Annotated in this window: 51 protein-coding genes, 1 other RNA gene and 1 pseudogene; 10 read left to right on the forward strand and 43 right to left on the reverse strand. The window is 54.1% G+C overall.

The window, feature by feature from the left end; genetic code table 11:
• From OCV58_RS08665 to OCV58_RS08705, 9 genes are all read right to left on the reverse strand, one after another.
• A partial coding sequence (locus OCV58_RS08665) for an ESPR domain-containing protein (protein WP_267312863.1) occupies window positions 1–611 on the reverse strand: 611 nt, incomplete at its 3' end.
• Window positions 608–1066 (reverse strand): hypothetical protein, encoded by a 459-nt coding sequence (locus OCV58_RS08670; protein WP_154877598.1) that lies wholly within the window; start codon window positions 1064–1066, stop codon window positions 608–610. The genes OCV58_RS08665 and OCV58_RS08670, both read right to left, overlap by 4 nt.
• A gap of 913 nt (window positions 1067–1979) precedes the next feature.
• Window positions 1980–2531 (reverse strand): hypothetical protein, encoded by a 552-nt coding sequence (locus OCV58_RS08675; RefSeq protein WP_154877599.1) that lies wholly within the window; start codon window positions 2529–2531, stop codon window positions 1980–1982.
• Between the two features lie 64 nt (window positions 2532–2595).
• Window positions 2596–2949 carry a YerC/YecD family TrpR-related protein gene (locus OCV58_RS08680; RefSeq protein WP_087478507.1) on the reverse strand — a complete coding sequence of 118 codons (354 nt, stop codon included), beginning with the start codon at window positions 2947–2949 and terminating at the stop codon, window positions 2596–2598.
• A gap of 92 nt (window positions 2950–3041) precedes the next feature.
• Complete coding sequence (locus OCV58_RS08685; protein WP_154877600.1) at window positions 3042–6686, reverse strand: PolC-type DNA polymerase III; 3645 nt, start codon at window positions 6684–6686, stop codon at window positions 3042–3044.
• A 53-nt stretch (window positions 6687–6739) separates the two neighbouring features.
• Entirely contained in the window at window positions 6740–8221 is a 1482-nt protein-coding gene (locus OCV58_RS08690; RefSeq protein WP_267312864.1) for a VanW family protein, read from the reverse strand.
• A gap of 2 nt (window positions 8222–8223) precedes the next feature.
• Window positions 8224–9249 carry a DNA polymerase III subunit delta gene (gene holA, locus OCV58_RS08695; RefSeq protein ID WP_154877601.1) on the reverse strand — a complete coding sequence of 342 codons (1026 nt, stop codon included), beginning with the start codon at window positions 9247–9249 and terminating at the stop codon, window positions 8224–8226.
• Window positions 9250–9252: 3 nt separating this feature from the next.
• Complete coding sequence (locus OCV58_RS08700) at window positions 9253–11361, reverse strand: ComEC/Rec2 family competence protein (RefSeq protein WP_154877602.1); 2109 nt, start codon at window positions 11359–11361, stop codon at window positions 9253–9255.
• Window positions 11358–11885, reverse strand: a complete 528-nt coding sequence (locus tag OCV58_RS08705) for a ComEA family DNA-binding protein (protein WP_154877603.1) — start codon at window positions 11883–11885, stop codon at window positions 11358–11360. Before OCV58_RS08705 ends, OCV58_RS08700 begins: the two co-directional genes overlap by 4 nt.
• A 258-nt stretch (window positions 11886–12143) precedes the next feature.
• On the opposite strand from OCV58_RS08705, the gene OCV58_RS08710 reads away from it, so the two are divergent.
• On the forward strand, window positions 12144–13019 hold the full coding sequence (locus OCV58_RS08710) for a phosphoribosylaminoimidazolesuccinocarboxamide synthase (RefSeq protein WP_087478501.1): 876 nt from the start codon (window positions 12144–12146) through the stop codon (window positions 13017–13019).
• A gap of 72 nt (window positions 13020–13091) precedes the next feature.
• Here OCV58_RS08710 and OCV58_RS08715 read toward each other — a convergent pair whose 3' ends face one another.
• The 3 genes from OCV58_RS08715 to OCV58_RS08725 are packed head-to-tail and all read right to left on the reverse strand — an operon-like array spanning window position 13092 to window position 15417.
• The gene (locus OCV58_RS08715; RefSeq protein ID WP_154877604.1) at window positions 13092–14021 is read right to left on the reverse strand and encodes a DUF1848 domain-containing protein; all 930 of its coding nucleotides are present in this window, start codon (window positions 14019–14021) and stop codon (window positions 13092–13094) included.
• Between the two features lie 23 nt (window positions 14022–14044).
• Window positions 14045–14632 (reverse strand): adenine deaminase C-terminal domain-containing protein, encoded by a 588-nt coding sequence (locus tag OCV58_RS08720; RefSeq protein ID WP_267312865.1) that lies wholly within the window; start codon window positions 14630–14632, stop codon window positions 14045–14047.
• Entirely contained in the window at window positions 14629–15417 is a 789-nt protein-coding gene (locus OCV58_RS08725; RefSeq protein WP_267312866.1) for an amidohydrolase family protein, read from the reverse strand. The genes OCV58_RS08720 and OCV58_RS08725 overlap by 4 nt, the downstream gene beginning before the upstream one ends.
• A gap of 239 nt (window positions 15418–15656) precedes the next feature.
• On the opposite strand from OCV58_RS08725, the gene OCV58_RS08730 reads away from it, so the two are divergent.
• Window positions 15657–17039, forward strand: a complete 1383-nt coding sequence (locus tag OCV58_RS08730; protein ID WP_154877605.1) for an NCS2 family permease — start codon at window positions 15657–15659, stop codon at window positions 17037–17039.
• Window positions 17040–17124: 85 nt separating this feature from the next.
• Here OCV58_RS08730 and OCV58_RS08735 read toward each other — a convergent pair whose 3' ends face one another.
• The 20 genes from OCV58_RS08735 to OCV58_RS08830 all read right to left on the reverse strand — a co-directional run bounded on the left by OCV58_RS08735 (window position 17125) and on the right by OCV58_RS08830 (window position 34356).
• Entirely contained in the window at window positions 17125–17574 is a 450-nt protein-coding gene (locus OCV58_RS08735) for an acetyltransferase (RefSeq protein WP_267312867.1), read from the reverse strand.
• A gap of 78 nt (window positions 17575–17652) precedes the next feature.
• A complete protein-coding gene (gene gatB, locus OCV58_RS08740) occupies window positions 17653–19092 on the reverse strand; it encodes an Asp-tRNA(Asn)/Glu-tRNA(Gln) amidotransferase subunit GatB (protein WP_095628691.1) in 1440 nt (479 codons plus the stop codon).
• On the reverse strand, window positions 19092–20549 hold the full coding sequence (gatA, locus tag OCV58_RS08745) for an Asp-tRNA(Asn)/Glu-tRNA(Gln) amidotransferase subunit GatA (protein ID WP_095628690.1): 1458 nt from the start codon (window positions 20547–20549) through the stop codon (window positions 19092–19094). The genes gatB and gatA overlap by 1 nt, the downstream gene beginning before the upstream one ends.
• 11 nt (window positions 20550–20560) lie before the next feature.
• The gene (gene gatC, locus OCV58_RS08750) at window positions 20561–20851 is read right to left on the reverse strand and encodes an Asp-tRNA(Asn)/Glu-tRNA(Gln) amidotransferase subunit GatC (protein ID WP_087478495.1); all 291 of its coding nucleotides are present in this window, start codon (window positions 20849–20851) and stop codon (window positions 20561–20563) included.
• 631 nt (window positions 20852–21482) lie between these two features.
• On the reverse strand, window positions 21483–23006 hold the full coding sequence (locus tag OCV58_RS08755) for a putative phage replisome organizer (protein WP_267312868.1): 1524 nt from the start codon (window positions 23004–23006) through the stop codon (window positions 21483–21485).
• Between the two features lie 781 nt (window positions 23007–23787).
• Window positions 23788–24177, reverse strand: a complete 390-nt coding sequence (locus OCV58_RS08760; RefSeq protein ID WP_087478493.1) for a hypothetical protein — start codon at window positions 24175–24177, stop codon at window positions 23788–23790.
• A gap of 96 nt (window positions 24178–24273) precedes the next feature.
• Window positions 24274–24564: a 50S ribosomal protein L27 gene (rpmA, locus tag OCV58_RS08765; RefSeq protein WP_087478492.1), complete on the reverse strand. Its 291-nt coding sequence runs from the start codon at window positions 24562–24564 to the stop codon at window positions 24274–24276.
• A gap of 19 nt (window positions 24565–24583) precedes the next feature.
• Window positions 24584–24892: a ribosomal-processing cysteine protease Prp gene (locus OCV58_RS08770; protein WP_154877607.1), complete on the reverse strand. Its 309-nt coding sequence runs from the start codon at window positions 24890–24892 to the stop codon at window positions 24584–24586.
• Window positions 24892–25203, reverse strand: coding sequence for a 50S ribosomal protein L21 (gene rplU / locus OCV58_RS08775; RefSeq protein ID WP_087478490.1), 312 nt, complete (start codon window positions 25201–25203; stop codon window positions 24892–24894). The genes OCV58_RS08770 and rplU overlap by 1 nt, the downstream gene beginning before the upstream one ends.
• Before the next feature lie 176 nt (window positions 25204–25379).
• Window positions 25380–26516, reverse strand: coding sequence for an N-acetylmuramoyl-L-alanine amidase family protein (locus OCV58_RS08780; RefSeq protein ID WP_154877627.1), 1137 nt, complete (start codon window positions 26514–26516; stop codon window positions 25380–25382).
• Between the two features lie 99 nt (window positions 26517–26615).
• A complete protein-coding gene (locus OCV58_RS08785; RefSeq protein WP_154877608.1) occupies window positions 26616–26831 on the reverse strand; it encodes a DUF3006 domain-containing protein in 216 nt (71 codons plus the stop codon).
• Between the two features lies 1 nt (window position 26832).
• Window positions 26833–27735 carry a ComEC/Rec2 family competence protein gene (locus tag OCV58_RS08790; RefSeq protein WP_154877609.1) on the reverse strand — a complete coding sequence of 301 codons (903 nt, stop codon included), beginning with the start codon at window positions 27733–27735 and terminating at the stop codon, window positions 26833–26835.
• Window position 27736: 1 nt separating this feature from the next.
• The gene (locus OCV58_RS08795; protein WP_154877610.1) at window positions 27737–29386 is read right to left on the reverse strand and encodes an NAD(P)H-hydrate dehydratase; all 1650 of its coding nucleotides are present in this window, start codon (window positions 29384–29386) and stop codon (window positions 27737–27739) included.
• A gap of 20 nt (window positions 29387–29406) precedes the next feature.
• Window positions 29407–29778 carry a holo-ACP synthase gene (acpS, locus tag OCV58_RS08800; protein WP_317239267.1) on the reverse strand — a complete coding sequence of 124 codons (372 nt, stop codon included), beginning with the start codon at window positions 29776–29778 and terminating at the stop codon, window positions 29407–29409.
• 54 nt (window positions 29779–29832) lie between these two features.
• On the reverse strand, window positions 29833–30132 hold the full coding sequence (locus OCV58_RS08805) for a hypothetical protein (protein ID WP_087478484.1): 300 nt from the start codon (window positions 30130–30132) through the stop codon (window positions 29833–29835).
• An 8-nt stretch (window positions 30133–30140) separates the two neighbouring features.
• Window positions 30141–31364: an aspartate kinase gene (locus OCV58_RS08810; RefSeq protein WP_107196615.1), complete on the reverse strand. Its 1224-nt coding sequence runs from the start codon at window positions 31362–31364 to the stop codon at window positions 30141–30143.
• Window positions 31365–31504: 140 nt separating this feature from the next.
• An RNA gene (gene rnpB, locus OCV58_RS08815) (RNase P RNA component class A) lies at window positions 31505–31851 on the reverse strand.
• 46 nt (window positions 31852–31897) lie between these two features.
• Window positions 31898–32545, reverse strand: coding sequence for a thiamine phosphate synthase (thiE, locus tag OCV58_RS08820; RefSeq protein WP_154877611.1), 648 nt, complete (start codon window positions 32543–32545; stop codon window positions 31898–31900).
• A 15-nt stretch (window positions 32546–32560) separates the two neighbouring features.
• The gene (locus OCV58_RS08825; RefSeq protein ID WP_154877612.1) at window positions 32561–33682 is read right to left on the reverse strand and encodes a Nif3-like dinuclear metal center hexameric protein; all 1122 of its coding nucleotides are present in this window, start codon (window positions 33680–33682) and stop codon (window positions 32561–32563) included.
• On the reverse strand, window positions 33658–34356 hold the full coding sequence (locus tag OCV58_RS08830) for a tRNA (adenine(22)-N(1))-methyltransferase (protein WP_154877613.1): 699 nt from the start codon (window positions 34354–34356) through the stop codon (window positions 33658–33660). The genes OCV58_RS08825 and OCV58_RS08830 overlap by 25 nt, the downstream gene beginning before the upstream one ends.
• A gap of 127 nt (window positions 34357–34483) precedes the next feature.
• Between OCV58_RS08830 and OCV58_RS08835 the strand changes: the two genes are divergently transcribed.
• Both OCV58_RS08835 and OCV58_RS08840 read left to right on the forward strand, forming a co-directional pair.
• Window positions 34484–34918, forward strand: a complete 435-nt coding sequence (locus tag OCV58_RS08835; protein WP_154877614.1) for a hypothetical protein — start codon at window positions 34484–34486, stop codon at window positions 34916–34918.
• A 32-nt stretch (window positions 34919–34950) separates the two neighbouring features.
• Window positions 34951–35397, forward strand: coding sequence for a hypothetical protein (locus tag OCV58_RS08840; protein ID WP_154877615.1), 447 nt, complete (start codon window positions 34951–34953; stop codon window positions 35395–35397).
• A 66-nt stretch (window positions 35398–35463) separates the two neighbouring features.
• Here OCV58_RS08840 and OCV58_RS08845 read toward each other — a convergent pair whose 3' ends face one another.
• Complete coding sequence (locus tag OCV58_RS08845; RefSeq protein ID WP_087478477.1) at window positions 35464–36090, reverse strand: outer membrane beta-barrel protein; 627 nt, start codon at window positions 36088–36090, stop codon at window positions 35464–35466.
• A 420-nt stretch (window positions 36091–36510) separates the two neighbouring features.
• Here OCV58_RS08845 and OCV58_RS08850 point away from each other — a divergent pair, with 420 nt between their 5' ends.
• On the forward strand, window positions 36511–37110 hold the full coding sequence (locus tag OCV58_RS08850) for a DUF805 domain-containing protein (RefSeq protein WP_154877616.1): 600 nt from the start codon (window positions 36511–36513) through the stop codon (window positions 37108–37110).
• Between the two features lie 74 nt (window positions 37111–37184).
• Here OCV58_RS08850 and OCV58_RS08855 read toward each other — a convergent pair whose 3' ends face one another.
• The 4 genes and pseudogenes from OCV58_RS08855 to OCV58_RS08870 all read right to left on the reverse strand — a co-directional run bounded on the left by OCV58_RS08855 (window position 37185) and on the right by OCV58_RS08870 (window position 39484).
• Window positions 37185–37556: a hypothetical protein gene (locus tag OCV58_RS08855; protein ID WP_154877617.1), complete on the reverse strand. Its 372-nt coding sequence runs from the start codon at window positions 37554–37556 to the stop codon at window positions 37185–37187.
• Window positions 37557–37612: 56 nt separating this feature from the next.
• Window positions 37613–38272 (reverse strand): NAD(P)H-binding protein, encoded by a 660-nt coding sequence (locus tag OCV58_RS08860; protein WP_154877618.1) that lies wholly within the window; start codon window positions 38270–38272, stop codon window positions 37613–37615.
• A 278-nt stretch (window positions 38273–38550) separates the two neighbouring features.
• Window positions 38551–38705: pseudogene (locus OCV58_RS08865) on the reverse strand (transposase); the annotation flags it as partial.
• Window positions 38706–38902: 197 nt separating this feature from the next.
• Window positions 38903–39484, reverse strand: coding sequence for a PepSY domain-containing protein (locus OCV58_RS08870; RefSeq protein ID WP_154877619.1), 582 nt, complete (start codon window positions 39482–39484; stop codon window positions 38903–38905).
• A 299-nt stretch (window positions 39485–39783) separates the two neighbouring features.
• Between OCV58_RS08870 and OCV58_RS08875 the strand changes: the two genes are divergently transcribed.
• The 3 genes from OCV58_RS08875 to dprA are packed head-to-tail and all read left to right on the forward strand — an operon-like array spanning window position 39784 to window position 42790.
• Window positions 39784–40149 (forward strand): YraN family protein, encoded by a 366-nt coding sequence (locus OCV58_RS08875; RefSeq protein ID WP_154877620.1) that lies wholly within the window; start codon window positions 39784–39786, stop codon window positions 40147–40149.
• Between the two features lie 9 nt (window positions 40150–40158).
• Window positions 40159–41679 carry a YifB family Mg chelatase-like AAA ATPase gene (locus OCV58_RS08880; protein WP_087478471.1) on the forward strand — a complete coding sequence of 507 codons (1521 nt, stop codon included), beginning with the start codon at window positions 40159–40161 and terminating at the stop codon, window positions 41677–41679.
• 4 nt (window positions 41680–41683) lie between these two features.
• Entirely contained in the window at window positions 41684–42790 is a 1107-nt protein-coding gene (gene dprA, locus OCV58_RS08885; RefSeq protein ID WP_267312869.1) for a DNA-processing protein DprA, read from the forward strand.
• 3 nt (window positions 42791–42793) lie between these two features.
• Here dprA and OCV58_RS08890 read toward each other — a convergent pair whose 3' ends face one another.
• The 6 genes from OCV58_RS08890 to OCV58_RS08915 all read right to left on the reverse strand — a co-directional run bounded on the left by OCV58_RS08890 (window position 42794) and on the right by OCV58_RS08915 (window position 47986).
• Window positions 42794–43495 carry a response regulator transcription factor gene (locus tag OCV58_RS08890; protein WP_154877621.1) on the reverse strand — a complete coding sequence of 234 codons (702 nt, stop codon included), beginning with the start codon at window positions 43493–43495 and terminating at the stop codon, window positions 42794–42796.
• Window position 43496: 1 nt separating this feature from the next.
• Window positions 43497–44981 (reverse strand): sensor histidine kinase, encoded by a 1485-nt coding sequence (locus OCV58_RS08895; protein WP_267312870.1) that lies wholly within the window; start codon window positions 44979–44981, stop codon window positions 43497–43499.
• A 158-nt stretch (window positions 44982–45139) separates the two neighbouring features.
• A complete protein-coding gene (locus OCV58_RS08900; RefSeq protein WP_154877623.1) occupies window positions 45140–45733 on the reverse strand; it encodes a sugar O-acetyltransferase in 594 nt (197 codons plus the stop codon).
• Window positions 45734–45754: 21 nt separating this feature from the next.
• On the reverse strand, window positions 45755–46606 hold the full coding sequence (locus OCV58_RS08905; protein ID WP_107196605.1) for a polysaccharide deacetylase family protein: 852 nt from the start codon (window positions 46604–46606) through the stop codon (window positions 45755–45757).
• Between the two features lie 193 nt (window positions 46607–46799).
• On the reverse strand, window positions 46800–47576 hold the full coding sequence (locus OCV58_RS08910; RefSeq protein WP_154877624.1) for a HesA/MoeB/ThiF family protein: 777 nt from the start codon (window positions 47574–47576) through the stop codon (window positions 46800–46802).
• A gap of 20 nt (window positions 47577–47596) precedes the next feature.
• Window positions 47597–47986 carry an ASCH domain-containing protein gene (locus OCV58_RS08915; protein ID WP_087478466.1) on the reverse strand — a complete coding sequence of 130 codons (390 nt, stop codon included), beginning with the start codon at window positions 47984–47986 and terminating at the stop codon, window positions 47597–47599.
• Between the two features lie 406 nt (window positions 47987–48392).
• Here OCV58_RS08915 and OCV58_RS08920 point away from each other — a divergent pair, with 406 nt between their 5' ends.
• Both OCV58_RS08920 and OCV58_RS08925 read left to right on the forward strand, forming a co-directional pair.
• Window positions 48393–48536, forward strand: coding sequence for a hypothetical protein (locus tag OCV58_RS08920; RefSeq protein WP_162860319.1), 144 nt, complete (start codon window positions 48393–48395; stop codon window positions 48534–48536).
• Entirely contained in the window at window positions 48533–48934 is a 402-nt protein-coding gene (locus tag OCV58_RS08925; RefSeq protein ID WP_095628666.1) for a type II toxin-antitoxin system death-on-curing family toxin, read from the forward strand. The genes OCV58_RS08920 and OCV58_RS08925 overlap by 4 nt, the downstream gene beginning before the upstream one ends.
• The last annotated feature ends 226 nt before the right edge of the window (window positions 48935–49160 follow it).

The following is a 49160-nucleotide window of genomic DNA, read 5'->3' on the forward strand; positions in this document are numbered from 1 at the left end:
ACATTGCCGTTGGCATCTACGCTGAAGCTGCCGTTGGCATTCTGAATCGTTTCTCCGATGACCGTACCGCCTGTTACCGTCGTCGCAGTAACTCTTCCCGTCGTGCGGACGTTGCCGTCATTATCGACATGGAAACCCGTATTATCGTCCGTACCGCCAACCCACAGGCCGTCTTTGCTCAACGTGTTATGGGTACCTTTCGTATTGCTGGCGTAGAATCCGTCTTCGTTGACCACCGTATATTGGTCAGCCGCACCTGTCATGCCACCGTCTTCGCCAGTCTGCATGTCGTTGTCAACGGCCTGTTCACCGTCTTTCGCGGCAGTCGGCGCCGCAGTCGGTGCTTCAACCAGTTTTACCACCGGCGACGAGGTTTCGTCGTTGTGAACGGTGCTGTTCAATTGTTCATAATACAGCTCTTCGAGCGTTGGATCAGCTGCTTGAGCCGGCACAGCGCATATCCCTGTCGTCAATATCAATGCAGCCAATACAGCTGCAGCGCTCCGGCCTGCGCGGCTCGTTGTACTCTTCGTACAGCTGTGGGCAAATTCTGATGTTACGACGTACTGATGTTTCACTTTACTCCAAATAACCTTGTAAATCTTATTCATACTGTACTCCTCCTTATGGCAGTATTGTCTTTGATATGTAATGTGTTTTTATTTCTATGGAGGGAAAACCACTTTTCCCGACAAGCCTGGCTGCAGAAGGTCGTCCGTTTATCTTTCGGCTCCGTCACTTCTACGAAGGTTCCGCAGTTGCGGCATTGAAAGGATCGCCGTATGACGACGGAGCTGACCTTCTTGGAATGCTTCCAGTACAAGCGCTCACAGTGAGCCGAGCAGAACTTGATGCGCCGGTCCGTCGGCTCGGTCACCCGCACCAGCTTGCCGCATTTCAGGCAGCGGAAGGTACGCAGGGCTTCCTTTTTCCGCGACGAACGGACATGATTGTTCGCGCCGTGCCGGTGGGCGTAGCGGCGGCAGTAGGAACTGCAGTATTTCTGCGTGACGCGGTCAGCGATAAATTCCTGGCCGCACACGGCGCATACAGCCTGCCGCTTCATCGGTATCCCCCGCCATCTCCAGCAGCCATATACCGCATCGGCCCTATACAGGCACGCAAAAAAGACAGCATACGCCTATGCTGCCTAAAAAACACATTATATATTACAGGGTACACGTATCCCCGGATGTTAGTTACAATAAGGGCATGATAAACAGAGGAGTACGTCTTATCACTACGGCACCCCCCCCCCCGTATTAATATTCATATTCATACGGTTTGATACGTTGTTCCTGCATGTTAAACGGTTCCAGCCAGAAATCATGTCGTTCACCTCCTCTTATGAGTTTTAGTTTATCATATATGATAGTAAATTACAATATCCCCTGATACATTAAATATATGATATGTAATACGGTATATTTTAATTTTTTTATGAATACATTATTCTATCTATGATTAAAACTCATCATAGATAATGGTGAAATCAGTTTAGGTAAGATGAGATCACTATCTCTTGTTTTTATTTGCGTGAATATAAATTCAGTAATTATAATTATTTTATCTATTTTCAATCCACCCCATGTGATATTGCACGGGTGGGCATATTTGCGTCGTTTTTTCACCAAATAAACCGCACATTTCTTTACCTTGTTAAAGCGAGAAATCAGGTAATTTATGTCATGACAACAGATATACTCCACAATATATCTCCTGGGACAGTATAGTCTGCTTTCTTCAACGTAGAAGTAATATGCATACGACTTGCATCTATCGCTTCTTCCTTTATCCATCTAATGGACAAATCCCCATCATTTCTTGACTAGGGCGAACAAAAGATAATTACCATCAAAGGCGTACAAAAAAAGCAGGCTGAAAATTCATCTTCAACCTGCTTTATCTATGCCGATTTGTTTGTTGCTTTTGCCGTTCAGAAAGTTTTTATCCTTTTCTCTAGGATCCTTGCTCCGCCCCTACTGCCTCCACGAACCGATGGTTTCCATAATGGCAGCCGTGCCAGCGTTCAAGTGGGGGAAGCGCGTGAAGCCTGTCGCCCGCTCTATGAAGGTCATGTACTCGTCTGCTTCGTCTTCTATGGCCTGCAGGAGGCTGCCGTCGACGTGCTCCAGCAGGGCCAGATCGGCCTGCTCATATCGTCCCGTAAAGGTCAGAAGACGGGCCGCGTCGTACGTAATGCCGCGAAAGGGCGGCAGGCAGGCCAGCTGCGTCAGGTACCGGCATTTGTCGCTCAGCGCCGTCAGTCCGATCGGTTCGGCGCCTGCCGCTGCGGCCGCTTCCTTGAGCCATCGGTCGACGACGCCTTCCAAAAAAGCAAAGAGCGTCAGCAAGGCGGCCCGCTCGTACCGTCTGGCGAAGAATTCTCCTTTCGCCGAGTCTTTTTCGTGATGCCGCAGGGCTCGTCCTTTAAAGGCCTTGTAGTCCTTCCACAGCTCCTCGTACACCGAGGCCTGTAATATGTCGACGTCGCCGTTTTGAAAGACCGTGACGTTGATCTTCGCTTTCATTCGTCATTCATCCTTTCCACATAAAAAGCTCCCGCCCAAACGGGAGCCTTTCTGCCGTATCGTATTATGCGTCCTGCCCGTGGCCGTGCTTTCGGTTGGACGTCGTCTTTAAAAATTCCGGATCGTGCTCGGCCATGCGGGTCAGGATTTTTTCATAGCCGCCGCTGCCGTACATGAGGCAGCGCTTGATGCGGCTGATCGTCGCCGTGCTAGCGCCGGTCTTCTTGACGATGTCCTCGTAAATATCGCCGGCCTTGAGCATGCGGGCGACTTCGAGGCGGGCCGCAATAGCCTTCATTTCCTGCACCGTGCATATATCTTCAAAGAATTCGTAGCATTCGTCTAAATTTTGCAGCTGCAATATCGCCGAAAACAGCTGGTCGTGAAGATAATCCTTCAACTTTTCATTGGCGCTCATGGGCAGGTCATCTCCTTCTCTGCTTTTATCCTTTAGCGTATAAAACTCACACTTAATTATAAAACAGTTTGGGCAGAATGTCGAGAAAAACCTTACATGGCGAACAAATCAATCTGCTCGTCTTCGGGAAGGTCGCCCAGGCAGCCTTCTTCGGCCATGAGCTCCAGCGCCGGCTGCGGCACCTTGCCGCGGATTTTGAGGTCGGCCTTGGAGCTGAACGGCGCGTCATTGCGGGCCGACACGATCTGTTCGGCTACGCTGACGCCCAAGCCGTCGATGGCCGTAAAGGGCGGCAGGATCTTGCCCTCACAGATGGTAAAGCGCGTGGCATCGGAGCGGCTGATATCGACGTTCATAAAGGAGTAGCCCCGCAGGCTCATTTCTACGGCCAGCTCCAGGGACGAATACAAGTCCATGTCGATTTTCGTAGCACTCTTGCCCTTGGCCATAATGTCCTTCATGGCCTGCCGCTGCCCTTCCAGGCCATGTATCATAGCCGACAGCTTGAAGGCCTTGGCGCGGATCGTAAAGAAGGCCGCGTAATAGGCCAAGGGGTAATTGATTTTAAACCAGGCGATACGGAAGGCCATCATAACGTAGGCTACGGCGTGGGCTCTCGGGAAGAGGTAGCCGATTTTGTGGCACGAATCAATAAACCACTGGGGAATGTGGCCTTCCTTGAGTTCTTCTTCGTAATTGGACGTCTTCTGGCCCAGCTTGTTGAGCTTGTCGATGCCCTTGCCCTTACGGACGTTTTCCATGACCTTAAAGCTCGTCTTGGGCTTGATGCCGTGCTGAATGAGATAGTTCATGATGTCGTCACGGGTAGAAATGGCTTCCTTCAGCTGCACCGTGCCGGACGTGATGAGGTCTTGGGCGTTGTTCAGCCATACGTCCGTACCGTGGGAGAAGCCGGATATGCGCACCAATTCCGAGAAGGTCTTGGGCTTGGTATCGACGAGCATCTTGCGGACGAAGGACGTGCCGAATTCAGGAATGCCCAGGCTGCCGACTTTGGAGCCCAGTTCTTCTTCCGTCACGCCTAAGGCTTTGGGTGTGCTGAACAGGCTCATCGTCGCCGGGTCGTCGAAGGGAATGGTCTTAGCGTCGACGCCGGTCATGTCTTCGAGCATGCGGATAACCGTCGGATCATCATGGCCGAGTATGTCCAGCTTAACCAGACGGCCTTCGATGGAGTGATAGTCAAAGTGGGTCGTAATGATGCCGCTGTCCTTCTTATTGGCCGGGTACTGGACAGGCGTAAAGTGATGGACGTCCATATCGCGGGGGATAACCATGACCCCGCCGGGATGCTGGCCCGTCGTACTCTTGACGCCGGTGCAGCCGCTGACCAGGCTGTTGACGTAGGCATCGTTGACCTGCATGCCCCGGGCGGCGGCCCATTTCATGACGTAGCCGTAGGCTGTTTTATCCTTGACGGCGCCGATGGTGCCGGCGCGGAATACGTTGTCCTTGCCGAACAGTTCTTCCGTGTATTTATGGGCCTTCGGATGGTATTCGCCAGAGAAATTCAAGTCGATATCGGGTACCTTGTCGCCGTCGAAGCCCAGGAAAATCGCGAAGGGGATGTTGTGGCCGTCCTTATGCAGCTCTGCGCCGCACTTCGGGCATTTCTTATCGGGCAGGTCGAAGCCGCCGCCGACTTCCCCCTTCGTAAAGAACTCGCTCCACTGACAGTTCGGGCAAACGTAATGAGGCGGCAAGGGATTGACTTCCGTAATGTCGGACATGGTCGCCACGAAGGACGAGCCGACGGACCCACGGGAGCCTACGAGGTAGCCGTCGTCATTGGAATGCTTAACGAGCTTATGGGCGATGTAATAGAGCACGCCGAAGCCGTGGCCCAGGATAGACGTAAATTCTTCGATGAGCCGGTCCTCGACGATTTGCGGCAAGGGATCGCCGTAAATCTTATGGGACTTTTCATAGCACATGTTCTTCAGGGCCTCCGACGAGCCGGCAATCTGCGGGAAGTACAGCGTTTCCTTCGGCACGGGGCGCACGTCTTCAATCATGTCATTGACCTTGTTGGGATTGGTAATGACGACCTCGCGGGCCCGTTCTTCACCGAGGTAAGCGAATTCTTCCAGCATTTCGTCAGTCGTGCGCAGGTACAGGTCGGGCTGGAACTGGGCGTCCTTAAAGCCCTTGCCGGTCATGAGGATTTCCCGGTATATCTTGTCTTCCGGATTGAGGAAGTGGGCGTCGCACGTCGCGACGGTCATCTTGCCCAGCTCGTCGCCGATGCGCAGGATCGTGCGGTTGATGTCCCGCAGGCCTTCGTCGTCGGGCACGTATCCCTCGCGGACGAGGAAGCTGTTGTTCGTCAGCGGCTGGATTTCCAAATAGTCGTAGTAATCGGCAATTTTCTTCAGTTCTTCATAGGGCAGCTTTTTCTGCACCATAGAACGGACCAACTCGCCGGCTTCGCAGGCCGAGCCGAGGATGAGCCCTTCGCGGTACTCGTTCAGGACAGCTCGGGGAATACGGGGACGGCCGCGGTAAATGTATTTCAAATGGGAAATGCTGACCAGCTTGTACAGGTTGCGGATGCCGACCTGATTCTTCGCCAAGATGATGATGTGGTAGGACTGATCGATTTTTTCGTCAAACAGGTATCCTTCCATGCCGTAAATAACCTTGATGTTGTTCGTCTTGTCCGTCGACAGCTCCTGCAGGAGCGGGAAGGACTGGACGACGCCGTGGTCTGTGACGGCGATGGCCGGATGGCCCCATTTTTTGATGGTCTTAATGAGCTGCTTGACCGTAATCAGGGCGTCCATGTCGCTCATGACCGTATGGAGGTGGAGCTCGACGCGCGGCGTCGGATTGTTGTCTTCCCGTTCGACCGTAACGCCTTCGTCGTCGGCCATGATGTCGTTGGCGTTGAAAACGTAGTCGTTGACGTACGTATCGTATACGACGTCGCCGCGCATGCGGACGTAGGCCCCTACTTTCATGCGCTGGGAAAAGGTCGCGTACTCGTCGGCAGACATGGCGTTTTTCTGACGGAACTTGCCGCCGCCGTTTCCGACAGTCAAAAACTGACGGGCCGAGATGCCGTTCGTCGAGTCGGCAATCTGGAAGGACAAGAGGATGCGCTTCGATTTCAGCTCGCGGAATTCAAGCTTGACGATTTTCCCCTTAATAATGACGTTATTTCGTTCTTCGCCGAGGATTTCCGTAATAGGCGTCACGTCGCCGCCAAAGGCCTTGCCGTACCAGACGCGGCTGTTGCCACCGTCGGCGGATGCGCTGGCTCCCCCTCCTGCCGGAGCCGACGAGCTGCGGGAGCTTCCGCCGTCGCAGGCGGCCTTGCAGGCCTTTTTATAGTCTTCGTCAAACAGCTCGGCGTCTTCTTCATACAGGCTGTCGTAGCAGTCCTCATGAGGAATATCGTAACCGTCCAGATCGTCCGTATAGACATTGGCTACGCTGCGCAGCCCTTCGTCGTCGCCAACCGCCGCTAAGGGCAGGTCGCCGCCGTGGTGAATGGCCATGACCTGGTGCACGACGTCTACCTTCCCGGTTAAATCCAGGCGGCTGCATACCTTGCGCCGCAGCAGCGTCATATCCGCCACGGCCCGGTCCGACTGGGTACGGACCTGCCAGGCATGTTCGGCCGGCGAAACACAGATTTCTTCGACGCATACCGTATGATCCGCGTCGAGGGGTATGAGTAGCTCTTGCTTAGGAACAATATGCCATACTTTCATCAGTTGTATATCCTTTCAGAAATATCAGGGTCGCCCTACCGGCAGGCAGCCGGCTAAAAGGCAAACATATCGTGAGGCGCGTTGATCAGCACATCCTGAGGCTGCAGGTCCGACGTCTGGACGACTGTTTCCGACGCCGGCCCGTTGGTGACGATGATTTCATCGTTCGGCGCGTAGTGCGATTCTATCGTATCGGTATATTTGTCGCCGTCCGTATAGTTGACGGTGCGGCGGATGACGATGTCGTGGCCGTCGTAGCCGACCTGCTCGCAGACATCAGAGGTGACGGCGTCGCTGTGCCTGCGGATGACCTTATGGGGCAGGTTCTGCAAGTGAATCGTCTGGAAAGTCGTCGTACACGTATCGGCGTGGTTGCCCAAGATGTACGTCGTCACCGTATTGGCGCCGGCAACGGTGTAAATATATACGGGATGCTGGAAGGGATTGGTAAAGGCGAAATCCAGCGAATTATCGGCTACAGTCGCATCCATGCCGACGGGCACGTAAGCCGCCGGGGCAAAATGGGGCGCCCGGCCGGCGATGAACAATCCGGCCCGCAGGACGGCGTTGAACAGGGTCGTGCTGACCTGACAGACGCCGCCGCCGGCGTCGGGGACGAGCTTGTTGTCAAAATATACCGGCGCGTCCTTGTATCCCTTGTCGCGGGTCCGCGTGCCGACGTAGCCGTTGAAGGAAAAGTCCTTCTGAGCCGGTACGAGGGCATGGTTGAGCCGCTTCTGGGCAATGGCGATATTTTCATTCCGATCCTTGTTGGAGTCGTCAAAGTGGGTCGTGTAATAGGACAGCACCGTGTCGATATCCTTTAAATCCCCTTCCTTGACGGCCGCTTCCTCTCGCGACTGGATCGGAGCTTCCATGTCCTCCGTAACGCCGCGGTCCAGCTGGTCGTGAATCTGCTGTTTCAGCCCGGCATCATCCAGGACGATGCGATCCTTTTCCTTGTGAATGGACACGGTCTTGTTGTCGCTGTTGGGCACGGCATAGGCGTTTTCCGGAGCCTTGTCATAGACATCGTGGATCTGCTGAACCCGTTCGTCCAGCTTTTCTTCATCCACCTTGAGGGACAGGGGCACGTCTTTCCCGAACCGCAGCGTCGCGACGACGTCGTTCAGGCGCTGCCACGGCGTGCCGCGGCGGCCGACGAGATACACGTCGTCAAGGATTTTTTCCTTGTCAAATTGCAGCTCCAAGTCGTCGAAGTCGATCGTCTCGTCTATCTCTTCACCGGTCAGGCGAATCGTCCGGCCCTTGAGCTCTCCTTCCTTATCGTCTACATACTGGCGCGCCTGTTCCTCCGTCCAGTCCCGCACGGGCTGGCCATCGAGGGTCACCCGGTCCGCCGCCGCGCTCTGGGCGGCAAAAAATCCGGCGAAGGCCAGGACGCAAAGAGCGGCGACGGCGCCGACAGCTTTCTTCCACGGCCGCCGTTTCTCGACGATGCCGTGCTTTTCCCGATAGCGGCGGCGATAGTCCTTCATGCGCTCTTTGCGCGCCTTCTTTTCTTCATCATCCAACGTTAAACCCTGCCTTTAGTTCGGCAATATAGGCAGATGAGCGGCCCGACGTCGTCTATCGCCGCCGTGCCTCTGCGAATATTGCGCTGTAATGTAAATATATTGGTAATCAATTCCTGTAACTCTCTTATTGTCCAATAGGGCGCGGCTTTTTGCAAGTGATATAACACATATTTTACACTTCTGCCCTTATTGATCTGCGTCATGATGGATTCGCACTGGCGCTGGCCCATGCCGGCTTCCTTTAATTCCTTATATGCTAGGAGCAGGCGCAGGCGGGACATCATATAGCCCACATTCTTCAAGAACAAGTCCTGCCGCGAAAACAGCCCTTCCAAAAAAGGCACGACGTGCCGACCGTCGCGGCGCAGGAAATAGTCCATAAAGGTAAACAAGTTTTTCTCCATCGTCCCGGCGAACAAGTCCGCCACGTCGGCTTCGTCGACACTGCGCCGACTGTCGTCCAGGGAAATGCACAGCTTTTCCAGCTCAGAAAAGACGTACATGAGGGAAATCTCGCCCCAGGTCTGAAATAATCCGCGCAGGTACTGCTCGGCCCGCAGGGTCAGCTTCTTTCCCCGTGCTTCCAGGAAATCGCTGACGTAAGGCATGACGTTTTTCTCCGTCACGGCCTCGCCTGCGACGACGTCGGCCATAGGGCGCAGTTCCTTGAAAAAGGCGCAGCCCGTGTCTACGTTTCCCTTGGTATAAAACAGGACGCCGTTTTCATCGGACAGGGTCCGCAGCTTTTCCAAAAACCACGTCTCTTCCTTGGTCAGCTTGCTGCGCGACCGGCCGCCGCGCTTTATCGGCAGGAAAGGGCACTCGGTCCATACGACGACGCTGCCGCCGCCGAACAGGCTCGTCCCTTCAAAGGCCTCGACGACGGCCGCCGCAGGGGCGTCCTTTTTGAACTGCCGCACTGCCGCGTCGCCGCCGGCCCGCTGTTGGCAGTCGGCAACGAAACGCCGCCGGGCCTGCTCCATCAAATATTCTTCTGTTCCGTATATCACTGCGATTGGTTTCATCGTTTACTCTCCGCCCCGGGCCGTAAAAGTCCATTCGCCCTTTCGATAGGTTCCCGTAATCTGTCCGTCGCGAGCCGGCGAAAACCAGGGGATATCGTATAAGGCCGCCCCTTCCGCCCATTCGTCGTACCTCTCGTCGTGACCGCCGCCGCGATAGAAAATCAGCGCCGCGGCCCGGCTGGGAAAGGTCTTCTCCTCATATGGCGGCAGCTGGCGCAGCTCGAGACAAGCCCCTTGAGGAAGCCTTCTCTGCGGCAGGCCGTCGTACAGGTAATAAGGAATCGCCCCTTCTGCAGCAGCGACGGGCATAGCGTCGTCAGCCAATCGGCACGGCTTATCCAAGGTAAAATTGGCCTCGATCTGAGCCGCCGTCTTCTCCGGCTCGTGGCCGACGACGGTACAGCCGGTCAGTCGGAATACGCCTTCATACCGCAATGCCGGCGTCAGCGTGTAGGCCGCCTGCTCAGGGTTTGCCCAGGAACTTTTATTATACCACAGATAGGCAGAATCATCATCATAAACGACGCACGTCGCCTTATCTTGTCCTAAATCGAAGACGTGGACGACGGCCTCAGGCTTGTGCAGCTGTCCCCAGCCCCAGGAGCCAAGGCCGACAACGGCTGCCAAGACCAGCAAGATGCGCCTCTGTCTAGGCCAGACGAAAACCGCGGCAAGAGCCGTATACCAGGCGGCGACAGTTGGCAGAGACATAGCTCCGGCCCAGAAACGGCTGTGCGGCAAGGCGGACAGAAAATAGTTTCCCTTCACGGCCAAAGCCAAAAGGGGCGACAGGCCGTGCAGGACCATATGGGCGACGGGCTCGCAGAGAAAGCCGAGAACAGCGGCGGCCAGTCCCAGGACAATGACTAAATCCAATACGGGGGCGACGAGGAGATTGGCCGCAAAGGAATAGACGGGAAAGGCGTGGAAATTGGCGAACAGCAGGGGCAACAGCAAGGCCTGGGCGCACAGGCATACGGACAAGCCATCTCGCAGCAGCGCCGGCAGAGCGGAAAACCAGGGCCGCACCTTGCCGCAGAGCAGGACGATGCCGGCCGACGCGCCGCAGGACAGGCGGAAGCTCAAATCATAGAACAAATACGGGCTGTACAGCAGCATGAGCAGCACTGCCGCCGCCAAGGCCTGCACGCTCGCGTAGTCCCGCCGGGCCCACAGGCTGAAGGAACAGATCAGCCCCATGATGGACGCCCGGACGACGGGCGCGACGAATTCGGCCATCGCTCCATATAAAAGGACAAAGCCAGCCGATAGAAAGAACTGCCATTTTCCCCGCAACCCGGCTGCCCGGCCTAAAATCTGCACGACCGACAGGAGCAAGGCAATGTGCGACCCCGACACCGACAGGATATGAATCAATCCCGTCACGCTGAAGCTCTCAATCAGCTCCGGCGGCAGCTCGTCGTAATGGCCGCCGAAGAGCAGGCTGCTCAGGATGTGCGCCCCGTCCGTTCCCAATACGGCGCGGAAGCGGTCCGTCATGGTTTCGCGCAGATTCGCCAAGGTATGACGCCATCCCTGCGCCGGCTGAAGCAAGGTCAGGCCGCCATCGTCGCCGTAGCCTTTTAAGAAAATGCCTTTTTCCTTGTCGCGGTGCTGTGCATCGTAGGCTCCGCCGTTTTTATAATACCGAATGGGCCGCAGGACGCCGCGGAAGGCGACGCGGGCCGAAGGCTGAAAGGACGGATCAGCCGGCGCCGACACATACACTGCGCCCGCTCCTTCCCGGAACGTGCCTTCGCCGGCATAGGCGAAACGCTCCATATCGACGACATAGCGAGCCATCGCCTTGCCGTCGGTTTCGTAGGTACTGCCTTTTTCCCGGAGCGTCCCTTCCATATAGATGTCGGCTCCGCCGACATAATGAGGCAGCCCGTCGTACTGCTCCGCCGCCAGCTGCAGCCGCGCGCCGCCGGCCAGCAGGCAGAACAGCAAAATCAGAGGCCAGGCCCAGCGCGTTTTTCTCGCCGCCGCGGCTAAGAGGACGGCGGCAAGACAGGCGGCAGCCCATTCCGTCAAGGATACCCCCAAATAATCTGCCGCTGCGATGCCGATGCAGAAGGCCGACACAGCCCCCAGCCCCCGGTACATCATATCGTCACCTTATCCTGCAGCTCTTTATATTTCGCCGGTCCGATGCCCTTGACCTTCTGCAGTTCCTCTATGCCGGAAAACAAGCCGTGCTCGTCCCGATAGGCAATGATCTTCCGGGCCATAGCCGGCCCGATGCCCGGCAGCTCGCCCAGCTTCTCCTCGTCGGCTTCGTTGATGTTGATGCGGCCGTCGTCTGTCTCGCCGACAGGCGGCGCGCCGTTTAAGTCGTAAGGTATATGGATATGCATGCCGTCAGCCGCTTCGTCGGCAAAGTTGACGGCCGCCGCATCGGCATAGGGCAAGACGCCTCCGGCGGCATGGACGGCTTCACCGACGCGCACGTTCTCGTCAAAGGCGTATAGCCCAGGCCTGCGCACGGCGCCGCTGACGTAGACGTAGGCCGACCGGGGCTGAGGTGCTTCTACAGCCGGCATAGCTGCTGGTTCTTCCAGCCAATCCGGCAGCGCCCCCTGCAAAATGAATAAAGCCGCCAGCAGGCAGACTCCTATGAGCACTTTCTTCATATACAGACCTCCTCATTCAGGTATTTCTTCTTCACTTCTCGGTCTGCATCGGCCGTTCCTGCCGCCGTCATCAGGTTTAAGCTCCTTCTAATCTTCGTCTCATAAAGAATCTCATATTTTAATATTTCTCCGTCATTCTCCGCCGCCGGCTGGTTATTTCGGTCAAAAACGAGCAATCCTATTCCATCGTCTTACATTTTGTGATATGATAAGTACATTCATCATGGATATAGTTTTAAATATATTGGAGGCCAGAACATGAAAGAATACAAACCGTTCAAATCAGGTAAAGTCCGCGAAGTATACGATGCCGGCGACAGCATCATCATGGTTGCGACCGATCGCATTTCCGCATTCGACCACATCCTGAAAAACCAGATTACGAAAAAAGGCGCCATCCTCACGCAGATGTCCAAATTCTGGTTTGATTTGACGAAAGATATTATTCCGAACCACATGATCTCCGTCGACAACGCCGACATGCCCGAATTCTTCCAGCAGGAACAGTTCCTCGGCAACAGCATGAAATGCAAAAAGCTGACCATGATCCCCATGGAATGCATCGTCCGCGGCTACATCACCGGCAGCGGCTGGGAAAGCTATAAGGAAAACGGCACGATCTGCGGCATTCAGCTTCCCGAAGGCCTGCAGGAATCGCAGAAGCTTCCCGAACCGATCTTCACGCCGAGCACGAAAGCCGAATTAGGCGACCACGACGAAAACGTCTCCCTCGAACAGGGCGCAGCCGTCCTCGACAAGACCTTCCCCGGCAAGGGCATGGAATACGCCGAAAAAATCCGCGACTACACCCTCGCCCTGTACAAGAAATGCGCCGATTACGCCTTGTCCCGCGGCATCATCATTGCCGATACGAAGTTTGAATTCGGCCTCGACGAAGAAGGCAACATCGTATTAGGCGACGAAATGCTCACGCCGGACAGCTCCCGCTTCTGGCCCCTCGAAGGCTACAAGCCCGGCCAGTCCCAGCCGTCCTATGACAAGCAGTTCGTCCGCGACTGGCTCAAAGCCAACCCGGACAGCGATTTCCTCCTGCCGCAGGACGTCATCGACAAGACAATTGAAAAATACGAAGAAGCCTATGAAATGCTGACAGGCAAAAAATTCGATAAATAAGCGATAAAAAATGGATTCAGCTCCTCGCGCTGAATCCATTTTTTTGTTATATCCCACAGCATTACAAAGCAATCAAAAATCCAGTACCATCTGAGGCGACCGGCATGACGCTATATACCGGTCATACACCTCGTCTTCGGGCCGCACATACCCGCCCAACAAAGGCGACGCCGGGTCATGGATTCTGCTGACTTCTCGATTTGCGCCGCCGGCATAGCAGTACCGGCAGCCGCCTCGGCATGTACGGTAGGCACCGATGTCGATACTTTCCGCACAGCCGCAGGCCGGCCGCTGGTTCGCATCTCGCTTGACCAGCAAGGGCTGTTTCAAAAGCTGTTCAAACAAGGTCTTGTCGATGCAGTGACCATGAGAAATTCCGTATTCAGCCAGGTCCAGGTCTTCGGCACACGTTTCCATCTGCAGGCCGTGTGCCCGGCAAATCGCCGCCAAGGCCCGGGCCAGCCGCCGTTTCTGCGCAGCCGGAAAGGGCTTTAGACCCAAGGCTGCCATAGGACGGCTGATCTGGGGATAGTAATCAAGAAAGCTAATGACGCACCGCCTCGTATACGGCGCCAGCTGCGCTGCCAGCTCGGCAAAATACCGTACATGATACGCTTCCGTATATTTAGAACTGAGAAATACAGGGTCGTACCGCCAAATGACCCGCTCCGGCCCGATGCGGCGCGACAGCTCTTGAAAAGCCGGAATAAGGCACTCCCGCTTCGACGGAATCCCCGGTTCCACATCGCTGCCGTATGCCGTCAGGGTGTACTGGAAATAATAGGCGTACTCTTCCAACTCGCCCAGCCTCGGCAGCATAGGCGCGGGATTCTTCGTCCAGAAGACAAAGCCGTCGACGACGTCAGAATGCAGGACAATGCGGCTGACGCGCCGTTCATTCACAGGCTGTCGCACCAGTACATAGCCGTCCCGGAGGCGGTTCCAAAACCAAGGAGAATAATAGGCCGGTATATCAGTCCGCCGGCTGACGCTGATAATCATATTCCCTGCCTTCCTGCTGCCCTTTAGTCAGCTTCAATATTCATAAAATCAAAGGCGTCTACATCGAACAAGCCCGTATCTAAAAGCTTAATCTGCGGGATAACCGGCAGGGACATAAAGCACAAGGTCATGACGACGTCCACATCCTCGTGGATGCCCAGCGCTTCGTGGCCGGCTGCGTAGATTTCTTCGGCCTGCTCTTCTACCCAATGGCCGTCCCGATTGCTCATGAGGCCGGCAATGGGTAGGGGCATAGAGGCGATGACGGCTCCGTCCAGCACGACGGCAATGCCTCCTTCCTGGGCCGCGACGGCTTCGACGGCCGCCGCCATGTCGCCGTTGTTCGCGCCGGCGACGATGATGTTGTGAGAATCGTGGGCAATGGATACGGCCACGGCCCCCTTCGTCAGCCCGTAGCCCCGCAGCAGGCCGAGGCCGACATTGCCCGTGCCGTGATGGCGTTCGACGACGGCGACCTTGACGATATCAGCGGCGGCATCATATACGAAATCGCCCCTTTCATCGACGGCTACTGTCGCCGTCCCTTTGCGAGTCACGACGCTGCCGGGGATAATATCTATCGTATGGACCGACGGCGAGCGCAAGGTCATGCGCAGCTTGTCGGCAGAAGCGTGACGGCTCCGATGAGATTCGGCAAATCGCGGCAGGCCGAGCCGTTGCGCAGGAGGACGTACATGCCGAGAGAAATGCGTTCCAACGCTTCCTCGGCAGTGGAGCATTCATGGTCCGTCCGAATTCCGGCAGCGGCATAGGCCTGCAGCCCGCCGCCATGAAGGCCCGGGCTGTGTCCGTCGACGAGCTTGCCCGCTTCATGGGCTGCCGCTAACTTGTCCAGTACGTCGTCCTGGGCCGCCGTAACGCCGGGATAGTTCATAAATTCCCCTACGCCCAATATGTGCCGATCCTGCAGGGCCCGGGCCAGCTCTTCCGCGCCGATGACGGCGCCGCTGTGGTCAAAGGCCGTCGCAGGCACGCAGGACGGAGCCATGAATTGGATGTCCAACACGGTCTGCTCCGCCGCTTCGGCCATATACTGCAGTCCGGCCAGCCCGCAGACATTGGCGATTTCATGAGGGTCGGCAATAATCGTCGTCGTTCCCCTGGGTACGACGAGGCGGCCGAACTCCTCCGGGCTGACGTAGGACGACTCGATGTGGATATGGCTGTCGATGAGGCCCGGCGCGGCATACCGCCTTCCGGCGTCGACGACGCGCCGTCCTTCGTAGGAACCGCCGATACCGGCGAGGACGCCGTCTATGATGGCGATGTCCCCTTCCCGTATGGACTGGGTATACACGTCGACAATACGGCAGTGTTTAAGAACCAAGTCGCAGGGAATGATCCCCTGGGCCGCTTCAATTCTTCGTTTCAACAAGTCTTTATATGCAGAAGCCGTAAGTAACTCTCCTTTGTTTGCCAATTATAGGTACTCATATTGTACCATACCCGCTGCGGGGAAGCCAAAGCATCTTGCCGAAAAACATCTTCTATACGACAAATTTATATGACTATAAAAAATATTTTTACCCTTTTCATTGCTATTTCGACCTGAAAAGGATATAATCATACCCATGTTTTTATTTTATTTTTATAAATTCACAAAAGGGGTGCATTATGAACTTCCTCGACCGTATGTTTCATTTGACGCAAAACGGCACGACTGTAAGAACCGAGCTCATCGCCGGCATTACGACCTTCATGACCATGGCCTATATTCTGGCCGTCAACCCGACGATTCTGAGCGCCGCCGGCATGGATAAGGGCGCCGTCCTAACGGCGACGGCCTTGGCGTCCCTCATCGGCACGCTGTGCATGGCCTTCTTTGCCAACTATCCTTTCGCCCTGGCTCCCGGCATGGGCCTGAACGCCTTTTTTGCCTATACCGTAGTCCTGCAGATGGGCTATACTTGGGAAATGGCCCTGGCCGCCGTCTTTGTAGAAGGCGTCATTTTTATCGTCCTATCCTTGACAAACGTCCGCGAAGCCATCTTCAACGCCATACCGATGACCCTGAAAAAGGCAGTGTCCGCCGGCATCGGTTTGTTTATCGCCCTCATCGGCCTGTTCAACGCCCAAATCATCGTCGCCAACCCGGCTACGAAGATTTCCCTCTTTTCCTTTAAGCAGGCCGTCGCCGACGGCACCTTCCACACCGTAGGCATTACGGTACTGCTGGCCATGCTGGGCATCTTGTTTACGGCCTTCCTCATGATCCGCCACGTCCGCGGCAACGTCCTCTGGGGCATCCTGTTTACGTGGATACTGGCAGTTCTCTGCGAACTGACCGGCCTGTACGTCCCCAATCCGGAGCTGCACATGTACAGCGTCATTCCCGACGTATCTGCCGGCGCGGCGGCCTTTGCTCCGGCCAGCATCGCCCCGATCTTCGGGCATCTCGATTTCAGCCGCCTCTGGTCCGTCGATTTTCTCATCGTCATGTTCGCCTTCTTATTCGTCGACATCTTCGACACCTTGGGCACACTCATCGGCGTTTCCTCTAAGGCCAACATGCTCGACGCCGACGGCAAGCTGCCCCGCATTAAGGGAGCCCTCATGGCCGACGCCGTCGCCACGACCTTCGGCGCCGTCCTCGGTACCAGCACGACGACGACTTTCGTCGAAAGCGCTACCGGCGTCAGTGAAGGAGGCCGCACGGGCCTGACAGCCGTATTCGTCGCCGTCTTCTTCGCCTTGTCCCTGTTCCTGTCGCCCATCTTCATGGCCATCCCGGCCTTCGCCACCGCGCCGGCCCTGGTCATCGTCGGCTTCCTCATGCTGACCTCCGTCGTCGGCATCGACTTCGACGATTTCAGCGAAGCCATTCCGGCCTACATTACCATCATTGCCATGCCCTTTTGCTACAGCATTTCCGAAGGCATTTCCTTCGGCGTCATTTCCTACGTCATCCTCAACGTCCTGACGGGCAAACGGGAAAAAATCAGCCTGCTCATGTACATTCTGGCGGTCATCTTTATTGGAAAATACATCTTATTATAATTTTACATACGCTGCAAAATAAAACCTCTGCCGTCTTATGCGTTCGTTCCGCATGACGGCAGAGGTTTTATACGTTACAGATACGCTATCTCGGCAGCTTCATGTACAGCAGCGGATAGGGATTGCCCTGTTCGTCCAAATCTGACCGCTTATACACCGTAAAGCCCATGTGCTCGTAAAAGCCGACGGCCTGGGGATTTTGCTCGTTTACCGTTACTTCACAGGCGCCGTATCGTTCCACGGCCTGCTGGATCAAGGCTTTTCCGATTCCCTTCCCTCGTTCTTCCGGCGAGACGAAGAGCATTTCGATACGGCCGCCGTCCAATCCCAGGAAGGCCGTCATGACCTGCTGCTCGCTGCAAGCCGCGACTAATACGGGCACGCCGCCCAGAGCCTGCGGCACGTACTTCTTAATGGCCTCGATTTCGTCGGCCGATAAAAAATCATGCGTCGCCTTGACCGACCGTTCCCACAGCTCCGTCAAGGCCTCGATATAGGCATCTCTGTTCCCTTTAATTTCTGTAATATTCATCATAATCTCCTGCCTACAGGAAAAACCGCTTATGTTGAATTGCGGCATAAGCGGTTTTTCTATTCGTACTCGGTATTTACATTATTGCAAATTTTTCGTCAAGAGCTCGTTGACGACGCCGGGGTTGGCCCGGCCCTTCGTTTCCTTCATGATCTGGCCGACGAGGAAGCCGATAGCCTTCTTCTTGCCGGCCTTGTAGTCGGCAACGGACTGCGGATTGGCTTCGATGATCTTCTTGACCAGTTCTTCCAGTGCGCCCGTATCGGTAATCTGTACGAGGCCCTGTTCTTTTACGACGTCATTGGCCGACTTGCCGGATTTCCACATTTCAGGCAGTACCTTCTTGGCGATTTTGCCGGAAATGGTGTTCTTGGCGATGAGCTGGAGCAGTTCGGCCAGCGCCGCCGGCTGTACGGGCGCATCGACAGCGCCTACGCCGTTTTCATTGAGGAGCTTGGCAAATTCGCCGAGCATCCAGTTCGACGCCGTCTTGGCATCGACGCCGCATTTGACGACGTCTTCGAAATAGTCTGCCGTCTGCTTTTCCAAGGTCAGCAGGTTGGCGTCGTATTCGGGCAGGCCCAGTTCGTCCATAAAGCGCTTCTTACGGGCGTCGGGCATTTCCGGCAGCTCCTTGCGGACTTCTTCAATGTATTCCGGCGATACTTCGATAGGAATCAAATCCGGTTCGGGGAAATAGCGGTAATCGCTGTCGCCTTCCTTGACGCGCTGGAGGAACGTAACACCCTTGGCGTCGTCCCAGCCGCGGGTGCACTGCTGAATCGTGCCGCCTTCTTCGAGGATCTGGGCCTGGCGGACGGCTTCATATTCAATACCCTTCTGCACGCCGCTGAAGGAGTTGATATTCTTCAATTCCGTCTTCGTGCCGAGCTTGTCGCTGCCGACAGGACGGACGGAGATGTTGGCATCACAGCGCATGCTGCCTTCTTCGAGGCGGCAGTCCGATACGCCTAAATACTGGAGAATGGAACGCAGCTTTTCCAAATAAGCCCGCGCTTCTTCGCCGCTGCGCAGCTCCGGTTCGCCGACGATTTCCAGGAGAGGCACGCCCGTGCGGTTGTAGTCGACGCAGGACGAATCGGCCGTGTCGATGCTGCCGCCGCTGTGAACGAGCTTGCCGGCGTCTTCTTCCATGTGAATGCGGGTCAGGTGGATGCGGCGCTGTTCGCCGTTGACTTCGATATCCACGTAGCCGCCCTTGCAGATAGGCAGGTCAAACTGGGAAGTCTGGAAGTTTTTCGGCAAATCGGGATAGTAGTAGTTTTTGCGGTCAAATTTGCTGTACGGCAAAATGTCGCAGTGCAGCGCCAGCCCTGCTTTGACGGCAAAGTGGAGCACTTCCTTATTGAGGACAGGCAACACGCCGGGCAGGCCCAGGCAGACCGGGCAGACGTGGGTATTCGGTTCGGCGCCGAATTCAGTGCTGCAGCCGCAGAAAATCTTTGTCTTCGTTTTCAGTTCGACGTGGACTTCCAAGCCGATAACGGATTCGTATTTCATTATAATTCAACCTCCCCCATAGGCAACGGCTTGCGCAAGTCCGTTCTATTCTGTTCAAAGGTGTAGGCTGCACGAAGCAGCGTTTCTTCATCGAGAGCCTTGCCGATGAGCTGCATGCCGATAGGCAGGCCGTTCTTGTAGCCGCAGGGAATGCTAAGCCCCGGAAGTCCTGCCAGGTTCAGCGTAACGGTGCAGACGTCGCCTAAGTACATGGCCAGCGGATTGCCGCTGTTCTGGCCGATCTTGAAGGCCGTGTCCGGAGCCGTCGGCGTCAGGAGGACGTCGCATTGCTTCAGCGCTTCGTCGTAATCATGCTTGATAAGCGTGCGGACCTTCATCGCCCGCAGATAGTAGGCGTCGTAATAGCCGGAGCTCAGGACGTACGTGCCGAGAAGGATGCGGCGCTGTACTTCCGGGCCGAAGCCTTCGGAACGGGTCTTGATATACATATCGACGATGTCCTTGCCTTCGACGCGCAGGCCAAAGCCGACGCCGTCGTACCGGGCCAGGTTGGAGCTGGCTTCGGCCGGCGCGATGATGTAGTAGGCGGCGATGCCGTATTTTACGTGAGGCATGCTGACCGGCACGATTTCCGCGCCTAATTTCTTGTACGTTTCAATGGCTTCGTCCAAGGCCTTGCGGCATTCGGCGTCGAGACCTTCACCGAAGAACTCTTCGGGAATGCCGATCTTCATGCCCTTGACGTCGTTGACCAAGGCCTGCTTGTAGTCCTTCCTGGCCTGCGGAATAGACGTCGAGTCTTTCGCGTCGTGACCGGCGACGGCATTCAATACGATGGCGCAGTCTTCTACGTCGTTCGTAAAGGTACCGATCTGGTCGAGGGACGACGCAAAGGCGATGAGGCCGTAGCGGGAAATGAGGCCGTACGTCGGTTTGAGGCCGACGACGCCGCAGTACGCCGCAGGCTGGCGGACAGAGCCGCCCGTATCGGAGCCGAGAGACCATACGCATTCGCCGGCAGCGACGGCAGCGGCCGAACCGCCCGACGAGCCGCCGGGAACATAATCCAGTCCCCAGGGGTTATGCGTAATCTGGAAGGCCGAGTTTTCCGTCGAGCTGCCCATGGCAAATTCATCCATGTTGGTCTTGCCCAGGCTGACGTAATCGACATCCATCAGCTTTTCAATAACCGTCGCATTGTACGGCGATTTGAAATGTTTCAGCATCTTGGACGCGCACGTAGCGTACTGCCCTTTAATGCAGATGTTATCTTTAATAGCCCCGGGAACGCCGGCCAAATCGGCAATGGCTTCACCGGCAGCGATCTTTTTATCGACGGCAGCAGCCGCTTCCAGCGCAAATTCGCGGTTATCCGACAAAAAAGCCTGAACCTGCGGTTCTACGGCGTCTTTGCGGGCAATATAGGCTTTCGTCAATTCAACAGCGGATAATTCGCCCTTGACGAGCTTGTCGTGTAATCCATGTATCGTTACCACAATATCCCTCCTTAATCCTGAATGACCTTCGGCACTTTGAAATAGCCGTCTTCCGGTTCCGGCGCGTTTTGCAGCGCTTTATCATTTGGCAGGGACGTATGGGGCACATCGTCGCGCATGACATTGGACATGGATACGGCATGAGCCGTCGGCTGTACATCTGTAATATCTACCTGACTCATGAGATCCATATACGATAAAATGTCGTTCAGCTGTTTCCCGACAGCGTCAATCTGGTCTTCCTTGATTTCCAAGCGGGACAACAGTGCAATTTTCTTTATTTCTTCAGCACTGATTTTCATACAGACACTCCTCGCAGAAAAATTTTAATACGTATTTACAATAGGATATTATACCATATGAACGGCATAAAATCATCCTATTTTAACGAGATGACCGTACCAAGTTGCTGTAAATATGTATGATAAATCACATACTCTGGCCCTTCTCGAATACGCGCCTTCCGGCATGGACGATACTGCAGCTTCTGTTCGGCTTCCGGCAGCATGGACCCGGTTCATTTTATATTTTCATCACATTTGTACAGTAAATTTCCACAATTATTTTGCACCAGCACAAAAGAGCAGCGCTTTTGCAAGTATTTTTGACAGGAATCATTCCGATAGCTGCCTTGCTGTATCGGTATCTCATTCAGAATATACGGGTACGGCTGCGTTGCTATGCTTATATGTCTCCCCATCACGCCAGTATTTGGCACTATGGGCTGTGTCACAGAACGCCATAAAGCGGCAACGGTACTGTCACAGCAGCGCCGCTATGACTTCTTTTATTTCTGCATAATAAGATTTCCTCGCCAGTGCCGTCTTCAACCCGTATCCCGCGCTGCCAGAGCATATTTTATTAATTTGAAGACGCCTTGCTAACCTGAATCTGCGGCCCGTTCTTTACGGATGTTTGCCTGCGCCGCCAGGTCTACGGCAGCGCGTCGTACACGGGACAAATGCCTTCACCTAAGCTGACGTCCGGGCTGCCCCAGCTCATGTCACTGATATGGCGGAGCCCGCCCCGGCCGGAAGGCATAGACCTTTCGGTCTCGTATGGACTGGGCGCCGTATCATGGCGGGGACTACCCTTGCTGTGAACCAATACGGCATGGATATACTGAACGCTGGACGCGCCCTTCTTCAAAGCAATGCAAATGGCCCGGCAGACAGCTTCTTCTCCCCAGCGCCGCGCCAACCCCTGCAAGGCCTCTACGGTCTGCCCGTCGGCCTTGCCGAATAAGGCTTCGTAATACAGGAGGGCCTTGCCGCCCGGCAGAAACGAAGGCTCCTCCCTATCGCCGCAGGTATCCCGCCCCTCGTCGAAACGGTCTGCGGCAGAACCTGCCCCTGGCGCATATGCCCTGTCTTCAGTTACATACGCTATTCCTTCGGCCCCTTCCTCCCCCTGTATTCCGTCTATGTCGTCCCTCTCATACGCCGCGAGTTCCTGCCTTTCGGAAAGCTGTGTGCAGGTCAAGATAACCCCATCGTTCGCCACGGCACATTTCACTTTATGTGTCTGTCCATTGGCGCTCTGTACTTTCTCATCGGGCCCAGCAGCATCCTTCTCGCTGTTTCGTGGGCAACCCATAACAGCCTCGCCGTACGATGCAGCATATTCCCTTTCAGGTATTGGCTTATCGACGCCCTGTACTTTCGCGTCAAGCAGAACACCAACCTGTTCACCATAATGAACACATTCCCATTCAGCCTTGCCAGACGGCGCGGCATATTCCGTTTGATGTGTCTGGCCATTGACACGCAACCTTTTCTTATCGGGCACATCGACAGCCTTCATGCCATTTCGGGGATAATCCACAACAGTCCCGCCGTACGATGCAGCAGGTTCCGTTTCAGGAATTAGTTCGTTGATACTCTGCATTTTCTCGTCAAGCATAGCCCCAACCTGTTCATCATGCTGAACGCATTCTAATTCAATCTTACCACACGGTGCGGTATATCCCGTTTTACAGGCCTGTCCATTGACGCTCCGAATTCTCTCGTCGGGCATACAGCCAGCCATTTCATTATGGGAAGCACCAGCTGCTGCCTTCGCCTGTCCCTCCCGCTGCCGCTGGCGATACCGTCTCATGCGGTCCCGGGCGTCGCTGCGCTTCTTCTCGTCGCGGGAAAAGCTCTGGATTTCATCCCAGGGCACGATGCGCATCAGCCCCGTTTCATCGCGGCTGATGAGGTCAATCTGCTCAAACACGTCCAGCACCCGTTCCACAAAAGCCTTGCGGCAGCGCAGCTGACGAGCCAGCAGCTCCGTCGGCATAGCCTGTCTCTCCGATACGTATATGTAACCGTCGTCGTTGATCATGCCGGCCAAATCCTTGATATAAAACCAAATGACGAAATACGAATCGCCATGAGGCTGATTCAGCAAATACATCATCCGCGGGTCCTGAAACACCCCAACCTTCGTCTGAAACCATCGCAGCCCTTTCATGTCCGCACCTCTCCCTTCGCATCTCTCTATAGTAGTAAGGGACATGAAGGGCCGAATTTATTTCCCTTATTGCCAAACTTGCATAAAACACAAAGCAAAAACGATTCATCAAAAAAAGAAAATAGGCCCAATTAAAAAATAAGACAGAAAAAAATATAAAAAGAAAGAGAAAAAGAAAAGAAGACGTTACGCGTAACGCCGTGAAGCGTCAGAAACCAAATGAAAGCTAAAAACGGCTTAGTATAGCCATTTGCAGTCATAGGCGCTCGTTGTTCATATACGACAATACAGTTTATAATATATGTAAATCAAAATATATAACGATACGATAATACTGCATTAGACTATTTACCTGTGTCATGCTATCAGCAGCTTCTGTGTTGAATAATATTAATTTCTTTTTTATTGACACATTCGTGACAACTTTTACAAACTTATATAACAAAGCTGCCGCCAAATATGAGACGTCTTTATTCTGACCCTCGATTCCTTGACAGCACTATGCTAAAAGAATATTCTCATGCGTTTTGCATTCAGATTCCAGCCAATATGATCGCATCAAATACATTCGTATTATAGATCTCTATCACGTATTAAAAAGACTGTCACACGAAGAAGATGATTCTTCATGCAACAGTCTCGTTCCTTGACGCTTATTCTACGGCAATCCAATCCACCCAGGCATATTCCTTCCATAGCCTCAATGGTCACGTCAACGCGGTAATGCGCACGGACAACGCAGCGCAGCATCAACATGCCAGCAGCATCATTGCAAAAATATTTATTTTTCCAAGGTCTTGACGAAGCCGTTTTCCTTCAGCCAAGCCGTATTTTTTTCCGTCAGGGCCTTCTGCAGCTCTTTAAGGCTCAAGTTTTCTACTTCAATAATTTGCTGCGTCTGGGTGACGTATTTCGTTTCTTCGTAAACATAGTCGCTTAATTCTTCTTCATCGACCAGATCCTTAATGGCAAAGCGGATATCTTCCGAATCCTGCAAGGTGACGAGAAGCTTGCGCCAGTATTCAAATTCTTCCTCAGTCATCGTAAACGCGCCGAAGTCGTCCGTATCCAGACGGTCTTGGGCACAGATGACGTTTTTGGCGTAATCTACGCCGGCAATTTTGTCGTACACATGCAGATTTCGTTCTTCTCCATTTACATATATGCGCATACTGTTCCTCCTGATCATTCAATTACTGCGTATCATAACAGGTTCAGAATACAAAAAAATCCCGCAGCCATGCTGCAGGATTTTTTATACTCATACTTAAGCTTCAGCTTCAACCGGGTATACGCTTACCTTACGGTTGTACTTGCCGGAGCGTTCGAAAGCGACTTTGCCGGCAGCCGTAGCAAATAACGTATCGTCTTTGCCGATACCTACGTTAGTGCCCGGATGGAAATGCGTGCCGCGCTGACGAACGATAATGTTGCCGGCTTTTACGAGAACGCCGTCATGGCATTTTACGCCAAGGCGTTTGGATTCGCTGTCACGACCGTTACGCGTGGAGCCGGTACCTTTTTTGTGAGCGAACAGCTGCAAATTAAAATTGAACATCCCGTCCACCTCCTGACGTCTATGAATGGAGTATTACATACTCGCTGTATTGCTTGCTTATTTCTGTTAAGCCTAATTCCATCGCGCGCAGGATGGCCTGCGACGCGACGCCGTCTTTCATCACATGAACGGATAAAGAGCCTTCTCCTACGTCGTACTGCACGTGCTGAGCATCGTAGTCAAGCAGACCCAATAATGCCGACTGTGCCAGTGCCGATACGGCCGCACATACGATATCGCTTCCGGCTTCGCCGTACCCGGCATGACCGGATATATCGAACCCCGTAATGCGCTTCTCCTTATCACGCTGCAATGTAATCGTAATCATTAGCCTTCGATTTTTTCAATCGTAACCTTTGTGTAAGGCTGACGATGACCCATACGGCGACGGTAGTTGGATTTAGCTTTGTATTTGAAAATACGGATTTTCTTCTGTTTGCCCTGTTCCAATACTTTCGCAGTAACTTTAGCGCCTTCAACTACGGGAGCGCCTACTTTAACGTCTCCGTCGTTTACGACTGCCAAAACCTGGTCAAATACTACTTCGGAATCAACATCAGCAGCCAGTTTTTCGACAAAAATGCTGTCGCCTTCCTGAACGCGATACTGTTTTCCGCCCGTTTTAATAATAGCGTACATGAGTGACACCTCCTCATACATATACTCGCTGAATACGGCGCCCTTTGCAGGGACTTACGAGCCTCTCCATGCGGCTTATCCTAGCCACTTATGCTACGACTTTTCTAGTATACATGACAGCCGGTAAACTGTCAATAGAAATTTTCAAGATTTACAGCTATTTCTTTCAGACCACTTTATCTGCCGTTATGGTTAAAATAATCGGCCAGCCCTTTAACGATGCTTTCGGCAAAATTCTGCTGCTGCTTTTCCGAATTGAGGGCCCGTTCTTCCGTCGGGTTGGAAATGAAGCCCAATTCCAAAAGGACGGCCGGCATATTGGTGTGGAGCAGCACGTAGAAATTAGCCGTCCGCGTGCCTCTGTCGGGGAATTCCGTCGCCTGCATGTTCTGGTTGTGGATGTACTTGGCTAGGCTGTAATCATGAGGCGTCTTGCTGTTGTAATACGCCGTCACGCCGCGGGCGTCGGCCGAAGAGAAGGAGTCGATGTGAACCGATACAAAAGCGTCGGCCTTCGCCGCGTTGGCGATATTGCAGCGGGCCTGCAGTTCTTCTGCTGCGGCATCGTACGGGGCATATACGTCGACGTCTGTCGTGCGGGTCATGATGACCTTCGCACCGGCATCATTCAGCAAATCGGCGATCTTCTTAGAAATCGCCAGGGTGATATTTTTTTCCTGGGATATCTTGCCGATCGCGCCGACATCGGTACCGCCGTGGCCCGGATCGATGCAGATAACCTTATCCTTTAAGCCCTTGGTCAGCTTGTACGAACGGCTGCTGCTGTACGACGGCACCTTGACGGAGTAGGTCGAGCTGAGGGACGTATTGTCAATGCCGATCTTAGCGTCGTTCCAGTGCATCCACTGCTTGACCTTGCCCGATTTGTCGTTGACGTCGATGACGACGCGGCATTCCTTTTTAGCCTTGTCCGTTCCCGGCAGGGTAAAGACGTTGACGTCGCTCTTGGTCACGGCCCGGGGGACCTTGATGTTGACATCTGTACCGGACGAACGCTGAGACAAGCTGATGCGGGACACGACGTTGCGGTCCGCATTGTACTTCTTTTCTACATTTTTGGCAATCTTGGCGTTCGGCAGCGTCACGGTGACATATTTCCCGTCCTTATCGATAAAGAGGCGCGGCGTGACCTTGCTGTCCAATTCCAATACGGTTCGTACAAAAGGAACATTGGCGTCGTTGCGGGTCGCCGTGCGGACGCTGGTGATTTCCGCCTTAGAAGCAGCCTGCGCCGGCAGCATGGGAATCAGGCACAGGAGCATCAGGAGCGGAAGTATAAAAAGTTTCTTCATCACGTATATCTCTCCTTTGAAAAAATTGACCTGTTTATTATATCACATGTCGCTGCCGGATAATATCTTTTTGTGGCAAAATTCCTATTCGTATTTTCGCTAATCCTTCAAGGCCTTCCGCAGCGCCGCGATGTCGTCGCGCAGCCGCCGTTCTTCCGCGCCGTTGCGCTCGATGGTGATCGTATAGGCCATGCCCTCTGCTGCGCCGTCCGGCAGCAGTTCTGCCGGAATCTGCAGGACATGCTCATCGTCGTTCAGTATGATATAGGCCGTCGTCCCGGTAACGCGGTCGACGCTGCCGATAAGCGTCTTCATATTATCGCTCCTTTGTCACGGTATATCCCCGGCCGTCGCTGACGACAGATATGGCGCCGTCCCGGTCCGTCCGGTATACGTCCGCCTTTTGCTTTTTAAGCGCCGCCAAAACGTCTGTATGGGGAAATCCGTAGGAATTGCCGGCGCCGCAGGAAACGACGACAGCTTCCGGCCTCACGGCCTCTATAAACGCCGGGCTGGAAGAGGTCCTGCTGCCATGATGGCCGGCCTTGAGCACCGTCGCCTTCAGGTCGTTTCGCCGGACATGGCGGAGAATCTGTTCCTCTGCTTCCCGCTGCGCGTCCCCCGTAAATAAGACGGAAAAGCTGCCGAAGGCTATCTTGCAGACAACGGACTGGTTATTAGTCCGGCCGCTTTCCGCCGCAGTCATCGCTGCCGCTCCTTCTGCCGACGGCCAAAGGACATGGCACACGACGTCGTCGGCAAAGGTAACCCTATCTCCCCTCTTTAAGGCTTTATAGGAAATCTTCTTACGCACGATGTTTTTTACGTAATTTTTATACATAGCCGTTCGGGACTCTTGCCCGTTATCGTATATTTGTTTTATGTGAAACTGATCGAACAAGGCGGCCATGCCGCCCAGGTGATCGCCGTTCGGATGGCTTATCAGCACGACGTCCAGCGTATGAACGCCCTTTTCCTTGAGCCTCTGTACCAAAGCCGGCCTGCCGTCTACGTCTCCCGTATCGACGAGCATATGCTGTCCCTTGTACTGCAGCAAGGCCGCGTCGGCCTGGCCGACGTCGAGGAAATGGACTTGCAGCTGCTCCGCCTCTGCGCCCGCTCCCCGCCCGCAGCCTGCCGCAAAGAGAAGGCACGCCGCCAACAGGATAATACAACAACCGGCAAGAGCCGTCCGCAGCGCTGCCGCGCGCCCTTTCATCTTAATCCAAGATCATCGGCGCCTGCAGCAGCGGCACTGCCATTTCTTCTTCCATGCGCCGGATCACGCCGGGCACGGCGTCGGCCACTTCCATCGGCGTAAAGCCGTACGAGCCGATCTGACGGCGGCAGGCGTCGCCGGCAGCGCCGTGGAGGTACACGCCGGCACAGGCGGCACTGCAAATATCGGGGCGGCTTTCCCTGGCCGATATAGCGGCAATCATGCCCGTCAGGATGTCGCCCATGCCGCCGCAGGCCATGCCGGCGTTGCCCGTCGGATTGACGTATACGTTGCCGGTCTTAGCCGATACGACAAGCGTCGGCGCGCCTTTCAAGACTAACGTGACGCGCCATTCCTTGACGAACTGCACGGCCGCCGCAAAGGGATCTTCCTGAATTTCGGCGACCGACAGGCCGCTGAGACGGCTGAATTCAGCCAAGTGTGGCGTCATAATGACCTGCCGGTCCAAGGAAGAGACGAAGTCTTTTTCTCCTGCCAGCAAATTCAAGGCGTCGGCATCCAATACGACAGGGCATTCGCCATGAGCTAATATCGCCTTGACAAAAGCCTTTGTTTCCTCATGTCTTCCCATACCGGGACCCATCGCGATGACCGACCAGGCGGCGCATTCATCCAGGACAGACACCGCGTCTGCCTCCGTAAAGTATTCGCCCTGGCCTACGCCGCGAACCATGATTTCCGGCTGCCGGCCGATGCAGTACGGCGCCGTCTGCGCCGGCACGCGCAGGAATACCTTGCCGGCGCCGCTGCGCACCGCGCCGTGCGCCGCCATCAGGGCCGCTCCGGCCATGTCGCTGCATCCCGTCACGATGCCGATTGTACCGTGGCTTCCCTTATGGCTGTCGGGGCTGCGCGGCACGAGGACTTCGGCAATATCCGACTCCTGCAGCAAATATGCCGGTTTCTCCTCAGGCTGTACCAGCAGCGGAGCCGGCATACCGATAGCGTCCAGCTCTACATGGCCGGCGCAGGTACGGCCGGGATACAAGACCAGCCCCCGCTTCAGAGCGCCGAAGGTAACCGTCATATCGGCAAACAAGGGCCCGTTCTCTTCTTCGTCGCTGCCGCTGACAGCTCCCGTATCGGAATTGACGCCAGTCGGCACGTCGACGGCAATAACCGTCAGCGTGCCGGCCGCAGCGATTTCATTAATCAGGCCGACGATGGACGAAACAGGCTCTCTGAGATTGCCGTGAAATCCCGTCCCCAGCATGGCGTCGACGACGACCTGGCAGCTCTGCAGCCGCTGCCGCAGTACGCGCCACTCCCGTTCCGTGCCGCCGAAATAGGTCAGCAGGCACGATTCGTCGTCTTCCATAGCCTGCAGCGTACTTAAATTCTGCTGTGATTCATCGCTGTACTCTTCGGCTTGTCCCAGGATGTACACGTAAACCCGGGCTCCGGCCGCTGCGATATGGCGGGCAATGACGAAGCCGTCGCCGCCGTTATTGCCCTTTCCGCAGACGACGACTACGTCCTTGCCGGCCCAGCCGTGAATGTATTCGTCGGCCCGTTCGGCAACGGCGTGGCCGGCATTTTCCATCAATACGGCCGGCTGAATACCGTATTTGCCGTGCATGGCCGTATAATCTATCTGGCGCATCTGCGCCGCCGTATTTAACTTCTGCATAGTGATTCCTCCTCGTATGTCTATCCTTCCATGACGACCTGCGCAATGGCATACGCTCCATCATGACTAATGGACAATGCCGGCAGTTCCCGGCTTATCGCCGCAGCCGCTTCCTTATACCAGCCGTGCAGGACAAATACAGGCGCTCCCAGCTCCGTATGGCTGACTTCCACATCGGTCCATTTTCCCTGCCGGAACCCTGTGCCCAAGGCCTTAAAAAGAGCCTCCTTTGCCGCAAATATGCCGGCCAGCGAAGCATACTGCTGTTGCTGCCGCCGGCGGCAGTACGCCAGCTCGGCTTCCGTAAAAAATTTTCCCAGGGATCGTTCGTGGCGGCAGGCCATGTCCTCTATGCGGCTAATCTGCACGATATCGATTCCGCACCTCATCATACACCTCCAAAAAAATGCCGCAATCCCCCCAACAGGAACTGCGGCATAGTATGTTTACCATTTCTGCATTCGGATACAAACGGCCAGGCCTTCCAGCAGCGCCCGGAACGTCGCGAAGGACATTTCCATGTCGTCATACACGGAGCTTGCAACCTTATAAGACAACGTAACCTGCTGCTTCTGATAATCGTAAATCAGGCCGTGCAGGTTCGACTCAAAGGTATACTTCGGCGCCGGCACCTTAAACTGGGGCGGCTTCTCGATCATCAGCCCCCGTATCATGCGGTCGATGAGCACCCGCTTCGGAACCTCTGGCTGCAGCATTTCATCTACAAAACTATCCAATACAGACATTATCCACCTCAGTGTTCGTCAAAGAAATGGGCGTGGATCGCCTTGACGGCCGTATCGACGCTTTCTTCGCCAATCAGGCAGGTAATGCTGATTTCAGACGTGGAAATGATTTCGATGTTGATATGGTTGTCCCCCAATACGCCGAACATGCCGGCGGCAATTCCCGGATGGCCGGCCATACCGGCGCCGACGATGGAAACCTTGGCCATCTTGTCGTCGACGAGGATATCTTCGACCGGCATTTCTTCGCGCAGGCGGTTCAGAATATCCTTTGCAGCCGGCAATTCCGTGCGGGCAATCGTAAAGGTAATATCCGTAACGCCTTCCTTAGCGACGCGGACGCTCTGCACGATCATATCGACGTCGACATGGCTGTCGGCCAGCATCGAGAAAATCTTGTAGGCATGTCCCGGCTGATTGGGGATGCCTAATACCGTAATCTTAGCTACATTTTTATCCGAAGCGACGCCGCGAATCAAATACTGTTTAATTTCCATTGAGCAAACCTCCTGAATCATAGTGCCTTCATCTTCCGAAAACGTAGAGCGTACGTGGATGGGAACGCTGAAGCGGCTTCCCATTTCAACGGCCCGGGGCTGCATGACGCCGGCGCCGAGCTTTGCCATTTCCAGCATTTCGCCATACGTGATTTCCTTCATTTTCTGCGCGTTGGGAACGACGCGGGGGTCCGACGTATATACGCCGTCTACGTCCGTATAAATTTCGCACACGTCGGCGTTGATCGCACCGGCAATGGCGACAGCCGTCGTATCCGAGCCGCCGCGGCCCAAGGTCGTAATATCGCCGTGGCCCGTAATGCCCTGGAATCCTGCGACGACGACGACGTTGCCTTCGTCCAGCGCTTCCATAATGCGGTTCGGTTCTAAATCCAAAATACGGCCCTTATTAAAGGCGTCGCTCGTCTTGATGCCTGCCTGGGCGCCCGTAAAGGAAATCGCCTTCTGGCCGGCTTCCTGGAACGCCATAGCCATCAAGGCAATCGATACCTGTTCGCCCGTCGAAAGGAGCATATCCATTTCACGTCCGTATGCTTTTGACGTTATCTGTTTTGCCAACGAAACCAATTCGTCTGTCGTATCCCCCATAGCCGACACGACGATGACGATTTTGTCCCCCTCTTGTTTGCCCTTCAAGACACGCTGTACAATAGCGCGCATTTTGTCCGGCGTCGCAACAGAACTGCCGCCAAACTTCTTTACGATTAAAGCCAACTCAAATCCCTCGCTTTATTAAAATGTATGCGTCATGGAGTATAATTTTTTGACCATATAATTGAATAATATCATGTCGTCATAAAATTGTAAAGCAAAAAAAGGCTCTCTGCCGCAACAGAGAGCCTCCTATAGCCTATGAGACGAGTAATCAGTAAGCCGAGTTTTGTTCTGCCGATGGCAGCGACAATCATCTATCTAGACATACCATTGCTGGCATGTTCAAGCGACACAACCCGGAAGATCAGCGGGCCGCTTCATCCCTCCCCTATTCGGTCTTGCTCCAGATGGGGTTTACCTAGCCAGTAAGTTACCTTACTGCTGGTGCGCTCTTACCGCACCGTTCCACCCTTACCGCTTGCGCGGCGGTACACATTTCTGTGGCACTATCCCTAAAGTCACCTTCGCCGGACGTTATCCGGCATCTTGCCCTGCGGAGCTCGGACTTTCCTCTAATGCAAGCACTAGCGATTGTCTTTCATACTCGTCATCTAGAAATCTTACATTAATTCAGCGCAGAAGTCAATATGCAATTACGCCTTCAAAGCATTACGCAGCTCCTGCACGGCCGCCGTCATGTCTTCTTTTCCGACAATGGCCGATATCATGGCAAAGGAACGGAAGCCTTCTTTATATAATGAGCCGATATTTTCCAGGCTGATGCCGCCGATGGTCACGACAGGCAGGGAGAAATGCAGGGCAAAGTGCTTCGCTTCGTCCGACACGACTTCGTGGGCGTCCTTTTTCGACGCCGTCGGGAACATGGGGCCAAAGCCGACATAGTCGGCCCCGTCGGCCAAGGCCTGCTTCATTTCGTCAATCGTATTTGTCGACACGCCGATCACTACATCAGGGCCAGCCAGTTGACGCACGACCGTTGCCGGCGCGTCGTCCTGGCCGACGTGAATGCCGTCGGCGCCGCAGGCAATCGCCAGATCGACGGAGTCGTTCATGATGAACGTCACCTTATGGTCATGGCATAATTTGGCAATGGCCGTCGCTTCGGCGTATTTTTCCCTCCACGTCTTATGTTTTTCCCGGTACTGGATAATCGTAACGCCGGCCTCTATGAGATGCCGCGCCGCGTCGATATTGCTCCGTCCCAGAGATAACTCGGCGTTCCCCATAATCGCATAGATGGGGTCGCTCATCAGTTGTCGTATATGTTCTTCTTTTGTCATGTCCTATCGCCTCGTTTACTTTATATAGTGGAACATATCGCGGCTCGTCGGGTCACTGATACATTCGATAGCCCATTTTCTTTCCCGTCCGGCCGCCCGCAGCCGTTCCTGCAAATCGCTGACAACGGGGTATTCCGTGCCGAAATGGCCGCCGTCGGCAGCGACGATGCCTAACTTCACCGCTTCCTGAGCGTCGTGGTAACGGATATCGCCGGTCAGATAGAGCTGCGCCCCCGCTTCCTTGGCCAACTTCATAAATCCGGCTCCAGCGCCGCCGAGGAGGGCCACCTTGGTAACCATCGTATCGGCGTCACCGGCAAAGGGCAGGACGTCACGCTTCAGCGCCCGCTTTATCTTCTGCAGGACGATGCCGGCCGGTTCCGGCGTCGGCCAGAGCCCGACGCGTCCCATGGCGTATTGACGGCCTTCATTGGCCAAAGGATATACGTCGTACGCCGGTTCCTCATAGGGATGGACTTTTAAAACTGCCGCCAGCAGCGCCGACAGTTTCGGCTGCGGTACAATCGTCTCGATTCGTTCTTCTCGTACCGTTTCTACCGTGCCGACGGAGCCGATAAAGGGATTCGCGCCGGCGCGGGGCTTAAACCGTCCGTCGCCCTTCACCGTAAAGGAGCAGTCGCTGTAGTTTCCCGTATACCCCGCGCCGGCTGCCGCCATGGCCTGACGGACAGCCTCGCTGTGGCTTTCGGGTACATAGACGGCAACCTTGTACAAGGGTTCCTTCACTCCCGGCACGAGGCCCGTGACCTCCCGTAGTCCCAGCCTGCGGGCCAGCACGTCGTTTACGCCGCCGTCGGCGCTATCCAGGTTGGTATGCGCGCTGTACACGGAAATACGATGAGCCAGCAGCTTCTGATACATTTCTCCGTCGTACGTATCGCTGCGCAGGGCCTTGAGGCCGCTGAAAATAATGGGATGGTGGCTGACGATGAGATTGACGCCGTGCGCTACGGCATAGTCGACGCTGTCCCTCATGACGTCCAGCGTGACCATGATCTTCTGCACCGGTTCGTTGGGACTGCCTACGAGCAGCCCCGGATTATCCCAGGACTCCTTCAGCGAGACCGGAGCCCATTCTGCCAATACTTTTACTACCTCTCCGACTGTAACTGCCATATAATATCCCTCCAATGCCTGATTTCCTCATCCAGCGCCTGAATCTGCGCCGACATATCGCTGCGGCTCTTCGTCCATCCGGCGCGAATGTGTTCTTTTTTGCCGATAAGCGACTCTATTTTGCGTACCAGCAGGGGATGCTTCCGCTGCCAGTTGACCGGGCCTATATCACAGAGCCATGGCGCGGGCATCGCTTCCCTGCCCGGCACGGCCCGCATCATCTCGTACAGCCGCCCGTCTTCGACGAGCATCTCTTCGGCTTCTATATGCCAGCCCGCTTCGTATAGGTACTGCCGGACCGCGCCGCTGTCGCTCTGGGGCTGCAGGACGAGGAACTCCATTTCCTGCCATACGACGGGCGACGCCTGCAGTATGCTGATGATCAGCGGTCCGCCCATGCCGCAGATGACCGCCCCGTCGGCTTCGCCGGGCTGTATGCACGTCAGACCGTTGCCCAGGCGACAGTCGATGCGGTCGGCTAACCCCGACTGCCGGACATGGGTGACCGCAGCCTGCAGCGGCCCCGGCACGATGTCGGCAGCAATGGCCTTGGGACAACGCCCTTCCTGGCACATGTAGACGGGAATATATCCATGATCGGTGCCGATGTCGGCAATGACCTTATGATTAGGAATTAGAGACGCCGCGGCGGCAAGCCGTCCGCTCAGTTTCATAGCAACACATCCTTTAGTATCTATTTAAGTCTTTACAATATACTGTATTTATTATAGCATAAATTATAGCACAGAATAGCAATAGGTTCCTTCTCGTACGCCTTATGATAAAGAAGATGAGCTGATCATGATCTGGAAAACATGGAATGGCATACTGCGCCTGTGTATAGGAATACTTCTTTTTTACGTGCTGCTGACGCCTATCCCCTATCCGTATCCGGATACGCTCGTCGTGACCGATGCTTCCGTATCTGACGAAGACATCGTCCGCCGCATCATGGAGCAGCAACTGACGTATTACACGCGCATGGGCCTGCTGTATCCCGACCGCATATTCGATTATGAAATCGTCCGCATCATCCCCACGACAGACGCGACGAAGCCCCAGGAGCCCTTATACAGCGTCGTCTATTCCGTCAAAAACTATTGGCAATCCCCTGCCTGGACCGCCGGGAACGGCCATATCAGCGAAGACCATTGGATTCGCGGCAAATCGATGATATATCGCCTGGTCAAAGACGGCAGCACGTACCGCCTCGTCGCTGTCGGAACGGGGCTGTAATCTTTACCTATCAAATTATAAAGGAGAAGCTCATGAAACTCCCCTTTGCCATTACCTGCAAAAGCATTCTCATACTGGTTATCGTCTGCCTCTGCGGCGTCGTGCATTATGAAACGATACCGCCTCACGAATTGTATCCCGACACCCTGAATATGATAGAAGCCGGCGGCCTCAACGACTCTACGATCGTCTACCGCATCGTCGAGCAGGAACTGGCCTTTCACAAGAGCAAACGCCTTCTCGTAGAAGGGAAGATTTTCGATTATAAAAACATTTTCGTCATCCCCGAAGAAAATCCCGAAGACCCGGAGGAAAAGCGGTTCCGCGTCACCTATTCCGTCCAAACGCGGGACGATTACTGGAAATCGGACAACGGCGAACCGTGGGAAGACGACTGGATTTTAAACAAATACACCTACGTCCGGCTGGAAAAAGACATTACGAGATACCGCCTCGTCAATCTCGGCCCAAAGCCATAGAAAAAACCTGCCCTCGCATATGCGGGAGCAGGTTCTTATTATGCTGCCGTATAGAAACGCATCCTATTAGAAGCCGCCGAAACGGTAGGAAATACCCGTAACAAAGCCCTTATAGGTGACGCTGGGGTCGTTGCCATGCCGTCCTTCCGTATCGACGTAACGGTAGCCGGCGTTGATGTCCAGGTCCGGCGTGACGCCGTAGGAAAGGCCCGCTTCCCATGTCGTCGTGTTCTTCGTGCCTACGCCGACCTTGCCATAGAGGTCGAGGTTGTCCGCCAGCGGCGCTTTGCCGATAAGGCCGACTTGCAGGACATTATTCGTCGTGCTGCCGTGATGATCCCATTCGTTTTCAATGCGGTTGTAGCCGGCATAAGCCGCTACGTTGTCGTTGAGGGAATACAAGAGGTTGACTTCCTGCTGATTGCCTGTCGTAGCGTCATATCCGTTGACATCGGTCTTTAACCCTGCGTACTGGTACTGGATGGCCACGTCGTCAGTCAAGCCGTACGTAATGCCGCCCTGGAAGTTCCAGTTCGAGTCGGAACTGAAATCGCCAATATCAGATTTCGGATTCCATGCGCCTACATCTACCTGTACAGCTCCTTCCTGGAAGGTGGTCTGCGGAGCTGCAAACGCAGCGCCGGATACACAAACTGTCAACGCTGAGAGCACTGCAAATAATTTTTTCTTCATATAAATCATCCTTCCTGTCCTTGTCTTTTCGTTTCTCCCCTTTGGGATTGACTACAGTATAGCAGTATCCGGCGCACTTGTCACGTTTTTAATATCTCATAAATATGCATTATCTCAATTTTGTTACAAGAAAGGATTTACAATTTTCATCCCATTTATATACTGTTATACAGTCCTTTCTAACTGTTATCAAAATTTCTCCGTAAGTATATATGAATTATTTATTATATATCATACATTTGTGACAGAGACGGTCCCGCTCGGAAACAGAACTGTAACAAAACCGTTTCGTCCCTGTCACAACGGCGGGAATATAAAGAAGTAAAATGTTTCCGCATCCTCTCGATTTTCATATGAGGCCTGATGTGGTAATATATACTATAGCGTTATAAAGAATGATTGGAATAGGAGCTTGATACTATGTCGACAACACCCGAATATATGCCCTGGGAAGAGCAATCCTTAAAAACGAAGTTATTTACCTTTCACGGCCGCCTCAGCCGGCGGCATTATATCTACCTGACGATCCTCACCTGGGTACTGGCCGGCGCCATTTCCTATCTGCTGCACACGGCCAGCGCTACCCTTGGGACGATGACCGGCGGCATCTGCCTCATCGTCGCCGTCATCCTGGCCATTCCGACGACGATCATTTCCCTTTCCATCGCCGTCCGCCGCTGGCATGACCTGAACAAATCCTGGCAATACGTGCTCATCAACGTCTGCTGCGCCTTTGCCGGCGTATTTTCCCTCTTTCTGTACGCCTACTTATTCATCGCCAAGGGAACGCCGGGGAAAAATCTCTACGGCCCGAATCCGGCAGAACCCTGGGAAGGCCAGGCAGAATACGTTCCTCCTGCCGTACAGCGACGGCTGGAAGAAGAGCGGTTGAAGAACGAAACGGAAGAAGAAAAAGCCCTGCGAAAAGCAAAATCGCAGGAGCCGGCCTATACGATGGAGTCTTCGCCGCACGATCAGCCCGACGATACCTCGACGGAACAGCCGAAAGAAAAACCGTAATACACGACAGAAAACAAGCGCAAGCTGAGTATGTATCAGCCTGCGCTTTTGTATTCTCTCTATAGTTTCCTTCCTTACACGCCGTTGATATACTGCACCGTGCCGCCGCACACGACGCACTGATACCACTCCGGCAAATCGTCGTAAAACCAATCCAACGTAAACTCATATTGCGGAAACTGCTTAGATACCTCTTTCAGCCAGCCCAGCGGCGGCGTATCGGCAGTCTGAAAGGTCAGGATATTCCCCATCAGCTCCGCATGGACTGCATTTTCCTCTGTCCCCCAGAAAGCCGAACGCCAGTCCCGCCCTTCCTGTCCCGTCAAATCCCGGGGCATGGGCTGAACGGCGTTAAAATCAAGGGGCTCCGCTCCGCCGATATACTCCAACACCCGTTCTACGCCGTCCCGAGGCAAGTACATGCGATTTGTAATATAAACAGGCATCGTCATCCCTCCTGCTCGTAATGTCTTTAGCTGCGTTGCCCGATTTCAAAACACTTTCAATCCATAGAAACGCGGATATTCTGTCCCGTTATACGGCGAACACCTCGGAAAGACTCTGCCCCGGCATGGGCCATACATTCCGCTACGACACGGGTCTCTATCGGCGCAAGTCCTCGAAGCAGGCCGAAGGCATTGGCTATTTGCAGCGCTTTGACAGACACCGTTTCGCCTAGCCCCTTGGCCGTTTTGCGTATCAAGGACGGCGGCTGAATGATGGTAAGTCCATCGAATCCCAGCGCTTCTGAGTCTCTTTCTATCTCTCCCTTTAGACGCAGATAAAAAAATTTAGAATGGCAGTCGGCGCCGACGGAAGACACGAGTACCAGGTGACGCACGCCCTGTTCTTTCGCTGTCCGGGCTGCGGCCAGTTGGTATTCATAGTCGACGCGGTACTGCCCTTCCTTAGAGCCGGCCTGCTTCCGCGATGTCCCCAGCGCGGAAAACAACACGTCGCCCTGCATGAATTCCCGCCACTGCTCCGGATGGGCAAAGTCGACGATATGAGACGTCAATTTTTCATGTCGAATGCCAAGGCCCCTCCGTGCAAACGTCGCTACAGAGCTATACCGCTCATCTTTCAATAAGATGTCTACCAAATCCCGACCGACAGCCCCCGTCGCCCCGATGACGAGGGCCTTTTTCAGATGATGTTCCATATATACCATCCCTTATGTAAATTCATAAAAGCAACCCGTAAGATCATGATACCATTTTGACTAAATCTATGTCCTCATACTGAACAAAACTCGCTAAATACTCAAGGCCAATTTGTTAAAACGGATATGCAACACCTTATTTTATACAGATTATAAGCCAAAAACTGCCAGGGTATCAATAATTTTGTACTTATAATTCAAAATTATATGAAATAAGTGATTTTTATACGTCTATCAAAATACACTCGTTTCTTCAATCATTTCTATCCCTATGCGCAAATCACCTCTACTCCTTTTCTCTCGCATAGCTGCCGCAATATTTTTTCTCTGATTTGATTCGTCCATAGATTCCCTGCCGCCTATATTTAGGCGCGAATACAATATGATATTTACATCTCCCCTTGCGGAGTGATAACCTTTTTACGTCATTCATTGACAGAAACCTCCTATTCTATACGGGGATGTGGTTGCCAGACCCTTTCCATGGTATCATAGGAGGTTCTTTCTGTTTCTATAAGGATCGTATGTCTACCCCCTAGTGCAGTCAGGGATTTTATCATGCCTATTCGGCGGCAAAAAAAATCTATCGCCGCGGACATGACGCCGCAGGGATAGATTTTTTTGTCTCTATTACAGTTCGTCGAAAATAGAATAGGACTCGACTTCGCTTTCCAAGACTTCGCCCGTAATAGCGTTGATTTCCAATTCATAGCCTAAGCCGTCGCCGTTGCACTCGATTTCATAGATAGGCAGGAAAAATTCTTCCTGTCTCGTCCAGCCGTCGTGCTGTCCCGGCGTCGTCTGCGCAGCCTGTCCCTGTCCGTTTCCTTGGGCAGGAGCTGCTGCAGCCGGTCTTACGTCGCGCGGCTGGCGGTCGCGGCGCGCGTTCCGATAGTTGCCGTCGTCCCATTTATTTTCCAGGGAAATTTCCCGGAACCGCAATTCTGCCACATCCTTGCCGACAGCCTGGGCGGCGATCGCCTTGATGTCCTCGACGCCGATGAGCTGCACGTTGCGCTGCGCCGCCTGATATTCTACCATGCGCGTCTGGGCCTGCTGGATCTGCGCCTTCCGTTCCATCTTCTGCTGGTGGTAATACCATGCGCCGCCGCCTGCAACCATGGCGCAGACAACCACTAAGACTGCGCCGAGTTTCAGACGGCGCGGCGTAAATATCCGTTTCAGCCAGTTCGTATATCCCTTTTGTTCCATGTCATGTTCCTCCTCATATATCTATCGTAGTATACCGAATTATATGCATTGCTGATTACATATACAGTATAGACAATAAATCTAAACAATCGCTTAAGAAAGCAAAAAAATAGTGTTAATCTTTGCTTTCCCTTTTTTACAGCAAAGCGGCCTCATCCATCGGCCTGAATTTTAATGAAAATTTAATGAACTAACTTGATTTTTGCGTTTTTTTCATCTAATTTTCATGTAATTCTCCATTTGTTCTAATGTTCCTTTCGTATACTGCCGATAGATACCTCGTCAAAGGAGTGGATATCATGTCAGACGCCTCGTTGGGAAAGGCCGGCGAAGAAGCCGCCGTCAAGTACCTCCGCCATACGCTGGGCTACGCAGTCCTCAGCCAAAATTATCGCAATCGCCTGGGAGAAATAGACATTATCGCCCAAGACGGCGACACCCTCGTCTTCGTCGAAGTAAAAACGCGCCGGTCGCAGCAGTGCGGCAGGCCGGCCGAAGCCGTAGAAAACCGCAAGCAGCGAAAGCTGTCCCTCGTCGCCCTGTCCTACATGACGCGGCACCATTGCTGGCACATGCCCTGCCGCTTCGACGTCGTCGAAGTCGTCCCTTCGCCGCAGGGATTTCACCTTCATCATATACGCCACGCCTTTTTGAGCCAGGCATAGGAGACGCCCATGTTTTCACGTACGTACGGAGCCACCGTATTCGGGCTTCACGGCAATATCATAACGGTCGAGACGGACATTTCCAACGGCCTTCCGGCTTTTGAAATCGTAGGACTGGCGGCGACGTCCGTCAAAGAATCGAAGGAGCGGGTCCGCTCGGCTATCAAGAACAGCGGCTATGAATTTCCCATGCGGCGCATTACGGTTAATTTAGCGCCGGCCGATTTGAAAAAAGACAGCGCCGGCCTCGACGCGGCCATCGCCGCCGGCATCATGGTGTCGAGCGGCCAAATTCCGGCCGAGCTGTGCCGCCAAACCCTGTTCATCGGCGAATTGGCCTTAGACGGGACGATCCGCCCCGTCGCAGGCATCCTGTCCATGGTGCTGCAGGGCGCCGAAGAAGGCTTTCACACCTGCTTCGTCAGCAAGAAAAACGCCGCCGAAGCGCTGCTGTGCCGCGCCATGACGGTCTATGCCGTCGAGTCCTTGTCGGACATTATTTCCCATTTGCTGGGCCTTGTCCGCCTCTCTCCGGCCGTGGCCGGAGACGTGTTTACAGACCGGCCGGATTACCGCGTCGATTTTTCAGAGGTCCAAGGACAGTTTACGGCCAAGCGGGCCCTGGAAATCGCCGCGGCCGGCGGCCACAACGTCCTGCTCATCGGCCCGCCCGGTTCCGGCAAGACCATGCTGGCCAAGAGGATTCCTACGATTCTGCCGCCCATGAGCCTGCGCGAATCGCTGGAGGTGACAAAGATATACAGCGTAGCCGGCCTGTTTCAGCAGTCGAAAATGCTGGCGCAGCGGCCCTTCCGCAGTCCTCACCACACGATTTCCACGGCAGGCCTCATCGGCGGCGGCACGATTCCCAAGCCCGGCGAAGTGACCCTGAGCCACAACGGCGTCCTGTTTCTCGACGAGCTGCCCGAATTTCCCCGTTCCGTATTGGAAGTGCTGCGCCAGCCCCTGGAGGATTTCGTCGTCCACATTTCCCGGGTCAACGCCTCCCTGTCCTATCCGGCCCGCTTCATCCTCATCGCCGCCATGAATCCCTGTCCCTGCGGCTTTTTCGGCAGCTCCGAATCGAATTCCTGTACCTGTACGACCGGCGAAATCCGCCGATACGTCCGCAAAATATCGGGTCCTCTCCTGGACCGCATCGACCTGCACGTCGCCGTAGACCGCCCCAAATACCAGGAATTGATTACGACCATTCCCCAGGAGTCGTCCGAAGCGATCCGCAGCCGCGTCCTGGCCGCCCGAGAAAGGCAGGAGCGGCGGCTCCAATCGTACGGCCTGTCCTGCAACGCTCACATGGGCCATCGGGAAATCAAAGAAACGTGCCGTCTATCAAGCAGCGCCCAGGATCTGCTGCAGACCGTGTTCGACACAATGAAGCTAAGCGCCCGCAGCTGCGACCGCATCGTCAAAGCAGCCCGGACGATTGCCGACTTAAACGGGGACGAACACATACGAAGTGAACACGTTGCCGAAGCAGTGAGCTACCGCAATACATTACAAAGGGTGTGACGCCATGACAATACAGGACATAGAAAAGGAACGACTCTATACGGCGTCCCTCGCCTCCCTGCCCGGGCTGGGCTCCCGCCGCATCGGAGCCCTGATCGGCCGGTTCGGCTCTGCCGCGGCCGCTTGGGACGCTTCGGCCGCCGACTGGCAAGACGCGGGCATACCGGAAACCGTCGGTACGGCGCTGACGGAGGCGCGGTCCCGCTATGACTGGGATGAGCAGCTCCGCCTGCTGTCCCGATATCATACGAAGCTCATCGCCTTGTGGGAAGACGACTATCCCCAGCTTCTCCGCGAAACGTATAATCCGCCGCCTATACTGTACTATCAGGGAGCGCTGCCGCAGTTTCCCAAAGCCGCCGCCATCGTCGGCGCCCGCAAGGCCACGCCGTACGGCAGGAACGCCGCCCAGACCCTGGCGGAACAAATGGCCCGCAGCGGCATCGCTGTCGTCAGCGGCGGGGCTCGCGGCATCGATACCAAAGCCCATCTAGGGGCCTTAGCCGGCAAAGGGATTACCTGCGCCGTCGTCGCCAACGGCCTGGACATGGCCTATCCGCCGGAGAACAAGGCCTTATTTGCGGATATCATAGAAAAAGGCGGCTCCGTCGTCAGCGAATACGCCTTCGGAGTCCGCCCTTTGGCGATGAATTTCCCGGCCCGCAACCGCATCATCGCCGGCCTGTGCCGCTGCGTCGTCGTGACCGAGGCGGCCTTGCGCAGCGGCTCCCTCATTACGGCTGATTTTGCCCTCGAAGAAGGGCGGGACGTCTTCGCCGTCCCCGGCAGCATTTATTCAGAAATGAGCAAGGGGACGAACGCCCTCCTGCGCAAGGGAGCCATCGCCCTGACGGGTATTGAAGACATCCTGTCCGAGTATGGCTGGTACGCAGAAGAAGGGGAACAAAGCGCCCTGCCATTTGCCCTCACGCTGTTGGAAGAAGCTGTATTGGAAGCCCTGTCCTGCGACCAGCCCATGTCCCAGGACGAGCTGGTCGTCAAAACGAAGCTGCCGCCGTCTCAGCTGAGTCCCCTGCTGCTGAAGCTGCAGCTGTACGGCCTCATTGAAGAAACAGGCGGCACGTCGTATGTCAAAAAGCCCGTGCAGTAGCTCCTATCCTTCGGCAAAACGGTATCCTGCGCCCCATACGGTTTCAATATAGATGGGCTGCGTCGGATCAGGCTCTATCTTTTCACGGATGCGGTTGATATGAACCATGACCGTCGCCGTATCGCCGGCGGCATCCAAGCCCCAAACCCGGTCAAAAATCCGCTCGCGGCTGAATACGATGCCCGGATGCTTAGCTAAAAAGGCCAGCAGCTCGAATTCCCGGTTGGTCAAAAAGGCTTCCTTGCCCTGGGAAAAGACGCGGTGCTTTTTTAAATGGATTTCCAGCTCGCCGACCTTGAGGACATCCTCGTCCTTCGGTGCGGCGCCGGCGCGGCTCGTCAGCCGTTCATACCGGCTGATATGAGCCTTGACCCGGGCCACCAGCTCGCTGGGGCTGAAGGGCTTGCTGATATAGTCGTCGGCTCCCAGTCCCAGGCCACGGATCTTGTCGATATCTTCCCGCTTGGCCGACACCATGAGAATGGGAACGTCTTTCTGCGCCCGTATTTCCCGGCAGACCTGAAAGCCGTCCATGCGCGGCAGCATAATATCCAATAAAATTAGATTATATTCATCAGCTAACGCTTTTTCCAAGCCGGTCACGCCGTCTCCGGCAATATCGACTTCAAAATCGTTTGCTTCCAGGTAATCCCGCTCTAACTCCGTAATTTCCTTATTGTCTTCAATGATCAAAATGCGCTTCATGTTACTCCTCCTTTGCAATGGGCAGGCGCATGGAAATCGTCAGGCCGCCGCCTTTCGTTTCCTCTGCCCAAATCGAGCCGTGCAGCGATTCGATAATCTGCTTGGCAATCGCTAGTCCCAGGCCGCTGCCCTTCTTTACGTCCGTACGGGCCGCGTCGGTGCGGTAAAAGCTGTCGAACAATTTCGGCAAGCTTTCTGCAGGCACGCCGACACCGTGGTCGACAAAGGAAACAACGACGGATTCGCCCTCTTCGGCAATGACGATGTCTACGTCGGCCTGGGGCGTCGTCTTATATTTTACGCAGTTCGTCAGCAGGTTTTCCACGACCCGCCGGAATTGGTTCCTGTCTATAGCCACGGCCGCCGTGCTTTTATCTCCCCGAAGCGTCAGCGTCACGCCCTGCTCGGCCAGCGCCATAGCCGTCTCGCCGATGACGTCTTCAAAATACCGGTATATGGGCACGACTTCCAGAGAAAAGGGAATCCGTCCCAGATCCAGCTTGGAAAACAGAAACAGGCTGTCTACGAGCCGCTCCATAGCGCAGGCCGTGTCGTAAATTTTATCGATATATTGGCGCTGCTTTTCCGGCGTCCGGGCAATGCCCTCGCGAATGCCGCTGGCATAGCCCTTCAGCAGCGTAAGAGGCGTCGCCAAATCATGAGAAATACCGGCGATTAATTCCTTGCGGTTCTGCTCGTACTTCTGCCGTTCTTCCCGCACCTTCCGCAGTTCCTTGCGCATGTCGTCAAAATCGCGGCACGTCTGGCCCAGCTCATCCTGCGCCGGCACGACGAGGGGATACTCAAAATTGCCCTGCTGAATTTCCGCCGCAGCCTTCCGCAGTTCTGCCAGCGGCTCGATAATCTGCCGCGACAGGAGGCGCGACAAATACAGGCCCAGCCAGATGATGACGATGATGGAAAGAACGAGGACGGCAAACAGCACGATTTCCAGCACATCTTCCAAGGCGTCGTCGGCATCGTACGACGTGACGAAGGGCATCTGTCCGGCCGCCCATATGACCGTGTCGCGGCGGGGCGAAGAATAAATAAAGGCAAAGTCCTCGTTATTCCACGACATGGCCGAGGCGGCGTTTCCGCACTGTTTTTGAACCAAATACCGTATGTCGTCTTCATCAGCCCCGTCGGTGATATACAGCAGGCGGCCATCGGCGACGATGACGGTCTGTATGCCGTGTTTTTCCAAAATCAGGCATTCTTCAAACACGTCTTCCAGCTTCAGCGAATCTTCGCTCTCTACCTTCATGCGCAGGGAGCTCACGGCATAGGAAATCGACATGGACGATCCCTTTTCCGGCCACAGCAGGGCCAGCTCGCTCTGCCGCACCGTGCCGGTAAACTGCAGTCCGGCAAAGATGACGCCCCCTAAAATCGTCAGCCACACGACGGGAATGAATACCATGAGGAAATTCGTCAGCATCATCCGTTTCCGCAGCGAAATATCCCGTATCTTCAGCAAAATCATCCCTCCCCATGTATCGATACGTTTTCATTTTATATTATACTCTACATTCTTTAAATATTTCTAAAATTTATAAAAAGATTCCTCCAGCAACAGGCAAAAACACCTGACATGGCCTAACAGACCGATATCAGGTGTTTTTATATTTCCGTATATATTTGTCAGATGCCTCCAGCGCCGTACAAGGCGGCGTCGGCCGCGGTAATCGGACGAACAGGCCGGCAGGGATTGCCGACAGCGACGACATTGTCGGGAATATCGTGAACGACGACGCTGCCGCCGCCGATGACGACGTTGCTGCCGATCGTCACGCCAGGCATGACCTGCACGCCTGCCCCGATCCACACGTCGTGTCCTACCGTAATGGGATAGGCGTATTCCAGCCCTTGATTCCGCAGCCCTGCGTCGATGGGATGGCCGGCCGTATAAAAGCCGCAGTTCGGCGCGATAAAGACATTATCGCCGAATACGACCTTATTGGCGTCCAGGATCACGCAGTTGTGGTTGGCAAAAAAATGGTCGCCGATTTCGATATTATACCCGTAGTCGCACCAAAAGGGCGGCAATATCGAAAAGGAAGCCCCAGTCTTTCCCAATAAGGACCGCAGGATGCGTTCCTGCTCCGCCGCTTCCGACGGACGCAGCTGGTTAAAGGTATAGCATAAGTCCTTTGCCCTCATCCGTTCTGCCAGCAGTTCTTCGTCATAATTGGCGTCATACAGCATCCGGCGGAGCATCTTCTCTTTTTCCGTCATCGTCTTCCCGTCTCTCCTTTGCTACGGCTCGGGAACAAAGACCGCCAAGGACCTCGTCGCTTCCCTGGCTTCCAGCCCTTTATGCAGGCGCCACAGCCACGAGCTCAATGTACTGAAATTCAGGCGGAAATAGAAATGGCCGAAGCTGTCGGGCCCTTCAAAAAAGGGAACCCGGGCCAAATCGAAGTGGTCGTCCCAGGGAAAATCCCGCCCCGTTTCTACAGTAAAGCCGTACTCATACCCGGCCGCCCGCGTCTCTTCCATGACCATGTCGTCAAACTCCCCTTCGGGAAAGGCGATATACTTGCAGGGCTTCTGCAAATGGGATTCTATGGCCGCCTTGGATTCCCGCAGCTCCGTCCGCACGCCCTGGCGGTCAAAGCTGGTCAAGGGCTTGTGACTCATCGTATGGGAGCCGAATTCCATGCCGTTCCGCCCCATTTCCTGTACCTGGGCCCACGTCAGATATCCCGGCGTCTCCATCAAATCGACGATGAGAAAAATCGTCCCCGTAAGGCCGTATTTCTTCATGATAGGATAGGCATGCTCATAGTTGTCGACATACCCGTCGTCAAAGGTAATCATGACCGGACGGTCGGGCAGGCTGCCCTCGCCGCGCATATAGGCGGCGAACTGGTCCTGCGTAATCGCATGATAATCGTGGTCGTGAAGGTACTTCATCTGTTCTTCAAAATCTGCCGGCGTCATCGTCAGCACCGTTTGAAACTTGTCGTTTACCTGATGATAATTCAGGACAGGAACGCCGGTCAGCAAATAATTTGTCGAGCCGAAAAACCAAAACAACCCTATGCCTGCTACCAGGACGGCCCCGGTCAGCGCCAGGCCGGCAAGCCAAGATACGATTTTTTTCATCGCCACGATCTCCCTTGATGCGTACTCTAATCATTGCCTAATAGAATAGCACATTTGACCTGATGACGCAAGAATAGAATCCAGAACAGCGCAGCCCTTGCGTCTTCCCTTCCCAACGGCTGCCAACGGCAGAAATTCCATGTCTTCGCCTATCACTCCTGTGAAAAGGAAATTTTCTTCGCAACATCAGCCGCTACAGCGCCGTAATCGTCGGATGATCCCCGCAGACGGCGCAGTCTGGATTCTGCGGAAAAGGCACCCTGCGGAAGGTCATGGTCAGGGCGTCGTAGGTCAGGAGCGTCCCCGTCAGCAATTCGCCGACGCCGGTAATATACTTAATCGCTTCCGTCGCCTGTATCGTCCCGATCGTGCCGGCCGCAGCGCCCAATATACCGACGTCCTTCGCCGTCGGCACGTCGCCGGGAGCCGGCTCTTCCTCGAAGATGCAGCGATAGCACGGCCCCTGGCCCGGCACGTAGGTTAGGACCTGCCCGTGATACGCCACGACGCCGGCGTGGGAAAAGGGCTTCTGCAGCAGGACGCAGGCGTCGTTGATGAGGAACTTAGCCGAGAAATTATCCGTCCCGTCGATGATGAAATCGTAATCCTTATCGTTGATAATGTCGGCAATATTGCTCCGCGTCGCCTCTTCGCAGTACGGCACGACTGTCACGCCGCCGTTCAGCTCCTGCAGCCGCCGCTGCGCTGACAAGGCCTTCTCCGTGCCGACAGCCGGCTCTGAATGAAGAATCTGCCGCTGCAAATTAGACACATCGACGACGTCGCCGTCGACAATCCCCAGCGTCCCCACACCGGCCGCCGCCAAATACAAGGCAATAGGCGACCCCAGCCCGCCGGCGCCGATGAGCAATACCTTGCTTTCCCATAATTTCCGTTGTCCTTCTTCGCCGATACCGGCCAAAGCCATATTGCGGGCGTATCTATCCCGTTGTTCCACTGTCAGTTTCATATAAACTATCCTTCCAGCTTTTATTCCACATCGCGGCATATCCCCTCATCTATCCAAAGAGAATAGGCCGTATCAAAATCAATAAAATGGTCTGTCCCCGTTTCATACAACACGGTGATTTTCTCATCCGGTACGTCAAATAAATGGATTTTTCCCTTTACAGGAAACGGAGCGATCGGCACGACCTCTGGATCAAAATGCCACGCATACTTTCGATTTCCGCCCGTAATATGTACTAAATTGACAATGCATAAGGCATACCCTCTGGGAAATTGAGGCCCGTCATTATATTGCGAAGCACAAATTAACAGCAGCCCTCTGTAAGGTGTACTCCATGACCGATATTCAATATGCTTTTCGCCTGCAGCAATCAGTGTCGCATAATACGGATGCAGCGATAAGGCTTTCATGTCTCTCATCTCCCCGTTCCTTCGCCATACACATACCATTATCGCAACTAGGCCTATATTACTTGATATTATACCATACCCTTAGGGGAACGCCATGACAAAATCTATGGAACCAGCCATCAGCGTCAGCATTTTGTTCTTGAATATTCCTCTTTCAACCATCATTTTTCCAAATTCTCGCTTCTTTTTCTTGCATAATACACAAGGTTTCTTATCTATAAGATACCACGACGTCAACCGCTAATTACCCATGATATGCAAGTTATCTTCTTCATTATTCTCTTCCATTATGTACAAATTTATTGTAATATGACATTATAATATGCTAAAAGAAGGTTTCAATGGAGCGTTCTGAATTTAATAAACTATTCGAAATCAGTGAAAGTACAGTAAAACGAGGAGCATTATGATGAATGTACAACAAACTAAACAAGAAAAGAAAATACTTACTAGCCAGACCAGCCAGGAAATTAAAGAAAAAATCCGCAAGGCATCTGAACTGATGATGCAGCGGAATTACCAAGCATATAAGGATTTGGAAAACAAATGAGTACTGAAAAAGATACAATCGCAATCATTCTAGACGATGTATTGGCTTTTCATAAACAAATGGAAAAAAACTTTGTCATGGATAAAGGCATTCATGACATGGGACTATTAGAATCTGCTGTCAGCACGCCGTTTCAAACATTCGGCGGTCAGGAATTATATCCCTCTCTTCTAGATAAAGCAGCCCGTCTTTGTTATGGTCTGGCGAAAAATCATCCTTTCCGCGACGGCAACAAACGTTCTGCGGTTCACAGTATGTTGGTCTTTCTGTACATCAATGAGATAGAATTAGAGTATACCCAGCTTGAACTTGAAGAAATGATTATCGCTGTCGCTGATAATCGCATGTCTAGCGATGAATTAAAAGATTGGATTGAAAAAAGAATACAAAAGAAATAATCATCAATTGCCGTCGTGAACGATCATCCGGCAGCTTAAAGTGATTATGACCTACAGCGGAGCTCATAAATTACGTTGCAGATGTATTGAGAGGTAATCCCCTATGGATGATGCAATCGAAAATATCAAGATGTAGGTTTGACGAAATCGACTATGTGAAGCTTTTTCTGTAAATAACTGCCAGGTATAGGTCTTCTATGATACAATCTAAATCATAGGAGGCTTA

It is taken from the genome of Megasphaera stantonii (assembly GCF_025567065.1).
Taxonomy (GTDB): domain Bacteria; phylum Bacillota; class Negativicutes; order Veillonellales; family Megasphaeraceae; genus Megasphaera; species Megasphaera stantonii.

Excerpts from the sequence above, each read along its gene's own strand:
- OCV58_RS08670 (WP_154877598.1), bottom strand. The coding sequence starts at position 1,066 with ATGAAGCGGCAGGCTGTATGCGCCGTGTGCGGCCAGGAATTTATCGCT.
- OCV58_RS08675 (WP_154877599.1), bottom strand. The coding sequence starts at position 2,531 with ATGAAAGCGAAGATCAACGTCACGGTCTTTCAAAACGGCGACGTCGAC.
- OCV58_RS08680 (WP_087478507.1), bottom strand. The coding sequence starts at position 2,949 with ATGAGCGCCAATGAAAAGTTGAAGGATTATCTTCACGACCAGCTGTTT.
- OCV58_RS08685 (WP_154877600.1), bottom strand. The coding sequence starts at position 6,686 with ATGAAAGTATGGCATATTGTTCCTAAGCAAGAGCTACTCATACCCCTC.
- holA (WP_154877601.1), bottom strand. The coding sequence starts at position 9,249 with ATGAAACCAATCGCAGTGATATACGGAACAGAAGAATATTTGATGGAG.
- OCV58_RS08700 (WP_154877602.1), bottom strand. The coding sequence starts at position 11,361 with ATGATGTACCGGGGGCTGGGGGCTGTGTCGGCCTTCTGCATCGGCATC.
- OCV58_RS08705 (WP_154877603.1), bottom strand. The coding sequence starts at position 11,885 with ATGAAGAAAGTGCTCATAGGAGTCTGCCTGCTGGCGGCTTTATTCATT.
- OCV58_RS08710 (WP_087478501.1), top strand. The coding sequence starts at position 12,144 with ATGAAAGAATACAAACCGTTCAAATCAGGTAAAGTCCGCGAAGTATAC.
- OCV58_RS08715 (WP_154877604.1), bottom strand. The coding sequence starts at position 14,021 with ATGATTATCAGCGTCAGCCGGCGGACTGATATACCGGCCTATTATTCT.
- OCV58_RS08720 (WP_267312865.1), bottom strand. The coding sequence starts at position 14,632 with ATGACCTTGCGCTCGCCGTCGGTCCATACGATAGATATTATCCCCGGC.
- OCV58_RS08730 (WP_154877605.1), top strand. The coding sequence starts at position 15,657 with ATGAACTTCCTCGACCGTATGTTTCATTTGACGCAAAACGGCACGACT.
- OCV58_RS08735 (WP_267312867.1), bottom strand. The coding sequence starts at position 17,574 with ATGATGAATATTACAGAAATTAAAGGGAACAGAGATGCCTATATCGAG.
- gatB (WP_095628691.1), bottom strand. The coding sequence starts at position 19,092 with ATGAAATACGAATCCGTTATCGGCTTGGAAGTCCACGTCGAACTGAAA.
- gatC (WP_087478495.1), bottom strand. The coding sequence starts at position 20,851 with ATGAAAATCAGTGCTGAAGAAATAAAGAAAATTGCACTGTTGTCCCGC.
- OCV58_RS08755 (WP_267312868.1), bottom strand. The coding sequence starts at position 23,006 with ATGAAAGGGCTGCGATGGTTTCAGACGAAGGTTGGGGTGTTTCAGGAC.
- OCV58_RS08760 (WP_087478493.1), bottom strand. The coding sequence starts at position 24,177 with ATGCGCATATATGTAAATGGAGAAGAACGAAATCTGCATGTGTACGAC.
- rpmA (WP_087478492.1), bottom strand. The coding sequence starts at position 24,564 with ATGTTCAATTTTAATTTGCAGCTGTTCGCTCACAAAAAAGGTACCGGC.
- OCV58_RS08770 (WP_154877607.1), bottom strand. The coding sequence starts at position 24,892 with ATGATTACGATTACATTGCAGCGTGATAAGGAGAAGCGCATTACGGGG.
- rplU (WP_087478490.1), bottom strand. The coding sequence starts at position 25,203 with ATGTACGCTATTATTAAAACGGGCGGAAAACAGTATCGCGTTCAGGAA.
- OCV58_RS08780 (WP_154877627.1), bottom strand. The coding sequence starts at position 26,516 with ATGAAGAAACTTTTTATACTTCCGCTCCTGATGCTCCTGTGCCTGATT.
- OCV58_RS08785 (WP_154877608.1), bottom strand. The coding sequence starts at position 26,831 with ATGAAGACGCTTATCGGCAGCGTCGACCGCGTTACCGGGACGACGGCC.
- OCV58_RS08790 (WP_154877609.1), bottom strand. The coding sequence starts at position 27,735 with ATGAAAGGGCGCGCGGCAGCGCTGCGGACGGCTCTTGCCGGTTGTTGT.
- OCV58_RS08795 (WP_154877610.1), bottom strand. The coding sequence starts at position 29,386 with ATGCAGAAGTTAAATACGGCGGCGCAGATGCGCCAGATAGATTATACG.
- acpS (WP_317239267.1), bottom strand. The coding sequence starts at position 29,778 with ATGATGAGGTGCGGAATCGATATCGTGCAGATTAGCCGCATAGAGGAC.
- OCV58_RS08805 (WP_087478484.1), bottom strand. The coding sequence starts at position 30,132 with ATGTCTGTATTGGATAGTTTTGTAGATGAAATGCTGCAGCCAGAGGTT.
- thiE (WP_154877611.1), bottom strand. The coding sequence starts at position 32,545 with ATGACAAAAGAAGAACATATACGACAACTGATGAGCGACCCCATCTAT.
- OCV58_RS08825 (WP_154877612.1), bottom strand. The coding sequence starts at position 33,682 with ATGGCAGTTACAGTCGGAGAGGTAGTAAAAGTATTGGCAGAATGGGCT.
- OCV58_RS08830 (WP_154877613.1), bottom strand. The coding sequence starts at position 34,356 with ATGAAACTGAGCGGACGGCTTGCCGCCGCGGCGTCTCTAATTCCTAAT.
- OCV58_RS08835 (WP_154877614.1), top strand. The coding sequence starts at position 34,484 with ATGATCTGGAAAACATGGAATGGCATACTGCGCCTGTGTATAGGAATA.
- OCV58_RS08840 (WP_154877615.1), top strand. The coding sequence starts at position 34,951 with ATGAAACTCCCCTTTGCCATTACCTGCAAAAGCATTCTCATACTGGTT.
- OCV58_RS08845 (WP_087478477.1), bottom strand. The coding sequence starts at position 36,090 with ATGAAGAAAAAATTATTTGCAGTGCTCTCAGCGTTGACAGTTTGTGTA.
- OCV58_RS08850 (WP_154877616.1), top strand. The coding sequence starts at position 36,511 with ATGTCGACAACACCCGAATATATGCCCTGGGAAGAGCAATCCTTAAAA.
- OCV58_RS08855 (WP_154877617.1), bottom strand. The coding sequence starts at position 37,556 with ATGCCTGTTTATATTACAAATCGCATGTACTTGCCTCGGGACGGCGTA.
- OCV58_RS08860 (WP_154877618.1), bottom strand. The coding sequence starts at position 38,272 with ATGGAACATCATCTGAAAAAGGCCCTCGTCATCGGGGCGACGGGGGCT.
- OCV58_RS08870 (WP_154877619.1), bottom strand. The coding sequence starts at position 39,484 with ATGGAACAAAAGGGATATACGAACTGGCTGAAACGGATATTTACGCCG.
- OCV58_RS08875 (WP_154877620.1), top strand. The coding sequence starts at position 39,784 with ATGTCAGACGCCTCGTTGGGAAAGGCCGGCGAAGAAGCCGCCGTCAAG.
- OCV58_RS08880 (WP_087478471.1), top strand. The coding sequence starts at position 40,159 with ATGTTTTCACGTACGTACGGAGCCACCGTATTCGGGCTTCACGGCAAT.
- dprA (WP_267312869.1), top strand. The coding sequence starts at position 41,684 with ATGACAATACAGGACATAGAAAAGGAACGACTCTATACGGCGTCCCTC.
- OCV58_RS08890 (WP_154877621.1), bottom strand. The coding sequence starts at position 43,495 with ATGAAGCGCATTTTGATCATTGAAGACAATAAGGAAATTACGGAGTTA.
- OCV58_RS08895 (WP_267312870.1), bottom strand. The coding sequence starts at position 44,981 with ATGATTTTGCTGAAGATACGGGATATTTCGCTGCGGAAACGGATGATG.
- OCV58_RS08900 (WP_154877623.1), bottom strand. The coding sequence starts at position 45,733 with ATGACGGAAAAAGAGAAGATGCTCCGCCGGATGCTGTATGACGCCAAT.
- OCV58_RS08905 (WP_107196605.1), bottom strand. The coding sequence starts at position 46,606 with ATGAAAAAAATCGTATCTTGGCTTGCCGGCCTGGCGCTGACCGGGGCC.
- OCV58_RS08910 (WP_154877624.1), bottom strand. The coding sequence starts at position 47,576 with ATGAAACTGACAGTGGAACAACGGGATAGATACGCCCGCAATATGGCT.
- OCV58_RS08915 (WP_087478466.1), bottom strand. The coding sequence starts at position 47,986 with ATGAAAGCCTTATCGCTGCATCCGTATTATGCGACACTGATTGCTGCA.
- OCV58_RS08920 (WP_162860319.1), top strand. The coding sequence starts at position 48,393 with ATGATGAATGTACAACAAACTAAACAAGAAAAGAAAATACTTACTAGC.
- OCV58_RS08925 (WP_095628666.1), top strand. The coding sequence starts at position 48,533 with ATGAGTACTGAAAAAGATACAATCGCAATCATTCTAGACGATGTATTG.